This is a genomic window from Streptomyces sp. AP-93, assembly GCF_022808175.1.
In the GTDB taxonomy this organism is placed as follows: Bacteria; Actinomycetota; Actinomycetes; order Streptomycetales; family Streptomycetaceae; genus Streptomyces.
On the sequence record NZ_JALGBX010000025.1, the window covers coordinates 1 to 55734 of the forward strand.

Here is a 55734-nt window from a genome sequence, read left to right on the forward strand (position 1 = left end):
CACCGACCACACCCCAGCCCCGCCGGCGTTTGAGGCGCAGGGGCCCGGGGACTGGTCCCCGGCAACGGCGCCGCACGCTAAGCGAACAACCGCTCCAGGACCACCGCAATGCCATCCGCCTCGTTCGAGAGGGTGACCTCGTCCGCGACGGCCAACAGTTCCCGGTGGGCGCCCGCCATCGCCACCCCGTGCGCCGCCCAGGCGAACATCGGGATGTCGTTCGGCATGTCGCCGAAGGCGATCGTGGACGACCCGGAGACGTCCAGGAGCTCCGCCGCCACCGCCAGACCGCTCGCCTTGTCGATGCCGGGGGGCTGGAGTTCGACCGTGTGCTCCCCCGCCATCGTGACGTTGACCAGGTCCCCGACCACGCCCCGGGCGATCTCCGTCAGCTCGTCGTCCGAGAGGCGGGGGTGCTGGAGGAGCACCTTGTTGATCGGGGAGCTCCACAGGTCGGAGCGCCGGGCCACCGACACCACCGGAAGGTGCGGGTGCCACATCCGGTAGCCCGGCCCCATCAGCATCTCCGCGTCGACGCCCTCCTGGTTGACCGCCGCGTAGACCTCCCCCACCTCCGCTTCGATCTTCCCGAGGGCGACTTCGGCCAGCTCCCGGTCCATGGCCACGGAGTGCAGGAGCAGCCCGGCCGCCGCGTCGTAGACCTGCGCTCCCTGCCCGCACACGGCGAGTCCCGTGTAGCCGAGGCCGTCCAGGACGTGGCGGACCTGCGGAACAGGGCGGCCCGTCACGATGATGTGCCGGGCGCCGGCCGCGCGGGCGGCGGCGAGGGCCGTGTGGGAGCGGGCCGAGACGGTGTCTCCGGCGCGCAGCAGAGTCCCGTCCAGGTCGGTGGCCACGAGTGCATAGGGGAGGGCGGAAGTCACGCGTCCAGGATACGGACCTCCTCGGACAAGTCCTACAAATAGTGCCCGAATCCGGCCTCCCGCACGCCCCACCAGCCCCTTAACCTGTCAAGCAGCTCCCGGGACACCCCCGGGCCGCGTCGAAAGCGAGGCAGCACCCCATGCCCCAGCAGAGCCCCCTCGATGTGCCCGAGGGCGACCCGTTCGGGCCGCACAACCTCCCCTACGGCGTGTTCTCCACCGCCGGTGCCGGGGAGGAGCGCCGCCGCATCGGTGTCCGCATCGGCGGACACGTACTCGACGCCGGGGCGGCCGCGGCCGCGCTCGGGTCCCCGTACGCCGGACTGCTCGGGCAGCCCTCGCTCAACCCGCTGCTCGCCGCGGGCCGTACCGCCTGGAAGGACGTGCGCCGCGCGCTGACCGCCTGGGTCACCGACCCCGGCCACCGGCCCTCCGTCGAGCCGCACCTGCTGCCGCTGGAGGAGGTCGTCCTGCACCTCCCGTACGAGGTCGCCGACTACGTCGACTTCTACGCGAGCGAGCACCACGCCACCAACGTCGGCCGGATGTTCCGCCCGGACGGCGACGCCCTGACCCCCAACTGGAAGCACCTGCCCATCGGTTATCACGGCCGGGCGGGAACGATCGTGGTCTCCGGCACGGACGTCGTGCGCCCCTCCGGCCAGCGCAAGGCCCCCACCGACCCGGCGCCCGTCTTCGGACCCTCCGTGAAGCTCGACATCGAGGCCGAGGTCGGCTTCGTCGTCGGCACCCCCTCGGAGCAGGGCCGCCCCGTGGCCCTCGGCGACTTCGAGGAGCACGTCTTCGGGCTGTTCCTGCTCAACGACTGGTCCGCGCGCGACATCCAGGCCTGGGAGTACGTGCCGCTCGGCCCCTTCCTCGGCAAGTCCTTCGCCACGTCCGTCTCCGCCTGGGTCACCCCGCTGGAGGCCCTGGATGCGGCCCGGGTCGCCCCGCCGGCCCGTGACTTCCCGCTCCTGCCCTACCTCGAGGACTCCGCCGCGGACCGCCCCGGCGGCTTCGACCTGCGCATCACCGTCTCCCTCAACGGGCAGGAGGTGGCCACGCCGCCGTTCGCCTCGATGTACTGGACCGCCGCCCAGCAGCTCGCGCACATGACCGTCAACGGCGCCTCGCTGCGCACCGGCGACGTGTACGGCTCGGGCACGGTCAGCGGCCCGGAGACCGGCCAGCGCGGCTCGCTGCTGGAACTCACCTGGAACGGCCGCGACGCCATCGAGCTCGCCGACGGCAAGCGCACCTTCCTGGAAGACGGCGACACCGTCACGCTCACCGCGTGGGCACCGGGCGCCGACGGCACCCGCGTGGGCCTCGGCGAGGTCACCGGCCGCATCGTGGGCAGCCGCTGAACCCACTCGCCGGGCACGGTCGTACGGACCGTGCCCGACCCGCAAGCCCCGGCGCCCCGTCCTTGGCGCCGGGGCTTGCGTGGTGACGCGGTAGGGGATTTGGGAATCGGCAAGGTTTCCCCCGATGACACCCAACCGCCACCCCACAGCCGCCCCACACCCTCAACCCACGGTTAGGCTCGCCGCGGCAGATGCCCGGCCCCCTCGTCTTCAACGGGCGCGGCAGTGCGCAACAGCGTAAAGACCGCCCGAAGGACGAGACGGACTCATGGCCCATGCCGCAGCAAGACCGACGGAGGGGCGCATTCCGCCCGCCCTCACAGCCTCCGGCCCGGCACTGGCGGAGACGGCCGGGCCGCGGCCCGCACCCCGCCTGTACGCGCTCGACGGGCTGCGTCTGCTGGCCGCCCTCGCCGTCCTGGCGTTCCACTGGACCGCCCACGCGGGCGTACCGGAAATCTGGGGCGGCAAGGTCCCGTCCGAGTTCATGCCGCACATCGCCAGGTACACCTCGTACGGCTGGCTCGGCGTGCAGCTGTTCTTCATCATCAGCGGCTTCGTGATCTGCATGAGCTGCTGGGGGCGCAAGCCCGGCGACTTCTTCGTCTCACGGGTCGTCCGCGTCTTCCCCGCCTACTGGGCGGCCGTCCTGCTGACCGCGGGCGTACTCACGCTGGTGCCCCACCTCGGCCGGCCCGGTGCTCGCACCGGTCTGGACGTCCAGACCGTGCTGGTGAACTTCACCATGTTCGTCAGCCCGCTCGGATCCCAGTACGTCGACGGCGTCTACTGGACGCTCTGGATGGAGCTGCAGTTCTACCTGCTCTTCGCGATCGTCGTGACGATGGGCCTCACCTACCGCCGGGTCGTCGCGTTCTGCGGCATCTGGGCCGCCGCCGCACTCCTCGCCCCGCAGACGAAGATCCCGCTCCTGGAGAGCTTCGCCATGCCCCAGGAGTCCCCGTACTTCATCGCCGGCGTCGCCCTCTTCCTGATGCACCGCTTCGGCCCGAGCCTGCTCCTGTGGGGCATCGTCGGATTCTCCTGGCTCGTCGCGCTCAGCCGGATACGCCGGCTGAAGCTCACTTACGAGGACGCCACCCAGCACCCGCTCTCCTGGACTGTCGTCGCCACCATCGTCACCCTCTCCTACCTGGTGATCATTGCGGTGGCCCTGGGCTACTTCGACCGGGTCCGGTGGAAGGGCCTGACCGTCGCCGGCGCCCTCACCTACCCCCTCTACCTCATCCACCAGGAAGCCGGCTGGACCTTGATCCACTGGCTGCGCACCCTGGGCATCGGACCGGGCGCCGCGCTCGCCGTCTCCCTGGCCGTCGCACTCCTCACGGCCTGGCTCATCCACCGACTCGTGGAACGACCGCTCAGCGGTCTGATGAAGCGCGGGCTGAACAAGTCCCTCGTCACGATGCGTGCGGCGTCCGACGCACGCGACCACCCTCTGTAAAAGCTGCGCCGCGCGCCGCGCGTGGGACCACGCGATCGGGCCACCCGTCTGGCACCGGCCCCACCCGGAGCGCACGCTGCGGACATGATCCCCAGCACCGGAATCCTCGCGCTGGCCGCCGCCACCCTCCTCGCGCCCCAGGCAGCCGCCGACCACCTCGCCCTCGCCACCGCGTACCGCGCGACCGCCCCCTACCTGGACCCCCACGCCGCCACCGCCGCCGGCTACGTCCCCGACGCGTACTGCGTCCCCGGCAAGGCCGGGGCAGGGGGGCTCGGTTACCCCCACTTCAACCACGCCTACGACGATTCCCTCGACCCGGCGAAGCCCACCGCCCTCATCTACGTCGACGACGCCCGCGGCACCCGCCGCCTCGCCGCCCTCGAATGGGTCTTCACGGGAGCGGACCGGCCCCCGAACCTGTTCGGCGCAGCCTTCAACGGACCGATCCCCGGAAAGTTCCCAGGTCAGCCGCCCCACTACAAGCTGCGGGTCTGGCTGTGGAAGGAGAACCCCGGCGGCCGCTTCGCCCTCTACAACCCGGACGTGAGCTGCCGCCCGGGAACCACCCGTCCGGCCCCGACCCCGCTCCCCGGACCCCCCGTTCGGAGCCCTGCCGCGTGCAGCCCCGCAGTCCCGCCTGGATGGTGGACGAAAGCCCCCGAACGGCAGGAGTCGTCCCCATGCCCCTCCGCCCCCGGAAAGCCTTCCTGACCTGCGCGGCCGCGATATCCCTCGGCCTGGCCGCCACCGCCGTCCCGGCCCACGGCGTGGAGGGGCCCGCTCCCGATCCGAGGAACGCCAAGGCGATGCGCGACATGGCCACGGCGATCCGGGTGACGGCCAAGTACGTGGACGAGCGGCAGGCCCTCAAGGACGGGTACGTACCGCACGGCACGGAGTGCATGACCAACCCGTTCGGGGTCGGCACCATGGGCTACCACTACGTGAAGCAGGCCAACTGGGGTTCGACGGACCCGAGCAGGCCGGCCGCCCTCCTCTACAGCACCGAGAAGGACGGGAACGGCCGCCGCAAGCTCCAGGCGGTGGAGTGGATGTCCACCGACCGGGACCAGGACCTGAAGACCACCGACGACCGGCCGAGCATGTTCGGCCTGCCCTTCGACGGGCCGATGCCGGGCCACTGGGCGGGCATGCCCAAACACTACGACCTGCACATGTGGGCGTACGAGGACAACCCGGCGGGCCGCTTCCACAACTGGAACCCCGCCCTGACCTGCCCGAAGACCACCACCCCCGCGCCCCACCCGCACTGACCCCGGAACCGGCCGGTACGGCGAAGGGCCCGGCTCCCCCGAAGGGAAGCCGGGCCCCAGGCCGTACCCGGTAGGGTCAGCGCACGAACGTGCTCGCGCTCCCCGCCAGGTCCAGGAAGTACTGCGGGGCCACGCCCAGCACCACCGTGACGGCGACGCCGACCGCGATCGTCGTCATCGTCAGCGGGGACGGGACGGCGACCGTGGGGCCGTCCGCCTTCGGCTCGCTGAAGAACATCAGGACGATCACCCGGATGTAGAAGAACGCGGCGATCGCGGACGAGATGACACCGACCACGACCAGCGCTCCCGCGCCGCCCTCCGCCGCCGCCTTGAACACGGCGAACTTGCCGGAGAAGCCGGAGGTCAGCGGGATGCCCGCGAAGGCGAGCAGGAAGACCGCGAAGACCGCCGCTGTGAGAGGTGAACGGCGCCCCAGGCCCGCCCACTTGGACAGGTGCGTGGCCTCACCGCCCGCGTCGCGCACCAGCGTGACCACCGCGAAGGCGCCGATCGTCACGAAGGAGTACGCGGCCAGGTAGAAGAGGACGGACTGGATGCCCTCCGCCGAGGTGGCGATCACACCGGCCAGGATGAAGCCGGCGTGCGCGATGGAGGAGTAGGCGAGGAGCCGCTTGACGTCGGTCTGGGTGACCGCGATGACCGCACCGGCCAGCATCGTGACGATCGCGACGCCCCACATGACCGGCCGCCAGTCCCAGCGCAGGCCGGGCAGCACCACGTACAGCAGCCGCAGGAGGGCGCCGAACGCGGCCACCTTCGTCGCCGCCGCCATGAAGCCGGTGACCGGGGTGGGGGCGCCCTGGTAGACGTCCGGGGTCCACATGTGGAAGGGGACCGCGCCGACCTTGAAGAGCAGGCCCATCAGGATCAGTGCGCCGCCGATCAGCAGCAGCGCGTCGTTGCCCATGGTGTCGGCGAGCGCCGGGTCGATGTTCGCCACGGTGCCGTCGACGACCTCCGCGATCGTCGCGTACGAGACGGAGCCCGCGTAGCCGTAGACGAGTGCGATGCCGAAGAGGAGGAAGGCGGAGGAGAAGGCGCCGAGCAGGAAGTACTTGACGGCCGCCTCCTGCGACATCAGCCGCTGGCGGCGGGCGAGGGCGCAGAGCAGGTACAGCGGGAGGGAGAAGACCTCCAGGGCCACGAACAGCGTCAGCAGGTCGTTGGCCGCGGGGAAGATCAGCATGCCGGCGACCGCGAACAGGGCGAGCGGGAAGACCTCGGTGGTGGTGAAGCCCGCCTTGACGGCTTCCTTCTCGCTCTCGCTGCCCGGTACGGACGCCGCCTGTGCGGCGAAGGAGTCCACCCGGTTGCCGTGGGCGGCCGGGTCCAGGCGCCGCTCGGCGAAGGTGAAGACCGCCACGACCGAGGCCAGGATGATCGTGCCCTGCAGGAAGAGCGCCGGGCCGTCGACGGCGATGGCGCCCATGGCCGCGATCTGCGCCTTGGAGCCGCCGTACCCGCCGGCGGCGAGTCCGACGACCGCCGCGAAGGCCGAGGCCAGCGCGGCGACGGCGAGGAACACCTGCGTGTAGTAACGGGCCTTGCGCGGTACGAACGCCTCTACGAGGACTCCGATGATCGCCGCGCCCAGCACGATGAGCGTGGGCGACAGCTGGGCGTACTCGATCTGCGGGGCCGGGATCTTGTCGATCGGCGCCGCGGCCGCCAGGGTCGGCAGCAGGTTCTGGGCAGCAGTCAGGGTGCTCACTTCGACTCCTCCCCCTTGTTGGTGGGCTTCGCCTCGACAGCCACCTCGGGCTTCGGGTCGGTCTGCTTGACGTCCGACATGGTGTGCTTCACCGCCGGGTTGACGATGTCGGTCAGGACCTTCGGGTAGACGCCCAGTCCGATCAGCAGCGCGATCAGCGGGGCGACCACCAGGACCTCCCGCAGGCGCAGGTCCGGCATGGTGCGGACCTCCTCCTTGACCGGGCCGGTCATGGTGCGCTGGTAGAGGACCAGCGTGTAGAGCGCCGCCAGCACGATGCCGAAGGTGGCGATGATGCCGACGACCGGGTACCGGGCGAACGTGCCGACCAGGACCAGGAACTCGCTGACGAACGGGGCGAGGCCCGGGAGCGACAGGGTGGCCAGGCCGCCGATCAGGAAGGTGCCGGCCAGGACCGGGGCCACCTTCTGCACGCCTCCGTAGTCGGCGATGAGCCGGGAGCCGCGCCGCGAGATCAGGAAGCCGGCGACCAGCATGAGCGCCGCCGTCGAGAGACCGTGGTTGACCATGTACAGCGTCGCGCCCGACTGGCCCTGGGAGGTCATCGCGAAGATGCCCAGGATGATGAAGCCGAAGTGCGAGATGGAGGCGTAGGCGATCAGCCGCTTGATGTCCCGCTGCCCGACCGCGACCAGCGCGCCGTAGATGATGCTGATCAGGGCCAGGACCAGGATCACCGGCGTGGCCCACTTGCTGGCCTCGGGGAAGAGCCCGAGGCAGAAGCGCAGCATCGCGAAGGTGCCGACCTTGTCGACGACGGCGGTGATCAGGACGGCGACCGGGGCCGTGGCCTCGCCCATCGCGTTCGGCAACCAGGTGTGCAGCGGCCAGAGCGGGGCCTTCACCGCGAAGGCGAAGAAGAAGCCGAGGAACAGCCAGCGCTCGGTGTTGGTCGCCATGTCGAGCGTGCCCGCGGCGCGGGCGGCGGCGATCTCCTGGAGCGAGAAGTTCCCGGCGACCACGTACAGCCCGATGACGGCGGCCAGCATGATCAGGCCGCCGACCAGGTTGTAGAGGAGGAACTTGACCGCCGCGTACGAGCGCTGCGCGGCCGCGTTCTCGTCCGACCCGGAGTGAGCCCGGTCCCCGAAGCCGCCGATGAGGAAGTACATCGGGATGAGCATGGCTTCGAAGAAGATGTAGAAGAGGAAGACGTCGGTGGCCTCGAAGGAGATGATCACCATCGCCTCGACCAGCAGGATCAGGGCGAAGAAGCCCTGGGTCGGCCGCCAGCGCGAGGAATGCGTCTCCAGGGGGTCGGCGTCGTGCCAGCCGGCCGCGATCACGAAGGGGATCAGCAGCGCGGTGAGTGCGATCAGCACCACCCCGATGCCGTCGACGCCCAGTTCGTAGCGGACGCCGAAGTCCGCGATCCAGGAGCGCGATTCGGTGAGCTGGTAGCGGTCGCCACCCGGCTCGAAGCGGACCGCGACGAGCACGGCCAGGGCCAGGGTCGCCAGCGAGAAGAACAGGGCGAGCCATTTGGCGGCGGTCCGGCGGGCGGCCGGGACGGCCGCCGTCAGGATCGCACCGACCGCGGGGACCGCGGCCGTCACCGTCAGAAGCGGGAAACTCATCTCACACCGCCCTCATCAGCAGGGTCGCGGCGATCAGGATCGCCGTGCCCCCGAACATCGAGACCGCGTAGCTGCGGGCGTAGCCGTTCTGCAGCTTGCGCAGCCGGCCCGACAGCCCGCCGACTCCGGCGGCCGTCCCGTTGACCACGCCGTCGACCAGGCTGTGGTCGACGTAGACGAGGGAGCGGGTCAGGTGCTCCCCGCCGCGGACCAGGACCACGTGGTTGAAGTCGTCCTGGCAGAGGTCCCGCCGGGCCGCCCGGGTGAGGAGCGAGCCGCGCGGGGCGATGACCGGGACGGGCTTCCTGCCGTACATCACCCAGGCGACGGCGACACCGATGACGAGGACCACCATGGTGGCCAGCGTCACCGTCAGCGCGCTGACCGGCGGGTGGCCGTGCTCGTACCCGGTGACGGGCTCCAGCCAGCCCAGGAACCGGTCGCCGATCCCGAAGAACCCGCCCGCGAAGACCGAGCCGAAGGCCAGGATGATCATCGGGATGGTCATGGACTTCGGGGACTCGTGCGGGTGCGGCATCTCGCCGGGGTGCGCCTCGACGCCGGGCTCCACGCCGGGCGTCGTCTCCGGGTCCGGCGCCGGCTGCCAGCGCTTCTCGCCGAAGAAGGTGAGGAGCATGACCCGGGTCATGTAGAAGGCGGTGATCGCCGCGCCCAGCAGGGTCACCCCGCCGAGGATCCAGCCCTGGGTGCCGCCCTTCGCGAAGGCGGCCTCGATGATCATGTCCTTCGAGAAGAAGCCCGACAGGCCCGGGAAGCCGATGATGGCGAGGTACCCCAGCCCGAAGGTCACGAAGGTGACCGGCATGTACTTCCGCAGGCCGCCGTACTTGCGCATGTCGACCTCGTCGTTCATCCCGTGCATCACGGAACCGGCGCCGAGGAAGAGGCCCGCCTTGAAGAACCCGTGCGTGACCAGGTGCATGATCGCGAACACGTACCCGATGGGGCCGAGGCCGGCCGCCAGGATCATGTAGCCGATCTGCGACATCGTCGAGCCGGCGAGGGCCTTCTTGATGTCGTCCTTGGCGCAACCGACGATCGCACCGAAGAGGAGCGTGACGGCGCCGACGACGACCACCGCGGTCTGCGCGTCCGGCGCCCCGTTGAAGATGGCGCCCGAGCGGACGATCAGGTAGACGCCGGCGGTGACCATGGTCGCCGCGTGGATGAGGGCCGAGACCGGGGTCGGGCCCTCCATCGCGTCGCCGAGCCAGGACTGCAGCGGCACCTGGGCCGACTTGCCGCACGCGGCGAGCAGCAGCAGCAGGGCGATCGCCGTCAGCGTGCCCTCGCCGGCCTCGGACACCGAGCCGAGGACCGGGCCGAAGGCGAAGGTGCCGAAGGTGGTGAACATCAGCATGATGGCGATCGAAAGGCCCATGTCGCCGACCCGGTTGACCAGGAAGGCCTTCTTCGCGGCGGTGGCCGCGCTGGGCTTGTGCTGCCAGAAGCCGATGAGGAGGTACGAGGCGAGGCCCACGCCCTCCCAGCCGACGTACAGCAGGAGGTAGTTGTCGGCGATGACCAGGAGCAGCATCGCGGCGACGAAGAGGTTGAGGTAGCCGAAGAAGCGGCGGCGGCGCTCGTCGTGCTCCATGTACCCGATGGAGTACACGTGGATGAGCGTGCCCACCCCGGAGATCAGCAGGACGAAGGTCATCGACAGCTGGTCGAGCTGGAAGCCGATGTCGGCCTGGAAGCCCTCCACCGGGATCCAGCTGAACAGCCGCTGGTGGAAGGTCCGGTCCTCGGCGCCCTTGCCGAGCATGTCGGCGAAGAGGGTGAGGCCGATGCCGAAGGAGACGGCGGCGAGCAGGGTGCCGATCCAGTGGCCGGTCTTGTCGAGACGGCGGCCGCCGCAGAGCAGCACCACCGCTCCGAGCAGGGGCGCTGCTACCAGCAGCGCGATCATGTTCTCCACAGCGACCCCTTACAGCTTCATCAGGCTGGCGTCGTCGACCGAGGCCGAGTGGCGGGTACGGAACAGCGACACGATGATCGCGAGGCCCACCACGACCTCGGCGGCGGCGACGACCATCGTGAAGAACGCGATGATCTGGCCGTCGAGGTTGCCGTGCATCCGGGAGAAGGTGACGAAGGCGAGGTTGCAGGCGTTGAGCATGAGCTCGACGCACATGAACAGCACGATCGCGTTCTTCCGGATCAGGACGCCCGCCGCACCGATGGTGAACAGCAGCGCGGACAGGTACAGGTAGTTGACCGGGTTCACTTCGAGGCCTCCTCACGGCCGAGCCGCTCGGACGACCGCTGCTCCAGGGCCTTCAGGTCGTCCAGGGCCTGGCCGGAGACGTCCCTGATCTGGCCGCGGGCGCGCAGCGTCTGGTTGACGGTGAGCTCGGAGGGGGTGCCGTCCGGCAGCAGGCCCGCGACGTCCACGGCGTTGTGCCGGGCGTAGACGCCGGGTGCGGGCAGCGGCGGGAGCTGTACGCCCTCGCGTACGCGGCGCTCGGCCAGTTCGCGCTGGGTGGCGGCCCGCTCGGTGCGCTCGCGGTGGGTGAGCACCATCGCGCCGACGGCCGCCGTGATCAGCAGGGCGCCGGTGAGCTCGAAGGCGAACACGTACTTGGTGAAGATCAGCGTGGCCAGGCCCTCGACGTGCCCGCCGGAGTTGATCCGGCCGAGTCCGTTGAAGTGGGTGAGCCTGGCGTTGCCGATGCCGGCGATCAGCAGGATGCCGAAGCCGAGTCCGCACAGGACGGCCAGCCAGCGCTGGCCCTTGATGGTCTCGGTCAGCGAGTCCGCGGCGGTGACGCCGACGAGCATGACGATGAAGAGGAAGAGCATCATGATCGCGCCGGTGTAGACGACGACCTGGACGATGCCGAGGAAGTACGCCCCGTTGGCGAGGTAGAAGACCGCCAGGATGATCATCGTCCCGGCCAGGCTCAGGGCGCTGTGCATGGCCTTCTTCATCAGGATCGTGGCCAGTGCGCCGATGACGGCGACCGTACCGAGGACCCAGAACTGCACTGCCTCACCGGAGGAGGTGAGCGTGGCGGCTGCGGCGATGGCGCTCATGCCCCCACCCCCTCGGACGCGCTTTCGGAGGTCGCGGTCTCCGACGCGGTCTCGCCCTTGGAGACGGCCACCTGGCGGACCGTGCCGGGAGCCGCCCCGGTCACCAGCCCGCGGTAGTAGTCCGTGTCCTCGGCGCCGGGGAAGATCGAGTGCGGGGCCTCGACCATGCCCTCGGTCAGCCCGGAGAGCAGCTGCTCCTTGGTGTAGATGAGCGCTTCGCGGCTGGAGTCGGCCAGTTCGAACTCGTTCGTCATGGTCAGCGCCCGGGTCGGGCACGCCTCGACGCACAGCCCGCACAGGATGCAGCGGGCGTAGTTGATCTGGTAGACCGCGCCGTACCGCTCACCCGGGGAGTAGCGCTCCTCCTCGGTGTTGTCCGCGCCCTCGACGTAGATCGCGTCGGCGGGACAGGCCCAGGCGCACAGCTCGCACCCGATGCACTTCTCCAGACCGTCCGGGTGGCGGTTGAGCTGGTGCCGCCCGTGGAAGCGGGGTGCGGTGGTCTTTTCCTGCTCCGGGTACTGCTCGGTGAGGCGCTTCTTGAACATGGCCTTGAAGGTCACGCCGAAGCCGGCCACCGGGTTCTGCCACTTCTCGCCCTGCTCGGCGTCAGACTTGTCAGACATTCTCAGCACCCTCCTCTCGGTCACTGTCAGTATTCGCCGCGCCACTGACAATGAGCTCCCGCTCACTGCGGGGCCGCCTGCGCGGTACGGGGGCCAGGTGCTGGCCGGGCTTGGGCGGTACGGGGAACCCGCCCGCCAGGGGGTCGAAGGGTTCGGCGGCCGAGGCCAGTTCGGCATCCGCGAGGGCCGTCTTCTCCTTCTTGTCGCGGAACAGGTCCGCGACGAAGGACAGCAGCAGGAGCGCGATGACCCCGCCGCCGACGTAGAGCACGATCTCCTGGAAGTCGTAGTTCTCGTTGCGCAGCGCCCGGACGGTGGCGACCAGCATCAGCCACACCAGGGAGACCGGGATCAGCACCTTCCAGCCGAGCTTCATCAGCTGGTCGTAGCGCACGCGGGGGAGCGTGCCGCGCAGCCAGATGAAGAAAAACAGCAGCAGCTGGACCTTGAGGACGAACCAGAGCATCGGCCACCAGCCGTGGTTCGCGCCCTCCCAGTACGTGGAGATCGGCGCCGGGGCCCGCCAGCCGCCCAGGAAGAGGGTGACGGAGACCGCGGAGACGGTGACCATGTTGACGTACTCGGCGAGCATGAACAGCGCGAACTTGATCGAGGAGTACTCGGTGTTGAAGCCGCCGACCAGGTCGCCTTCGGACTCCGGCATGTCGAAGGGGGCGCGGTTCGTCTCGCCGACCATCGTGATGACGTAGATGATGAAGGAGACCGGCAGCAGGATGATGTACCAGCGGTCCGCCTGGGCTTCGACGATCGCCGAGGTCGACATCGACCCGGAGTAGAGGAAGACCGAGGCGAAGGCCGCGCCCATCGCGATCTCGTACGAGATCATCTGCGCGCAAGAGCGCAGGCCGCCGAGCAGCGGGTACGTGGAGCCGGAGGACCAGCCCGCCAGCACGATGCCGTAGATGCCGACCGAGGCCACCGCGAGGATGTAGAGCATCGCGATGGGCAGGTCGGTCAGCTGCATCGTGGTGCGCTGCCCGAAGATGGAGACCTCGTTGCCCGACGGGCCGAAGGGGATCACCGCGATGGCCATGAAGGCCGGGATCGCCGCGATGATCGGGGCCAGGACGTAGACGACCTTGTCGGCCCGCTTGACGATCAGGTCTTCCTTCAGCATGAGCTTCACGCCGTCGGCGAGCGACTGGAGCATGCCCCAGGGGCCGTGCCGGTTGGGGCCGATGCGCAGCTGCATCCAGGCGACGACCTTGCGCTCCCACACGATGGAGAAGAGCACGGTCACCATCAGGAAGGCGAAGCAGAACACCGCCTTGACGACGACGAGCCACCAGACGTCCCTGCCGAACAGGGAGAGGTCTTCGGCGGCGATCTGAACGGTGTTCACGCGCCCACCTCCGCAGGGGAGTCGCTGGTGTCGGCGGGGGTGGCCGGGCCGATGCGGACCAGGGCCCCCGGGCGGGCTCCGGTGTCGGCGAGGACCCCGGAGCCGGTGGAGTTCATCGGGAGCCAGACCACCCGGTCGGGCATCTCGGTGATGCGCAGCGGCAGTTCCACGGAGCCGGCGGGGCCGGTGACCGCGAGGACGTCGCCGTTCTTGACGCCGGTCTCGGCTGCCGTGGCGGCCGACAGGCGGGCGGAGGCCTCGTGCCGGGTGCCGGCCAGGGCCTCGTCGCCGTCCTGCAGGAGCCCCTGGTCGAGGAGGAGCCGATGGCCGGCGAGGACGGCCTCGCCCGCGCCGGGCCGGGGCAGCAGCTCCCTGTCTCCGGACTGTCCGGCGGCGCGCTCCCCGGCCCACGGGCCGAGCCCGTCGAGCTCCCGGCGTACGGCGTGTACGTCGGGCAGCGCGATCGGCCGGTCGGCCGCGTCGGCCAGCATGTGCAGCACGCGGGAGTCGGCGGGGGCGAGGCGCCGGGTCATCTGCTCGGGCTTGAGCGCGGCCTCGAACGGCCGGACCCTGCCCTCCCAGTTGATGAACGCGCCCGCCTTCTCGGCGACGGCCGCGACCGGGAAGACCACGTCCGCGTGGTCGGTGACCTCGCCGGGCCGCAGTTCCAGGGAGACCACGAAGGCCTCCTGGAGCGCGATCCTGGCGCGGGCCGGATCCGGCAGGTCGGCGAGCTCGACGCCCGCGACCAGCAGGGCGGACAGCTCCCGGGTGGCGGCGGCCTCGACGATCTGGCCGGTGTCGCGGCCGTAGCGGTGCGGCAGCTCGTCCAGGCCCCAGGCGGCGGCGACCTCGTCACGGGCCCGCGGGTCGGTGGCGGGACGGGCGCCCGGCAGCAGGGACGGCAGCGCGCCCGCCTCGACTGCGGCCCGCTCCCCGGCCCGGCGCGGGATCCACACCAGGGTGGCGCCGGTGGCGCCCGCGACCCGTACGGCCGCGGTCAGCGCGCCGGGCACGCCCGCGAGGCGCTCCCCCACGACGATGACCGCGCCGGGCAGGCGCAGCGCGTCGGAGGCGGCCTGGCCGCCGTCCTCCAGGCCGGTGTCGGAGGCCAGGGCGTTCAGCCACTCGGGCTCGGTGCCGGGGGCGGCGGCCAGCAGGGTGCCGCCCGCCTTCTCCAGGCCGCGCGTGGCGAACGGGGCGAGGGCGAAGGTCCGCTGCTTGTGCTTGCGGTGGGCCTTGCGCAGGCGCAGGAAGACCCCGGGGGCCTCCTCCTCGGCCTCGATGCCGACGAGGAGCACGGCCGGGGCCGCCTCCAGCGAGGCGTTGGTGACACCGTGTCCGTCGAGGTCCTTGCCGGTGCCCGCGACGGTGGCGGCCAGGAACTCGGTCTCCTCCGCGCTGTGCACCCGGGCCCGGAAGTCGATGTCGTTGGTGTCGAGCACGACCCGGGCGAACTTGGCGTACGCGTAGGCGTCCTCGACGGTGAGGCGTCCGCCGGTCAGCACTCCGGCCCGGCCGCGCGCGGCGGCCAGCCCGTTGGCGGCGGCCTCCAGGGCCTCGGGCCAGCTGGCCGGGGCCAGGATCCCGTCGGCGCCGCGCACCAGCGGGGTGGTGAGCCGGTCGGGGCGCTGCGCGTAGCGGAACCCGAAGCGGCCCTTGTCGCAGATCCACTCCTCGTTGACCTCGGGGTCGTCCGCGGCCATCCGGCGCAGGACCTTGCCGCGGCGGTGGTCGGTGCGCGTGGCGCAGCCGCCCGCGCAGTGCTCGCACACGCTCGGGGAGGAGACCAGGTCGAAGGGGCGGGAGCGGAACCGGTAGGCGGCCGAGGTGAGGGCGCCGACCGGGCAGATCTGGATGGTGTTGCCGGAGAAGTACGACTCGAAGGGGTCGCCCTCGCCGATGCCGACCTGCTGGAGCGCGCCGCGTTCCAGCAGCTCGATCATCGGGTCGCCGGCGATCTCGTTGGAGAAGCGGGTGCAGCGCGCGCACAGCACGCACCGCTCGCGGTCCAGCAGCACCTGCGTGGAGATCGGTACCGGCTTCTCGTACGTCCGCTTCCGGCCCTCGAAACGCGATTCGGCGTTTCCGTGGGACATCGCCTGGTTCTGCAGCGGGCACTCGCCGCCCTTGTCGCAGACCGGGCAGTCCAGCGGGTGGTTGATGAGCAGCAGCTCCATCACCCCGCGCTGGGCCTTGTCGGCGACCGGGGAGGTCAGCTGGGTCTTGACGACCATGCCGTCGGTGCAGGTGATGGTGCAGGAGGCCATCGGCTTGCGCTGGCCCTCGACCTCGACGATGCACTGGCGGCAGGCGCCGACCGGGGAGAGGAGGGGGTGGTCGCAGAACCGGGGGATCTCGATGCCGAGCTGTTCGGCGGCCCGGATGACCAGGGTCCCCTTGGGCACCGACAGTTCGATGCCGTCGATGGTCAGGGAGATCTGGTCCACGGGCGGGACCGCCGCTTCCCCGCCGCCGGAGGCCGCTGTTGTGGTCACGGTCATGCGGTCACCTCCGTGTCGGCCCAGAGGGTCGACTTCTTGGGGTCGAAGGGGCAGCCCTTGCCCGTGATGTGCTGCTCGTACTCCGCGCGGAAGTACTTGAGCGAGGAGAAGATGGGGCTGGCGGCGCCGTCGCCGAGCGCGCAGAACGACTTGCCGTTGATGTTGTCGGCGATGTCGTTCAGCTTGTCGAGGTCGGACATGACCCCCTTGCCCGCTTCGATGTCGCGGAGCAACTGGACCAGCCAGTACGTGCCTTCGCGGCAGGGTGTGCACTTGCCGCAGGACTCGTGGGCGTAGAACTCGGTCCAGCGGGTCACCGCCCGCACCACGCAGGTCGTCTCGTCGAAGCACTGCAGGGCCTTGGTGCCGAGCATGGAGCCGGCCGCGCCGACGCCCTCGTAGTCGAGGGGGACGTCGAGGTGCTCCTCGGTGAACATCGGGGTGGAGGAGCCGCCCGGGGTCCAGAACTTCAGCCGGTGCCCGGGGCGCATGCCGCCGCTCATGTCGAGGAGCTGGCGCAGGGTGATCCCGAGCGGGGCCTCGTACTGGCCGGGGCCGACGACGTGCCCGGAGAGCGAGTACAGCGTGAAGCCGGGGGACTTCTCGGTCCCCATCGACTTGAACCAGTCCTTGCCCTTGTTCAGGATCGCGGGAACCGAGGCGATGGACTCCACGTTGTTCACGACAGTGGGGCAGGCGTAGAGGCCCTCGACGGCGGGGAAGGGGGGACGCAGCCGGGGCTGGCCGCGGCGGCCTTCGAGGGAGTCCAGAAGGGCCGTTTCCTCGCCGCAGATGTAGGCGCCCGCGCCCGCGTGCACGGTGATGTCGAGCTTCAGCCCGCTCCCGAGGATGTTTTCTCCGAGGTACCCGGCCTCGTAGGCCTCGCGGACCGCCTCGTGCAGGCGCCGCAGGACCGGCACGGTCTCACCGCGCAGGTAGATGAAGGCGTGCTCCGAGCGGATCGCGTAGCAGGCGATGATCATTCCCTCGATGAGGGAGTGCGGGTTGGCGAAGAGGAGGGGGATGTCCTTGCAGGTTCCCGGCTCCGACTCGTCCGCGTTCACGACGAGGTAGTGCGGCTTGCCGTCGCCCTGCGGGATGAACTGCCACTTCATTCCGGTGGGGAAGCCTGCGCCGCCGCGTCCGCGCAGACCGGAGTCCTTCACGTAGGCGATCAGATCGTCCGGGGTCATGGCGAGGGCCTTGCGCAGGCCCTCGTAGCCCTCGTGGCGCCGGTAGGTCTCCAGCGTCCACGACTGCGGCTCGTCCCAGAACGCCGACAGGACGGGCGCGAGGAGCTTCTCCGGACTCGTTCCGTTCTTACTCAGTTCGGTGGACACGGTCATCACTCCCCTCCCTCGATGGTGGCCTCGCCGCGCGGGTGCACGATCGGGGTGTGCGGGACCTCGCCGCGCGCGATGCGCAGGCCGATCAGGGACGCGTGACCCGCGCCGCCACTGGCCTCGACCGCGCCCTCGCGCTCGTCCGGGAAGCCCGCCAGGATCCGGGCGGTCTCCTTGTACGTGCACAGCGGCGCGCCCCGGGTCGGCTCCACGGTGCGGCCGGCCAGCAGGTCGTCCACCATGGCCTTGGCGGACTCGGGGGTCTGGTTGTCGAAGAACTCCCAGTTGACCATCACCACGGGGGCGTAGTCGCAGGCCGCGTTGCACTCGATGTGTTCGAGGGTGACCTTGCCGTCGGCGGTGGTCTCGTTGTTGCCGACCCCGAGGTGCTCCTTGAGCTCCTCGAAGATGGCGTCGCCACCCATGACCGCGCACAGGGTGTTCGTGCACACGCCGACCTGGTAGTCCCCGGAGGGCCCCCGCCGGTACATCGTGTAGAAGGTCGCCACGGCCGTGACCTCGGCGGTCGTCAGGCCCAGCACCTCGGCGCAGAACCGGATGCCGGTGCGCGAGACGTAGCCCTCCTCCGACTGGATGAGGTGGAGCAGCGGCAGCAGCGCGGAGCGGCTGTCGGGGTAGCGGGCGATGACCTCCTTCGCGTCCGCTTCGAGCCGGGCGCGCACGTCGGCCGGGAAGTCGGGTGCCGGAAGCTTGGGCATGCCCAGGCTCACCCCTGATACGGGCTGATTGGCCGTCATCGGTCGACGCCTCCCATCACGGGGTCGATGGAGGCGACGGCCACGATGACGTCGGCGATCTGGCCGCCCTCGCACATCGCCGCCATGGCCTGCAGGTTGGTGAAGGACGGGTCGCGGAAGTGGACCCGGTAGGGGCGGGTTCCGCCGTCGGAGACGACGTGCACGCCGAGCTCGCCCTTGGGCGACTCCACGGCCGCGTAGGCCTGGCCGGCCGGTACCCGGAAGCCCTCGGTCACCAGCTTGAAGTGGTGGATGAGGGACTCCATGGAGGTGCCCATGATCTGCTTGATGTGGTCGAGCGAGTTGCCGAGGCCGTCGGGACCCATCGCGAGCTGCGCGGGCCACGCGATCTTCTTGTCGGCGACCATCACCGGGCCCGGCTCCAGCCGCTCCAGGCACTGCTCGACGATCCGCAGGGACTGGCGCATCTCCTCCAGCCGGATCAGGAACCGCCCGTAGGAGTCACAGGACTCGGTGGTCGGCACGTCGAACTCGTAGTTCTCGTAGCCGCAGTACGGGTCCGTCTTGCGCAGGTCGTGCGGGAGGCCGGCGGAGCGCAGGATCGGGCCGGTGGCGCCGAGCGCCATGCAGCCGGTGAGGTCGAGGTAGCCGACGTCCTGCATGCGCGCCTTGAAGATGGGGTTGCCGGTGGCGAGCTTGTCGTACTCCGGCAGGTTCTTCTTCATGGTCTTCACGAAGTCGCGGAGCTGGTCCACGGCGCCCGGGGGCAGGTCCTGCGCGAGGCCGCCGGGGCGGATGAACGCGTGGTTCATGCGCAGTCCGGTGATCAGCTCGAACACGTCGAGGATCAGCTCGCGGTCGCGGAACCCGTAGATCATGATCGTGGTCGCGCCCAGCTCCATGCCGCCGGTGGCGATGCACACCAGGTGGGAGGAGAGCCGGTTGAGCTCCATCAGCAGGACGCGGATGACGGTGGCGCGGTCCGGGATCTGATCGGTGATGCCGAGCAGCTTCTCGACGCCCAGACAGTACGCCGTCTCGTTGAAGAACGGCGTCAGGTAGTCCATGCGCGTGACGAAGGTGGTGCCCTGCGTCCAGTTCCGGTATTCGAGGTTCTTCTCGATGCCGGTGTGGAGGTAGCCGATGCCGCAGCGGGCCTCGGTGACCGTCTCGCCGTCGATCTCCAGGATCAGGCGGAGCACTCCGTGGGTGGAGGGGTGCTGGGGGCCCATGTTGACGACGATCCGCTCGTCGTCGGCACGGGCCGCCGACTGGACGATCTCGTCCCAGTCGCCGCCGGTGACGGTGTAGACGGTGCCCTCGGTCGTTTCGCGGGCAGAGGCGTGGCTTGACGCGTTGTTCGATGTGGGGGACATCAGCTGTACGACCTCCGCTGGTCGGGAGCCGGGATCTGGGCGCCCTTGTACTCGATGGCGATGCCGCCGAGCGGGTAGTCCTTGCGCTGCGGGAAGCCCTGCCAGTCGTCCGGCATCATGATCCGGGTGAGGGCCGGGTGCCCGTCGAAGATCAGGCCGAAGAAGTCGTACGTCTCGCGCTCGTGCCAGTCGTTCGTCGGGTAGACGGAGACGATCGAGGGGACGTGCGGGTCGGCGTCCGGGGCCGTCACCTCCAGGCGCACGATCCGGCCGTGGGTGAGCGAGCGCAGGTGGTAGACGGCGTGCAGCTCGCGGCCCTTGTCATCGAGGAAGTGCACTCCGCTGACCCCGGTGCAGAGCTCGAAGCGCAGGGCCGGGTCGTCGCGCAGGGTCCTGGCGACGAGGAGCAGGTGCTCGCGCGCGATGTGGAGGGTCAGCTCCCCCCGGTCGACGACGACCTTCTCGATCGCGTTCTCGGGGAGCAGGCCCTGCTCCTCCAGCGCCCCTTCGAGCTCGTCGACGACCTCGTCGAAGTACGAACCGTACGGGCGGGCGCTCGCGCCGGGCATCGCCACGGTGCGCACGAGCCCGCCGTAGCCGCTGGTGTCGCCGCCGTCCGAGGCGCCGAACATGCCCTTGCGGACGCCGATCACCTCGGGGCCGGCCGCGCCGCGGGGCGCGGGCACGTTGTCGCCGTCGCCGGCATGGGGGCCGTTCTGCACGGCCGGGTCCTCGCTCACCGCAGGAGCCCCTTCATCTCAATGGTGGGGAGCGCCTTGAGGGCCGCCTCCTCCGCCTCGCGGGCCGCCTCTTCCCGGTTCACGCCGAGCTTGCCGCCCTGGATCTTCTGGTGGAGCTTGAGGATCGCGTCGAGCAGCATCTCGGGGCGGGGCGGGCAGCCGGGCAGGTAGATGTCCACGGGGACGATGTGGTCGACGCCCTGGACGATCGCGTAGTTGTTGAACATTCCGCCCGAAGACGCACAAACACCCATAGAGATGACCCACTTGGGAGCGGGCATCTGGTCGTACACCTGCCGCAGCACCGGCGCCATCTTCTGGCTGACCCGGCCCGCCACGATCATCAGGTCGGCCTGGCGCGGGGATCCGCGGAAGACCTCCATGCCGAAGCGGGCCAGGTCGTACCGGCCCGCTCCGGTGGTCATCATCTCGATGGCGCAGCAGGCCAGGCCGAAGGTGGCCGGGAAGACGGACGCCTTGCGCACCCATCCCGCGGCCTGTTCGACGGTGGTCAGCAGAAAGCCGCTCGGCAGCTTCTCTTCCAGTCCCATGGAAAATTCAGCCCCTCAGTCCCATTCCAGGCCGCCGCGGCGCCATACGTAGGCGTAGGCGACGAAGACGGTGAGCACGAAGAGGAGCATCTCGACGAGCCCGAAGATCCCCAGCGAGTCGAAGGTGACCGCCCAGGGGTAGAGGAAGACAACCTCGATGTCGAAGACGATGAAGAGCATCGCCGTCAGGTAGTACTTGATGGGGAAGCGGCCGCCGCCGGCCGGCATGGGAGTGGGCTCGATGCCGCACTCGTAAGCTTCAAGTTTTGCCCGGTTGTACCGTTTTGGGCCGATCAGCGTGGCCATGACCACGGAGAAGATCGCAAACCCTGCGCCGAGGGCGCCGAGCACGAGGATGGGCGCGTACGCATTCACGCTCCTCGCTCCTTCCAGTCGTCCTTGACCGTTGGACCGCTGTGCCGGCGCCGCGCGCCCCGCCTCCCACGTCTCGCATGTGAGGCAGTTCACAAGCCGGACTGGTGCGCATCTTATGCCCGCCCATCTGTGATCTGCGACACGGGTTACAACAACGAGTTTGTGATCTCCACCACCTGACGAACGATCATGAAGCCCAATGAGTAGTGATCTTCATACGTGAAGCATCCACATGATCACCAAAGGTGACATCCGCACCTGTCGTCGCAGGTGGAGGGCCTGTTGCACTATCAAATCGTGGCCACTGCATGCAAATTGGCAACGTGGTGCGCGTGATGATAAAGGGATCGGCACCCCCCGGCCGGGGGACCCCGCGCGGACGGGAGTGGACGCGTGCATGCATTCACTAAGTCGGGGCAGAGGAGGACTCGGGGGTCACCCGGAGAGGGGGACTCGGGGGTCATCCCGAGAGGGGGACTCCGGGGGCATCCCGAGAGGAGCCGGAGGCGGTCCGAAGGCGACCCGGAGGTGACTCCGGGGCGGAGCGGCGGCCGGGTCGCGCCCGATCGCGGGACGGCTCCGACCCGGCTTTGATCCGGCTCCGGCGCGGCTCCGGGCCGTCGGCGCGTTCACGGTTCGGTCACAGGAGGGCCACAGCGTCCGCATCGCGTGACGCTTCTGTGACCTGCGCCACTCGGAATTCGCGGTACCGAAAGGGGGCTTGGCCATCAGTGCGGGTGGATGGTAGGCCCGGGATCAATTCGGACTTATTGCGGAAACCCCATGATCACAGCCCTGTGACCGGCTGTCCGATTCGCCCGTTACGGCGTCAATAAGAGTTCCGACGCGCCCGGTTAGCCCGGTTCGCGCACAACTGTGGCGCAGACCACGTTTCTTGAAGGGAACCGGCGCGCCCTGATAGCGGTTGTACCCATGTCCCTCACCGCTCACATACCCAGCCACCGGAAGCCCCGCCGCAGCGCCTCGAAGCTCGCGGTCCGCGCCGGAGTTGCCGGTGGCGTCCTCAGCACCCTGGCCATGGCCGGCACGGCGAGCGCCACCCCCTCCGCCGAGCCCGCGCACGAGACCACGCTCGAAATGCCGGTCCTCGACCTGGACCTGAGCGCCGAGGTGTCCTCGCACGTGGCCAAGGCCGCGGAGAACACCCGCGCCGCCGCCGTCGACGGCGAGCTCAACGCCCTGGAGGCGACGGCCCGCACGGGCGCCGCCGCCGAGGCCAAGAAGCTCAAGGCCGACGCCCAGCAGAAGGCCGACGCCGAGGCCAAGGCGAAGGCCGAGAAGGCCGAGGCGGACCGCAAGGCCGAGGCCGAGCGCGCCAACCGCAGCACGGCCCGCACCCCGATCCAGAGCAACTCCGGGTCCTCCTCGTCGAACGGCTCCTCCGCGGGGTCCTCCTCGCAGGGCAAGGGCACCGTCACGGCCCCCGCGACCGGCTCCGCCGCCGCCATCGTCAACTTCGCCCGCGCGCAGGTCGGCAAGGCCTACGTCATGGGCGGCACCGGCCCGTCCTCGTTCGACTGCTCGGGCCTGGTCCAGGCCGCGTACCGGCAGGCCGGCATCACCCTGCCGCGCATGTCGCAGGCGCAGTCCAGCTTCGGCAAGTCGGTCTCCCTGAGCGCCCTCCAGGCGGGCGACATCCTGTACTGGGGCTCCAAGGGCAGCGCGTACCACGTCGCCGTCTACGTCGGCGGCGGCAAGTTCGTCGGCGCGCAGAACTCCAGCACCGGCATCGTCGAGCGCTCCCTGAGCTACGACCGGCCGACGGGCGCCGTCCGCGTCCTCTGACATCTCCCCGCAGTCCCGGGCCGCTCCCGGTGACGCACGAAAGGCCGGTACTCCCCCGCTCGGGGGTGGAGTACCGGCCTTTCGGCGTCCTGGGGGCTCCTGGAAGCGCCCGGAGGCGCCCGGGGCCCCTGAGGGGCGCCTGGGGGCCTTCACGGCCCCGCGCCGCTGCGTCAGTCGAGGAACGTCGCCGAGGTGATCTTGTTCTTGAAGTTGACGCTGGCGTTGCCCGTGTAGCCCGGGGGGAGCGAGCCGATCAGACCGGTGAGGTTCACTTCGGTGGCCACCTTCCACGTGTACGTGTCCCGGTTCCGGTAGGACGCGGTGTCGTCGTTCGTCACCCGGTTCCGGCCGGCGCAGCCCTCCGGTCCGACGAAGAGGTCGTTGAAGAAGTTCCAGTCCGACGACATCAGGTCGAAGACACAACCCCCTTGGTAGGAGTTGTAGTAAAGGCCGAACTCGCTGGTTTCCAGATAGCCGTTCCGCTCCGTGTTGGCGGCGGCCGGACCGGCTGCCGCCAGGAGAACTGCGCCCACGGATACCGCCGCGACGCAGCCGGCGGCGATTTTGTTAAGGGCCTTGTTCATTGGTTATTTCTCCATCTTCAGGGAATTGATTCCGGCCGGGATTAAACCTTCCGGGGCACCACAGGGCAAGGGCCTTCTCGGCTGTTCAGGCCACAACCCGCATGGCGGGTAACGGACTTGTCCGCATTGGGGGCACCTGATTACGCTCTCCCGCGGCCTCCGCCCCCTCCCCCGCACCTGCGCGCCCTTCCACTCCGCCGACCGCAAGGGAAACACCTCGTGCGTGTACGCGAAATATCCTCGTCACTCCTTTTGTGCTGCCTCGCGCTGACCGGATGCGGAGGCGGGGAAGTCCCGGGGAAGAACTCCGGAGCGGGAAAGTCCGGACTTACGGCCGGGCCCACTGCCACACCCTCGATCGCGGCGGCGGACATGCCGTTCTACACGTGCATGCAGCAGCACGGAATGACCATCTCCTACGGGGACAACGGCGCTCCGCACTTCGTGGAGAAGGAGAGCCCGCAGTTCCTCCCGGCCCAGCAGGCCTGCCTGTCGCTGCTCCCTCCCCCCTCCCCCGTCCAGGCGGGCCCGCAGGAACTCGCCGCCGCGCGCAAGTCCTCCGAGTGCATGCGGGGACGGGGCATCTCCTGGTATCCGGACCCGGATCCGGTCACCGGCGAGGTACAGCAGAAGGACGGCGGCACCTCCGAGCAGTGGCAGGCGCTCAAGCGGGACCACCTCGACGCGTACCGGGCCTGCCTGCCGCGGCCCTCCTGACCGGCGCGGGCACGGCGCAGCGGCCCGCGCACGGCGCAACGGGCCCGGACACGGCGCAATGGGCCCGGACACGACTCAATGGCCCGCACACGGCTCAGAGGAGCCCTGCCGCCAGCTTGTAGCGGGCCTCGCGCTGCTTCTTGTACAGCGCGAGGGTCTCGGCCCGCTCCTCCACCAGCCGCTCCTGATAGGCCTTCTCCACCGCCGCCCAGATGCCCACGAGGTTCACCTCGCGCTTGCAGGCGACGTCGGCCTTGGCCGCGGTGACGGCCTTGGGGCCGCCCGGATCGGCCTCCAAGCCGAGCTTCTGGACGACCTCGTAGGGATCCTTCAGCCCGGTGTACCCCGACTTCCCCATGCACGCGGACCAGTTCTTCAGCACCTCGGCCACCCGCGAATCGCCCTTGGAGCGTTCGTGCGCCTCCGATGCCAGCCCGAACGGGAACAGCAGGTCCACGCTGTCCTTCGTCGGCGCGTACAGCTTGCGGTACGCCTCCCGCAGGCATCCGCCGACCGGCACCTTCTGCCCGCCGACGTCGATGCCGCTGTCCACCCGCGCGGCCTCCTCCTCGGACGGGGCGTCCGGGGGCTGCGCGGCGCCGCCCTGCTCCCCGCCCGGCCGTTCGCCGTGCATGACCAGGGCGGCGCTCTCGCTCAGCGGGGTGGCCGGGGGCTTGACCGGCCGCCCCTTGCCCGCGGTCGCGTCGTAGCCGTGGGCCGCCGCGAACACCGGATCGGCCGGCCCGAAGAGCGTGCGGTGCCGGCCCTCGGGCCCCTGGGCGCCGGCGGGATCGGACGGCCTGACCTCCTCGTACGGGAACCCGTACCGGGCCATGCACCGGGAGAGCAGCCGCTGCTGCACCTGCCCCATGCGGACCGTCTCGGCCTCGGTGTCCGTGTACGCGTCCAGGGGCAGCGAGAGCGAGGCGGTCGCCGGGGCGACGGCGATCTCACCGAGTTCCGGCTCGCCGCGCGCGCCGCCGCCGTCCGGATCCGAACAGCCGGCCAGGACGAGCGCCAGCAGGACGGCGGCCGGGAGGGCGGGTCGCGGGAGCGGACGGGAGCGTATGCCGGAAGACCTGTTCACTCTCGGAAATTGAACAGCCCGGCCGGTGCCGGGGACAAGGCCTTCTCACCTGCTGGTCAGCCAAACTTCTTGCCTGGAAACCGACTTGCCGCCCCGTCCCGCCCGGCGGGCACCTCGCGCCGAACGGGCGGGGTGCTGCCAAGATGGCCGGGGCGAGCACGCCCGAGTCGCCCCCGGAAGTGGTGATCCGTGACGCCCAGCCCGTCCGACGAAGCCGACGCAGCTGACGAAGTCGATGAAGCCGACGAAGCCCCCGGTACCGCCCCGGCCGCCGCCGGGCTCGGACTCCTGTCCCTCGGCGGCTGGCTGCTGACCACCACCCGCCCCTGGCAGAAGCCAGGCTCCCCGCTCACGCTCACCCTGGAGTGGACGGCCTCGGGGACCCTGCTGCTCTGCGGCCTGGTCCTGCTGACCCGCTGCGTCCGCCGTGTCCACGGCACGGCCGAGCCCGCACAATGGCTCGCCGCGCAGAAGCTCCGCGAGGTCGTGACCGCCGACCGCAAGGCGTTCGGCCCCGTCTCCGCCGAAGCACGGCGGCAGGCGGAACAGGAGTGGTGAGCAAGCGCCTCAAGATCAAGGCGAAGAGCGAGGGCACGCTCGCCCTGGACGCCCAAGGGCTTTCACTGCACGTCGACGGTGACGAGGGGATGCGCGCGCGCATCGAGGTCGCTCAGCAGAGCGGCCGGCGCGTGGCACTGTCCGCGCTGACGCCCTTGGAGGTGCGCCGAACAGGAGAAGCCGCCAAGCGACTCCAGTTCCTGCCGTCCCGGTTCGACGTGAAACCGGTCAACGACGCGGTCACAGACGCCGCAGCGACGCTACTGGACGCCTCGGGCCTTGACGGGCACGAATGCCTCGTGGACGCACTCGTGGTGGCCACGGCCGCACTCTGCACTCCCCCGGTACTGCTCGTCACTTCCGACAAGTCGCACATCCCCGCACTGTCCAAGGCCGCCGAGGAACTTCCGGGCTCACCGAAGGTGAAGACCGTCAACGTCTGAAGGCCGAACACGGAGAGCCTGGCCGCTCAGCTCTCCACCGAGCGGCCAGGTCTTGAATGATCAGGCCTTGGGGGCGACCTTCGAAAGGCCGTTGATGACGCGGTCCATCGCGTCGCCGCCCGTCGGGTCGGTCAGGTTGGCCAGCATCTTCAGCGTGAACTTCATCAGGACCGGGTGGCTCAGGCCCCGCTGGGCGGCGATCTTCATGATCTTCGGGTTGCCGATGAGCTTCACGAAGGCGCGGCCCAGCGTGTAGTAGCCGCCGTAGGTCTCCTTCAGGACCTTCGGGTAGCTGTGCAGGGTCAGTTCGCGCAGGGCCGGGGTGGCGCGGGAGTGGGCCTGGACGATGACGTCGGCGGCGATCTGGCCCGACTCCATCGCATAGGCGATGCCCTCGCCGTTGAACGGGTTGACGAGGCCGCCCGCGTCACCGACGAGCAGCAGCCCCTTGGTGTAGTGCGGCTGGCGGTTGAAGGCCATGGGCAGGGCCGCGCCGCGGATGGGCTGCGTCATGTTCTCGGGGGTGTAGCCCCAGTCCTCCGGCATCGAGGCGCACCAGGCCTTGAGGACCTCGCGCCAGTCCAGCTCCTTGAAGGCGGAGGAGGAGTTGAGGATGCCCAGGCCGACGTTGGAGGTGCCGTCGCCCATGCCGAAGATCCAGCCGTAGCCGGGCAGCAGCCGGTCCTCGGCCCCGCGCCGGTCCCAGAGCTCCAGCCAGGACTCCAGGTAGTCGTCGTCGTGGCGGGGCGAAGTGAAGTACGTGCGCACGGCCACGCCCATCGGGCGGTCCTCGCGGCGGTGCAGGCCCATGGCGAGGGAGAGCCGCGAGGAGTTGCCGTCGGCCGCCACCACCAGCGGGGCGCTGAAGGTGACCGGGGTCTTCTCCTCGCCGAGCTTCGCCGTCACTCCGGTGATGTGGCCGGTACGGGGGTCACGTACGGGCTCGCCCACGTTGCAGCGCTCGTACAGCCGGGCGCCGGCCTTCTGCGCCTGGCGGGCCAGGGTCTCGTCGAAGTCGTCGCGCTTGCGGACGAGTCCGTAGTCGGGGAACGAGGCAAGCTCGGGCCAGTCCAGCTGGAGCCGCTGGCCGCCGCCGATGATCCGCAGGCCCTTGTTGCGCAGCCAGCCGGCCTCCTCGGAGATGTCGATGCCCATCGACACCAGCTGCTTCGTGGCGCGCGGCGTCAGGCCGTCGCCGCAGACCTTCTCGCGCGGGAACGCCGTCTTCTCCAGGAGCAGGACGTCAAGTCCGGCCTTGGCCAGGTAATAAGCAGTGGTCGAGCCGGCGGGCCCGGCCCCGACGACGATCACGTCCGCGGAGTGCTCGGAGAGGGGCTCGGTCACGGCGGGTCTCCCGAAGGCTCGATAACTCGATAAAGGTGCCCAACGGCACGAGAACACGTGCAGTCTATGCAGCGAGAGAGATCGCGATCCGAAGGGCTGCCCTGTGACCACCTCGCCGACCCGGCCGCTCCCCGTCGTCCAGCTCCGTGTGCCCACGGACGAGGACGCGCACGCCTGGCACCGGGTCTTCCGCGACCCCGACGTCATGGAGTTCCTCGGCGGGCCGGCCGAGCTCTCCTTCTACGAGGAAATCACCGCGCGGCAGCGGATGCACGACGCGCGGCTCGGCTTCTGCCTGTGGACGCTGCTGGACGAGGACGGCGAGGTCATCGGCTTCACCGGGGCGCAGCCGTGGCCGGCGGAGAAGGCGTGGGGGCCGGTGGGTGAGATCGAGATCGGGTGGAGGCTCGGTCGCTCCGCGTGGGGTCAGGGCTATGCGTATGCCGCTGCGCTGGCGACGCTGGAGCGGGTGCGGGGGGCTGGGGTTGCGGATGTGGTGGCGGTGATCGACGATGCGAACGTTCGCTCGATCGCGGTGGCGGAGCGGCTCGGCATGACCCTGGCGGATCACTTCCCGCTGCCCGGTGGCCGCCGCCACGCCCGCCGCTACGCCCTGACCCTCGCCCCGGCCTGACCCCCGCTGCGCGGGGCAGCAACCCTTGCCGCTGCGCGGGGCGAAGTCCCCTACCCGCCCTTCCACCGTTCCCCGGGGCTGCGCCCCGGACCCCCTGGGGCTCTGCCCAGACCCCGCGCCTCAAACGCCGGCGAGGCTGAATTTTGCCGCGCAGCGGCGAATCCAGCCCGTCCGGCGTTTGAGGACCGGGTCCGGGCAGAGCCCGGGGAACGGGCGAAGGGCGGGTAGGGGACTTCGCCCCGCAGGGCCGAACCAGCCGCACCCGCCTACCTGCCCCGCGCCGGGACGGCGGTGGCGAGCACCCCGACCGGCCACCGCTGGACGGAGTCCGGCGCAGCGGTGCGAGCGGCGCGTCAAGAGTCAGAAAACGCTCAGGCCCGTCAGGGTCGTGAAGCGGTCCAGGGCGGCCACCGCGGCGACCGAGTTGCCCTGGGAGTCGAGCCCGGGACTCCACGCGGCCAGCGTGCACGCGCCGGGGACGACCGCCACGATGCCGCCGCCCACACCGCTCTTGCCGGGCAGGCCCACCCGGTAGGCGAACTCCCCGGCCGCGTCGTACGTCCCACACGTCAGCATCACCGCGTTGACCTGCTTCGCCTCACTGCGCGTGAGGAGGCGGGAGCCGTCCGCGCGCAGGCCGTGCCGGGCCAGGAAGCGGCCGGCGCGGGCCAGGTCGGCGCAGCTCATCTCGATGGAGCACTGCCAGAAGTAGTGCTCCAGCAGCATCGGCACCGGGTTGTCGATGTTCCCGTAGGCGGCCATGAAGTGGGCCAGGGCCGCGTTGCGGTCACCGTGCTCCTGTTCGGAGGCGGCGACCTCCGCGTCGAAGGCGACCTCCGGGTTCTGGCTCTCCTCCCGGAGGAAGCGCAGGAGTTCGCTGCTGGCGTCGCCCGTCAGGGTCTGGAGCCGGTCGGTGACGACGAGCGCGCCCGCGTTGATGAAGGGGTTGCGCGGGATGCCGTTCTCGTACTCCAGCTGCACGAGGGAGTTGAACGGGTTGCCGGAGGGTTCCCGGCCCACCCGCTCCCACAGGCTGTCGCCGCCCTCGGCGAGCGCGAGGGCCAGCGCGAAGACCTTGGTGATGGACTGCGTGGAGAACGGCGTCCGCCAGTCCCCCACCCCGAACACGTTGCCGTCGAGGTCGGCGATGGCCATCCCGAACTGCCGGGGGTCCACGGACGCCAGCGCCGGAATGTACTCGGCGGTGGTGCCGCTGCCGATCAGCGGGGCGATGTCGGTGGCGACCTGCTCCAGCAGTGCCTGGTAGTCCATCGGCGGGCTCCCGGGTCCTAGTGCTTGACGCCGCGGTGCAGGGCCACGATGCCGCCGCTGAGGTTGCGCCAGGCCACCTTGGACCAGCCGGCCTTCTGCAGCAGCGCGGCCAGCGCCGGCTGGTCGGGCCAGGCGCGGATGGAGTCGGCGAGGTAGACGTACGCGTCGGGGTTGGAGGAGACCGCGCGGGCGACCGGCGGCATCGCGCGCATCAGGTACTCGGTGTACACGGTCCGGAAGGGTGCCCAGGTGGGCTGCGAGAACTCGCAGATCACGACCTGGCCGCCGGGCTTCGTCACCCGGTACAGCTCGCGCAGGGCCGCGTCGGTGTCCTGGACGTTGCGCAGGCCGAAGGAGATGGTGACGGAGTCGAAGGAGCCGTCCTTGAACGGCAGCTTCGTCGCGTCGCCCGCCGTCAGCGGGAGCCAGGGGTTGCGCTTCTTGCCCTCGCGGAGCATGCCGAGGGAGAAGTCGCAGGGCACGACGTACGCGCCGGCCGCGGCGAAGGGCAGCGAGGACGTGGCCGTGCCGGCGGCCAGGTCGAGGACGAGCTGCCCGGGGCGCGCGCCGACCGCCTTGGCGACCTCCTTGCGCCACAGGCGGGCCTGCCCGAGGGAGAGGACGTCGTTGGTGAGGTCGTAGTTCGCCGCCACGCCGTCGAACATGGAGGCGACTTCGTGCGGCTGCTTGTCCAGGGAAGCGGTGGTCACTGGCGTGGGCCCCTCGGGTGCGGTGCGAATGGTTCGGCGAACGGTTCGGCAGGGTCCTGCGGACCGCCCCGCCATTCTCGCAGGCCCCCCGGGCACCGCACCCGGCCGCCCGTACGGTGCCTGCGGCGCGGCGCGGCGGGGACGGCTACGTTGCTCGGCCCCGGTGGCTCAGCGTCGGCGGTGGAGGAGCCTGCCGCCGATGACCGTGGCCACACAGCTCGTCGGGCCCTCCACCAGCAGCTCCACCGGACCGGCCACCGCGAACACGGCGAACCGCGCCGGGGCGCCCGGCTCCAGGACCCCGTGGAAGGCCTCCTCGGCCGCGGTCCGGCCGGCGAGCGGATCCAGGGAGGCCGGGCCCTCGTAGGGGGCGGGCGGGACGACGGTGAGGCCGGAGCGGACCACGGCCGTCCGCACGGCCGGGCTGGTGAAGCGGCCGGCCACCGCGACCACCCCGCGGGCGAGCAGCTTCTGCGTACCGCGCCGCGCGCTGTTGCCCCAGCGCGGCTCCGTCATCTTCAGGTCGGCCAACGCCTCGGCGCCGCTGATCGGTTCGGCCCCGAGCTCGGTGATCTCGTACGGGTCGTCCGGGTAGTACGTGCGCTCCAGCAGCTCGTCACCGCCGCGCACCAGCAGCCCCGGGGTCAGCACCCCGGGCCAGCTGCGGGCGCGCGCGTGCGGATAGGCCGCGGCGAGCTCCTCGTACGGGCCCACCCGGGCGATGCGGTCGCCCTCGACCAGGACCGCGCCGCCGGGCAGCGGCGCGGGTCCCGGTCCGGGTGCGGTGGTGGCTCCCGTAACGAGGAGTCCGGCGGTGTGGATCGTCAGCACGGGCGCTCAGTTCGAGGAGATGAGCTTCAGCTCGGGGTGGGCCGTACCGCCCTCGATGGCGGTGGAGGAGATGTGCGAGACCACGCGGTCGTCGACCGGGTCGTTCGCCGGGTCCTCGTGCACGAGGAGGTGCTCGTACGTCGTGGCGCGCTGCGCCGGGACGCGGCCCGCCTTGCGGATGAGGTCGATGATCTCCATGCGGTTGGAGCGGTGCTTGGCACCGGCCGAGGAGACGACGTTCTCCTCCAGCATGATCGAACCGAGGTCGTCGGCGCCGTAATGCAGGGAGAGCTGGCCCGCCTCCTTGCCGACGGTGAGCCAGGAGCCCTGGATGTGGGCGATGTTGTCGAGGAAGAGCCGCGCGATGGCGATCATGCGCAGGTACTCGAAGACGGTCGCCTGGGTCCGGCCCTTGAGGTGGTTGTTCTCGGGCTGGTAGGTGTACGGGATGAAGGCGCGGAAGCCGCCCGTGCGGTCCTGCGTGTCCCGGATCATCGAGATGTGCTCGATGCGCTCGGCGTTGGTCTCGCCGGTGCCCATCAGCATGGTGGAGGTGGACTCCACGCCCAGCTTGTGGGCGATCTCCATGATCTCCAGCCAGCGTTCGCCGGACTCCTTGAGCGGCGCGATCGCCTTGCGCGGCCGCTCCGGGAGCAGTTCGGCGCCGGCGCCCGCGAAGGAGTCGAGGCCGGCGGCGTGGATGCGCCGGATCGCTTCCTCGGCCGACACCTTGGAGATCCGGGCCATGTGCTCGACCTCGGACGCACCGAGGGAGTGGATGACCAGCTGCGGGTAGGCCTGCTTGATGGCGGCGAAGTGGTGCTCGTAGTACTCGACGCCGTAGTCCGGGTGGTGGCCGCCCTGGAACATGATCTGCGTGCCGCCCAGCTCGACGGTCTCCGCGCAGCGGCGCAGGATGTCCTCGAGGTCGCGGGACCAGCCCTTCTTCGCGTCCTTGGGGGCCGCGTAGAAGGCACAGAACTTGCACGCCGTGACGCACACGTTGGTGTAGTTGATGTTGCGCTCGATGATGTACGTCGCGATGTGCTCGGTACCGGCGTAGCGCAGCCGGCGGGCCGCGTCGGCGGCCTGGCCGAGGGCGTGCAGGGGCGCGTGCCGGTAGAGGTCGAGCGCCTCTTCCTTGGTGATCCGGCCCCCAGCGGCGGCTCGGTCGAGGACTGACTGGAGAGCGGCCTGGTCGGTCACCGGTGCGTCACCTTTCGGCTGTGTCGTTCGGCTGTGTCGTTCGGCTGGCGCCCGGCTGCGGTCAAGATTCCGGACCGATCCAGCCTACGCCAGCCGCCCCATCCACCGTCCTGCCCCCTGCCGGGCGGACGGGGTCCCTGCTCGGAGGGGCACTCAGAGGCCCGCCGCGGCGCCGAGGCCGAGGCCCGCCCAGACCACGCCCACGAGGGCGCCGCCCGCCATGAACGGGCCGAAGGGGATCGGGCTGCTGCGGTCCGCCCGGCGCAGGGCGATCAGGGTGAGGCCGTGCGCGGCGCCCCCGAGGAACGCGGCGAAGGTGCCGGCGAACAGCACGGGCCACCCGTACCAGCCGAGCACCTGCCCCACGACGAGCGCGAGTTTGACGTCGCCGAAGCCCATGCCGCGCGGGTTGATGACGTAGAGGAGGAGGTAGACGCCGCCGAGGACGAGCCCGCCGAGCAGTGCGCGCGTCCAGGAGCCGTCGGCTCCCCCGGCCAGGGCGGCCACCCCGAGGGCCACGGCGGTCCCGGCGGCCAGCGGGAGGGTCAGTACGTCGGGCAGCCGGTGGACGGCCCGGTCCACGAGGCAGAGCAGCACGGTGAAGGGCGCCAGCAGCAGCCAGACGGCCAGCTCGGGCCGCGCGCCCACCCCGGCTCCGAGCGCGAGGCACACCAACGTGCTGGCCAGCACCGCTCCCCCGACGGGCGCGTACCCGCCACCACTCCCCCCGCGGCGGCGGCCGACGGCGGGTCCCGGTCCCCGTCCGGGTCCGGACTGGCACCGGGGGCAGACCGCGCGGCCCAGCCAGCCGCGGGCCGGGCCCGTCAGCGGATGCCCCGCCGGGCAGGCCGAGCGCCAGGGCAGGCCCGCCTCGACCGCGAGGCGGTAGACGGCACGGGGCAGCAGGAGGCCTGCCAGCGCGCCCCAGAGCATGACCCCGGCCACGAACCCCGCAATACCCATGCCAGCTCTCGCCCCCGCCCCGCCGCATCTTGGCGATGGACGGTAGCAGGGGGTGGTTGTCCCCTACCCGCCCTTCCACCGTTCCCCGGGGCTCCGCCCCAGACCCCGCGCCTCAAACGCCGGCGGGGCTGGATTTATCCAGCCCCGCCGGCGTTTGAGGCGATCTTTCAGCCTGTCCGGCGTTTGAGGACCGGGTCCGGGCCGAGCCCGGGGAACGGGCGAAGGGCGGGTAGGGGACGGCCCCGCAGGGCATGCCCACGCCCAGGCTCAGGCCGCCGCAGCCGCCGTCGGGGCGGGCGGTTCGAAGCCGGCGAGCATCTGTTCCAGGGCCTGCTGGTCCGGGCCCACGAAGGGGGCGAGGCCCGGGGCGAGGCCCACCGTGTCGAGCATCCGGGTGATGAGCCCGACCCCGGCGGCCGGCGGCAGGTGCGTGGAGAGCACGAGCTCGGGGTCCATCTCCCTGAGCGGCTGGACCGTGGCGAGGAACTTCTCCCGGTCGGCGACGGACGCCCAGGGGCTGTCCACCGAAGCCCAGAAGAGCTGGCCGGCCCGCAGGTCCTCGGGCCCGACCGACCCGGCGTCGCCGCCGGCCGCGAGGTCGCCGTCCGGGAGGGGAGCGCCGAAGCAGTCGGAGCTGAAGCAGGCCCGGGACCGGTCGTCGTAGAAGCCCACGGTCGCGGGGTTGTCGTAGAGGGGCGGCCGGAAGGCGGTGAGGGAGCGGTCGCCCACGTCGAGCCGCTGGCCGGGGTTGAGGAAGTAGACCCGGTCCATCGGCAGCGGGCGCTCCGTGGTCATCTCGCCCGCGCCGAGGAACGTGGTCACCACGCGGGCCTCGGGGGCGGCCTCCAGCAGGGCGAAGATCCCGCCGGTGTGGTCCCGGTCCGGGTGCGTCAGCCAGATCCACCGCACGTCGGCGGGGTCGATGGCCTCGGAGAGGGTCGTCAGGAAGTCCCGGTCGGGCAGGCCGAGGCCGGTGTCGACGACCACGGGCTCCCGGGCCTGCAGGAGGAAGGCATTGACCGGGACGAAACCGAGGCCGGGAACTTCGAGGGCGTCCCCGAGGACCGTGATGTCCCGGCCGACTGAGCGTGTGGTCATGGCGCAGCTCCGATGGCCCCCTTCAGTGAGCGCGCTCGCGACCGCCCGGGCTCCCCCTGCCCCCTCCATCGTGTCCCCGGGCGTCCCCGCACGCACGCCGCACGCACGGCCTCGCCCCCGCCCTCACGCCCGCCCGCGCGGGGACGGTGAAAGGAGAACGCATTCCCGGTGAACGGCGGGTATTCACCTTTCCGCACCATTCCGCTCTGCGGAAAGGCGAATACCCGCATAAGCCGCACTAATGACCCGGCACGCCCACCGGCAGGAGCTCCACGTTCACATCGGGCGCATAGCCCGTCGTGAGTCCGGTCCGCCGCGCGAATTCACGTACGCCGGCCAGTTGGTCGGGGCCGAAGCGGAAGTCGAGCGTCGTGAAGTAGCGCTCCAGGAGTTCCGCGTCGAAGGCCTCCCAGCGGGCCGCCTGCTCGGCCACCTTGCCTACCTCCTCCAGGGAGACGTCCCGGGAGGCGAGGAAGGCCTCGTGGACCTTTCGCACGACCTCCGGCTCACGCTCCAGGTACTCCTTGCGGGCGGCCCAGACGGCGAAGACGAACGGAAGTCCGGTCCACTCCTTCCACATCGCCCCCAGGTCGTGGACGGTGAGCCCGAGCCGGGGCGCGTCGTGCAGCGAGGCCCGCAGCGCGGCGTCGCCGATCAGCACCGCCGCGTCCGCCTCCTGCATCATCAGGCCCAGGTCGGGCGGGCAGGTGTAGTAGTCGGGCCGTACGTCGTACTTCTCCGCGAGCAGCAGCTGTGCCAGGCGTACGGACGTTCTCGAGGTGGATCCCAGAGCGACGCGGGCGCCGTCCAGCTGGTCCAGGGGGACCTGCGAGACGATCACGCAGGACATGACGGGGCCGTCGCAGCCGACCGCGAGGTCGGGGAAGGCGACGAGCTCGTCCGCGTTGCGCAGGAACTCCACGAGGGTGATGGGACCGATGTCCAAGCCGCCCTGGACGAGGCTCGCACTGAGCTTCTCCGGGGTGTCCTTGGTCAGCTCCAGGTCCAGCAGCGTGCCGGTTCTGGCCAGCCCCCAGTAGAGGGGCAGGCAGTTCAGGAACTGAATGTGGCCGACACGGGGCCGGCTGCGATAGGCGTCCACATCGCGAGACTAGCCCCCGCGTCTCCGTCAGCCGTCTGGCGGGTCTCAAACGTCCGAGTGACGTGATCTTTCCCTCTGGTCTCGGCCGGGAGGTGCGTGCTAGGCTCGACGCAAGTTGCAGTTTGGTTTCCCTTGCAGTACGAGGCCTGCGGAGAATGTGACCCGCAGGCTTTTGTAGTTTTCAGACTTCTTAGCAGGTTCTGGAGCAGGGCGACCCTTTGGCCCATAGGAGGGCTCATGGCTACCGGAACCGTCAAGTGGTTCAACGCTGAAAAGGGCTTCGGCTTCATCGCCCAGGACGGCGGCGGCCCGGATGTCTTCGTCCACTACTCCGCGATCAACGCCGCCGGCTTCCGCTCCCTTGAGGAGAACCAGCTGGTGAACTTCGACGTCACCCAGGGTCCGAAGGGCCCGCAGGCGGAGAACGTCACCCCGGCCTAGTCGCCTGGGCCAACCAATCGCGGTTGGATATGCAGTACCCAAGGAGCCCTGTCTTCTCTGCGCAAGCAGAGTCGACGGGGCTCCTGCCTTTTGCTCACGCCTGCTGCCCGGCGGTGAAGAAGGCGGTCAGGACGGGGGCGAGGGCCTCCGGGGCGATGCCGTGCTCCTGGCCGGGGAAGACGTGCAGGGAGAAGTTGTCGGCCAGCGCGGCGAGCTCCCGCGCGCCGCTCAGCATCTGCGGGGCGCCCGCGTCGCCGGAGCCGACGAGGACGGGCACGGTCACGGACTGCCAGCGGTCGGCGGGCAGCGGCCGGCCGGACATCGTGTCGCCCATGACCTGTCCGTCGTAGGGCAGGGTGCGGGCGGTGGCCTCCATGCCGGCCCAGAAGGGGGCCTGGCGCATTCCGGCGACGGCCTCGGCGGGCATGCCGATGGCCGCGGTCATGAAGTAGGCCACGGCATCGCCGTACGCCTGCTGTTCCACGAGCTCCGTCAGGTGGGCGACGTAGTCGGCGGGCAGCGGCGGGCGGCTGTCGTCGGTGATGAAGGGCGGCTCGTAGACGGCCAGCCGGGAGACGGCGCTGCCCCGGGCCACGGCCTCCAGGGCCAGCACGGCGCCGGAGGACATCCCGAACACCATGGCCTCGCCGCCCGCCAACTCGATCAGCGCGTCCAGGTCCTCGACCTCGCGCTGCACCTCGTACGCCGCGCCGTCCCCGCTGTCGCCGCGGCCACGGCGGTCGTAGGTGATCACGGTGCAGTGCCCGGCCAGCAGGCCGGCGAGTTCGGCGGAAGCACCGCGGGTCATGAAGGCGCCGCCGACGAGCACCACCGCGGGGCCCGATCCCTGCTGTTCGTAGGCGATGGCCGTGCCGTCTGCGGAGAGCACCTTGTCCATGGGAAGCCACTCCAGATGTTGGTTCGGAACTAGACCGTACAGTACCCACACGGGTACTGGTCAGTCCAGTACTGTTCTGGAAGAGGGACGAGACGGATGGAGAGGTGTCGGTGATGGACAGCCGTTCAGCACGCAAGCACGAGGCGATCCTGGAGGCCGCGACCAGCGTTTTCCTGGACAAGGGGTACTCGGGGACGAGCATGGACGACATCGCGAAGCTGGCCGCGGTGTCCAAGCAGACCGTCTACAAGCACTTCGCGGACAAGGAGAAGCTGTTCGCCGAGATCGTGCTGGCCACCACCGACCGGCTCGACACCACGATCGACCTGCTGGCCGACATCCCGACCGACGCCGCCAACCTGGAAGAGAACCTGACGCAGCTCGCCCGTCGGCTCCTGAGCACCCTCACGCATCCCCGGGTCATCCAGCTTCGGCGCCTGATCATCGCCAACGCCGACGTCTTCCCCGACCTGGGCACCGAGTGGTACGAGCGGGGCTTCGAACGGGGGCTCGCCACGCTGGCGGCGACCTTCCGGCGCCTCGCCGACCAGGGGCTGCTCCGCATCGACGACGCCGCCCTGGCCGCGAACCACTTCTCCGGCCTGCTGCTGTGGATCCCGGTGAACAAGGCCATGTTCACCGGCCGGTCCCAGTACACCGAAGCCGACGTCGACCGCCACGCCGCCGCCGGCACCCGCGTCTTCCTCGCCGCCTACTCCCGCTGACGGGACGCACTCGTCGCCGCCGGCAGGCCTTCCGGGACCGGCCCCTGCGGTACTAGCTCTTCCGGGCCGGACTAGCTCTTCCGGGCCGGCTGCTCCGTCGCCGGCTCCTCGGTCGTCGGCTGCTCCGTCGCGGGGGGCTCGGTGACCGGGGGCTCGGTGACCGGCGGCTCCGTGACGGTGATCTCCAGGAAGAGGACCGCCTGGTCCGAGATCCGCACGCGGAGCGTGTACGTGCCCGCGGCGACACCGGTGGTGGACAGCTCCGGCAGGGCGGTCTTGCCGTCCGCCCCGGTCGCCGGGAGCGCCAGCTCCGTCAGCTTGTTGCCGTCCTTGTCCAGGAAGTACGGGGTCTCCCCCGCCTTGGCCGGGTCCGCGGGGACCCACTTCCCGTCCGCGTCCTTGGTGCCGAGCCCGGCCGTGGCCTTGGCCCCGGCGACCGGCTTGTCCTTCGCCGTCGCCAGGAACTGCACGCCCTTGATCCCGGTCCCGGCTTCCGCGGTGAGCGGCTTGCCGGCGTTCGCGTCGCTGCGGACCAGCTGGTCCGCCTCCGGGACGGGTACCGGCTTGGCCGGGGTGACCTTGCCGCCGATCTTCACGGAGACCTCGGACGCGACGTAGCCCGAGGCCCGCAGGGTGAACTCGCCCGCCTTGCGGCCCGCCTTCAGCTTCGGAACCCTGACCAGGCCCTTGGCGTCGGTGCGCAGGACCGCGAATTCCTTGCCGTCGGCCGCGAAGACGGTGTGGCCGGTGGTGTCGTCGTCGATCGCGAACACGATCACCTGGTCGACGGCGGGCATGCCGTCGGTCAGCACCGCCTTGATGAGCGGGGTGCGCGCGAACTCGGTCCCGGCCTCGGCCGTGAGCGCCTTCGTGCCGATCCGGACCAGCTTGTCCAGGGTCGGCTTCGGGGCCGGCGGCGTGGGCGGCGGAGTCGGCGGAGTCGGGGTGGGAGTCGGCGTCGGGGGCGGGGTCGGCACGGGTGCCGGCGGGGCCGGCGGCGTGGGCAGCTGCGGCGGGTTCGGCGTCGGGTAGTTGCCGGGCGGCGGGTTCGGCACCGGGGTCGCGCCCTGGCCTGCCTGGTACTGGCGCATGTAGCCGAGCACCGTGTTCACGTACGCGCGCGACCTGTTGTAGCTGAGGACCGCCTCGTCGAGATGGCCCGCGTTGGTGAGGTTGCGCTGGCCCGCGCAGAGGTAGAGGCCGGCACCCAGCGCGGCGTCGTAGATGTTGTTCGGGTCGCGCTTGCTGTCGGCGTTGCCGTCGGCGCCCCAGGTCTTCCAGGTGCTGGGGATGAACTGCATCGGGCCGACCGCGCGGTCGTACTCGGGGTCCGCGTCCCACTCGCCCTTGTCGGTGTCCCTGATCTCGGCGAAGCCGTTGCCGTCCAGGCGCGGCCCGCGGATCGGCTTCTCGGTGTACCCGTCCGCCTTGAGCCCGTAGCCGGAGGCGTGTACGGACTCCACCCGGCCTATGCCCGCGAGCAGTTCCCAGGGTAGGTGACAGCCGGGGAGCGCGGCGGCCACCGAGATCCCGGCACGCTTGTAGGCGTCGAGGGCGGTCGCGGGTATGCCGGCGGTGGCCCCGCCCGGGCTGGCGGCGCCGGGGGGCGCGGGCGGCGGGTCGGCGACCAGGTCCGGGAGTTCCAGCCGGGCGTCACCGCGATCGGTGGCCTGGGGGCTGTCGGGGGTCGGCTCGGCTTCCCCCGCGCCCGCGATCGGCGTGTTGGTCACGACCGCGGCCGTGGTCAGGCTGGCCGCGAGGGCGGCCGTGCACATGACCTTGCGCGAGGTGTTGACGAGGTGACGGTGAAGTGGCTTCACAGTGCGGCGATCCCCCCAGAGCGGCGGCCGGTCCTGGCCACCGTAAAACGTAAAAAAGTCACATAACGCTCCGCACGCCCCGAACGTCTTCGCGCGGACGGCCGATCGGGCCGTTGAGGTTAACTGTCTATCAGTTCTTCGCACGCGACTCACCGCCGCCCCAGGAGATGTGTCCCACCATTCGCCCGCCCTTCACAGGACCTTTCACAGACCTGGCCCGGAAACGGACAAAGGACTTAGGTCCCTGCCCGATTCGCACCAATGGCACCTACTTGAGCGCTCTACGATCTCTAGCCTTGGGGAATGGCAACCAGCAAGAAGGACCAGCGGCGCGAGGCCCGGATGCGGATGCACGAGGAGCGCGAGGCCCGGGCCCGGCGCGAGAAGCTGCGCGGGCGCGTGCTGATCGGCGGCGCGCTGGTCGCCGTACTGGCCCTCGCGGTCGGCGTCGGGATGTACGCGGCGAACTCCTCGGGCTCGGGCGGCTCCGCCGACGAGGGGGCCGGCAAGCCCTTCGTCCAGCCGGCCAACACCACCGGCAAGGACGGGATCGTGATCCCGTACGGCAAGGCCGACGCCAAGAACGTCCTCTCCGTCTGGCTCGACCCGCGCTGCCCCTACTGCGCGGGCGTCGAGATCGGCCTCGGCAAGACCATCAAGGAGCAGGCGGACGCGGGCACGTACCGCGTCGAGTACCACTTCGCCACCTTCCTGGACAAGGCGCTGGGCGGCGGCAAGGGCTCCAAGCGGGCGGTCAACGCGCTGGGCGCGGCGGTCAACGAGAGCCCGGAGAAGTTCATGGAGTACCTGCAGGTGCTCTACAGGAACCACCCGGAGAAGGAATCGGACGACAAGTTCGGCTCCACTGCCACCCTGCTGGAGCTCGCCGACCAGGTCCCGGGACTGCGGACGCCCGCCTTCAACCAGGCCGTCAAGGAACTCACCTACATGCCGTGGGTCGAGAAGGTCGGCCAGGCCTTCTACGACCAGAACCTGCAGGGCACCCCGGACGTCTCCATCAACGGCAAGAAGCTCACGGTGAACTCGGGCCAGGGCATCGACTCGATCACCCCGGACGCCTTCAAGAAGCTGATCAGCGACAACCTGAAGTAGCCGGGCGGTCAGGCGGGTCAGGCAGGTCAGGCAGGTCAGGCCGACTCCGCCGCCTCGGCCGCCGCCTTGGCCGCCGCCTTGGTCTTCTCGTCGAGCTGGTCCCCGTACCCGCCGGCCGTCCAGACGTGGTGGCGGAACCGCTCCGGCGTCGCCACGCCCTGCCACGGACCGCCCGAGGGGAAGAACACCCCTTCGCACGGGGAGCAGTACCGGGCGCCCCCGGCGGCCTCGACCGCCCGTGCGGCGCCGGCCTCCACCCGCCGCTTGTCCCTGCCCTCGCTGCGGATGACGGCGATCGTCCCCACCATGACGAGCAGCGCGGCGACGATCCCCACCGGCACCAGCCACGGCCGGCCCCGGTCGTCGGCGTAGTACGCACCCGCGCCGGCGGCCAGCCCGGCGATCACGGCGCCCTCGATGAAGTTCATGCATCCGTCGCCGGTCTTGTTCGGCGCCAGAGCGAGCCGGATCAGGTCCTTGCCCCGTTGCACGTCGGCGACCGGGACGTTCTCCCCGGTGCCGCAGCCGGGGCACACCACCGGACCGTTCGCTTCCCCGTTTGTCATGGGCTCCATGATGACCGTCCCCCGTCCGCCCCCGCCATCGGCTACGACTTGGGCGAAAGGGGCCGTGCGCGGGTACAGCTGGAGCGCTTGGACCGGAGCGCGGCCGAACTCGTGGCCGGGGGTGGGTCGGAGCAGGGGCAGGCTCTCCAGGCGACGGTGTGGCGGACCCGTATCGAAGACCTCCTCGAAGGCCTGGACGACGACGCGGAGCGGGAGCAGGCGGCCACCGAGCTGCGCGCCCTCCTGGAGTACACCGCGGCGGCCGGCGGGGGGTCTCGGCCGGAACCGGCGGCGTGGCCGCCGGGCGGGACGTCCGCGTGACGGCCGAGGGCGGATCGATCGCCGCGGCCGTTCTGCACGGAGGCGCACGCATCGGCCCCCCTCCGGTGCCGGATCCGTCCCAGGGCTGACCGGACCGGCGTTCCCAAGCCTTCCCGCCACCGCACCACCGGCCGGTGGCGTGCTCGTCCACGCCGGGCAGGGCAGCCTGGCGGCGCACCACATCGGCCAGGTCACCTACCAGGCCGCTGCGCGGCGTGCCGTCTCCTGGCCGCACCAGGTCGGGGTGATCCCCCGCCGGGCCGGTTCGTTCCAGCACCGGGCCGAGGTGCAGCGGCTGCGGTCCGCCGTGGAGGGCGGGGGCACTGCGGTGCTCTGCCAAGTCCTGGCAGGGATGGGCGGGGTCGGCAAGACCCAGCTCGCGGCCGACCGCGCCCGCCAACTGGCCGACCTTCTTCCCGAGCCCAACTACCTTCCCGACGACCAGCCGACCACCGCGGCCGCCGCCTGGCTCCTGTCCCTGGATCGCGCGAACGAGCTCCGCCCGGCCGGACCGGCCCTCCCCATGCTCCGGCTCGCGGCGATGCTCGACCCGAACGGCATCCCGGACCGGGTCCTGACCAGCGACCCGGTCCGGACGTACCTCGCAGCCCACCGAGCTTTCCAGCAAGGCGGCAGCCCTCCGCCGAGGCCCCTGCGGTCACCGAGGAGGAGGCGACCGGCGCTCTGCGGGCCCTGCACCGCCTGAGCCTGATCGACCACGCCCCCGCCGAAGCCCACCAGGCCGTACGTGTCCACCAGATCGTCCAGCGGACCGTTCTCGACCCCCTCCACCCCGACCACCGCGACCTGCTCGCGCGCTTTGCAGCCCACGCCCTGACCGCCGTCTGGCCCGACCCCGAGCGCGACACCGGCCTGGCCAGTGCATTGCGCGCCAACACCACCGCCCTGATCGCCCGCGCCGAAGGCGCCCTGTACCGAGCGGCGAACCAGGTGGCAAGTGACCCGCCGGTAGCCTTCGGATCGAAGGTCGGCAATCGGGATGGAAGCCAGAAACACCGTGTCCGTCTTGGCTGCGCCGATCGTGTTACCTTCGATGGCGGAAGCGCGCCGCCAGGCGCCGCTCCGCATGACCCGTGATCTTGAGGTGATATTCATCCGTCAGGCCCTGTGACCCGATCGCTCGCCCTCCGCCGACCTTGATGGTCCGGCGCCGCTGGGGAGCGTTCGCCATGCCGACGGATGTTCCGCCCCGCGTTCACGCGTTCTTTTTCCGCCCCGGGTGCAGCATCGTCTGCCCGGGGCTCTGTCGTCTCCCGGCCCACGCAGGCCGGTCGCACACACGCAAACTTTCCGGGCCGACCTCGCCGCGCACCCGCACGACCCGCGAAAGGTCCCCCAGTGAAGTCCATCAAGATCCGCCCCGAGACCCGCGCCGATCACCCGGCTGTCCACGCCACGGTCGCCGCCGCCTTCGGTTCCGCCGAGGAAGCCGGCCTCGTCGATGCCCTGCGCACCGACCCCACCTGGATCGACGAGCTCTCCCTCGTCGCCGAGGCCGGTGATGGTGCCATCGCCGGACACGCCACCTTCACCCGTGCCTGGATCGGCACCACCCCGGTGCTGACCCTCGCCGTCATGTCCGTGCACCCCGCCTGCCAGAAGGACGGCGTCGGCACCGCCCTGATTCGCGCCGGCCTGGACGCCGCCCGCGAGCGCCGCGAGCGGACGGTCACCGTCCTGGGACACCCGGACTACTACCCGCGCTTCGGCTGGGAGCGGGCCGACGCCCACGGCGTCACCTGCACCATCGCCAACGGCCCCGACGAAGCCAAGATGGTCCTCTCCCTCGACGGCACCCCCATCCCCACCGGCGACATGGCCTTCGGCCCCACCCTGTCCGCAGCCGTCGCCGCCTACCAGCCCGAATAGACCCACACGGCCGGATTAAGGACCGGGCCCTCCCGCGCTCGTAGCGGTGGGCCGGGCTCTGCGGACCGGCAACGGCCGGGGGTGGGTGGTCACCGGGCGGGCTCGGTGGTGCCCGCCGTGCGCGGGGCGGGCAGTTCGCCGGCCGTAAGGGCGGCGTAGTCGGTGTGGGCGGCCTCGACGGCTTCGGGGTACGCCTGGGCCTTCTCGTATTCGGCGAGCGCCCGGTAGATGCTGGCGACGCTGTGGTTCTGTCCTTTGCGCTTGCCGGTGGGGATGATCAGGTCGGGCTGAATCTGCTCGACGGAATCGCCAGCCGCGCGGCGCCGGAGGACGGTGTGCAGCATGTCGCCGGGAAAGCCCCATTCGGTGTCGTGGTAGGCGACGAACTCCGGGGCGGCTGCGCTCCAGGTGCAGCGCGGCTCGCCGTCGGGGCCGACGAACGGCGCCGTCACAGCAGGAAGCTCAGCCGCTCGTCCGCCATCCCGGGCGCGATCTCGATGATCTCCGCCGTGACGACGTCCTGGGCGACGAACGGGTCCTCGTCGACGCGCTTCTGCAGCAGTTCGGGCGAGGTGTTGTGGGCGAAGACCGCGCCGCCGAGGCCCGGCTGGATGCTGCCGACCAGCAGGAAGACCCCGTCGTCCAGGCCGCGCTTGATCCACTCCTGGTGGCCGGCCATGTGCTGGCCGGCGGCGGCCTTGTTGTCGGAGAACCGAAGCAGGACCACGAACATGCGATCTCTCATTTCTCGTAGGTGTGCAGCCAGTCGCGCATCCGCTCGACTTCACGCTGGATGAACGCCTCGTCGCGGAAAGCGTTGGCCATGACGGCGACGCCCTGGCTGAAGGCAAGCACGTGCATCGCCAACTCGTCGGCCTGCTCGGCCTGCCCGAGCAGCGCGAACTGCTCGCGCAGCCAGGTGCGGAACAGGGCGAACAGGCGGCTGGCCCGGCCGAGCATGGCGTGCTCCAGCTTGGCCAGCTCGGTGGTCAAGGTGCCCACGGGGCAGCCGTAGTCCTGGATGTCGGCGCGGTTGGTCAGCACGATCTCGACGTACCGCATGATCCGGCCGGCCGGGGTGGACGCCTCGGCCTCCCACTGCTCCAGCATCCGCCGGGTGTCGGCCAGGCGGGCATCGATCACCGCGTCCAAGATCGCGTCCTTGGACTTGAAGTGGTAGTAGAAGTTGCCCCGCGACAGTCCGACGGCTCCGGCGATGTCCGCGAACGAGGTGTGCTCGTAGCCGTGGTGGTAGAAGAGCCGATCGGCCGCCGCCACGATCTGTTCACGGGTCGCCACAGCGGTCACAGAGATCCCCTCACGTCGTAGGACAGTCGACCTAGAGCCACAACGTAGGTCAGCCGTCCTAGATCGTCAAGCCGTTGACACCGCTGGCACAGCCGCCCTAGCGTGACGGCGCTCTAGGACAGCTGTCCTACCATTCGCCGCAACGCTGGAGCTCCACATGCCCCTCGACTTGTTCGCGCCGTTCGACCTGGGCGGCCTCAAGCTCGCCAACCGCATGGTGATGGCGCCGATGACCCGCAACCGCGCCAACGCGGATGGGGGCGCTCCCCCGTTGATGATCGCCCACTACCGGCAGCGCGCCACCGCTGGCCTGATCATCGCGGAATCCACCACGGTCGCAGCCCAGGCGGTGGGCTACCCCTTCACCCCCGGACTGCACACCGACGCCCACGCGGCCAGCTGGAGGCGCCTGACCGAGGCGGTCCACGAGGAGGGCGGCCGCATCTTCGTCCAGCTGCAGCACTGCGGCCGCGTCTCCCACCCGAGCCTGCTGGACGGGCAGGCGCCCGTCGCCCCCTCCGCTCTCGCACCCGTCGGCCAGGCCGTCACCTACGCCGGGCCGCAGGACTTCGTGACGCCCCGCGCGCTCGAACGCGACGAACTGCCGGGAATCGTCGCCCAGTTCCGCCGCGCCGCCGAGCTGGCCAGGCAGGCGGGCTTCGACGGCATCGAGGTCCACGCCGGCAACGGCTACCTGCTCGACCAGTTCCTGCGCGACGGGTCCAACCACCGACCCGACCTGTACGGCGGCAGCGCGGCCAACCGCATGCGCCTGCTGAACGAGGTCCTCGACGCCGTGTGCACCCAGTGGCCCGCCGAGCGGGTGGGCGTGCGCCTGACGCCGGAGAACAGCTTCAACTCGATGTCGGACTCCGACCCGCAGGGCCACTTCGAGTACTTCCTGGGGCAGCTGAGTCCGCGCGGCCTGGCGTACGCGCACGTCCTGGAGGGCGACATGATGACGAAGACCGCCTCCGTCGACTACCGCGCGCTGCGGACAAGGTTCGCCGGCGCGTTCATCGCCAACAACGGCTACGACCTCGCGCGCGCCCAGGCAGCCGTGCACGCCGGGCACGCCGACCTGGTCGCCTTCGGCACACCGTTCCTGTCCAACCCGGACCTGGTCCGCCGCTACCGGGAGAGCCTGCCCCTGGCCGAGGCCGACCCGGCCACGTTCTACGGCGGCGGGGAGGCCGGCTACACGGACTACCCGTTCCACCGGGGCGACGGAGCCCAGGCCCGCACCCTCAGCACGCGGAACAACTTGGTGCTGGGCCCGGACCACCCGGTCACCCTCATCAACCGGTCCAACCTCGCCCACTGGCGCCGGGAGGCCGGGGATCAGTAGACGACCCGCCGCTGCCCGGGCCGCAACCCCCGCTCCCCCCCGGTCACAAGCACGCCCACACCGTCTTCCCCGGCCCGCCCTGCGCCCTCGGGGCGACGCCCCACTCCCGCGCCAGGGCCCGTACGAGCACCAGCCCGCGCCCGCCCTCGGCCGACCAGGGGTCCACGGCCGCCGCCGCCTCGGGCGGCACCCGGTCACCCCGGGCATCGCTCACCTCGATCCGGACCCGCAGGCCGTCGTAGCGGAGCCATACCTCGAAGTCCCGTCCGGGCACCCGCCCGTGCAGCACGGCGTTCGCGGCCAGCTCCCCGACCACCGACTCCACGTCGTCCGCGAGGGCGCAGCCGTGCGGGATCCCCCAGGCGGCCAGCTGCACCCCGGCCAGCCGCCGGGCGAGCCGGGCCCCGCGCGGGGTGGCGGAAAGGAGCTGCCGGAACTCCGCCGGTGCCATGTCACTCAATTCGGTCGTCACCTCACCGAGCGTGGCCGGTCCGCCGTACGCTTTCCAGGCACGGCGGCGCTACGGGGAAACCCCGTAGGGCTGGCGGCGGTTGCTTGTACGGCCTGTACGGACGAGGGCGGTTCATCGGATGAACGACCTGTCGGAGCGCGAGGAAGAGCCGGAGCGACCGGTGGAGGTCGACGGCACCGCGTACCTCTTCAAGGCGCTCGGCAAAATCATCAAGGTGCTGCGGGAACACGCGGGCTTGCAGCAGAAGGAGCTCGCGGCGCTCGTGCACGTGGGAGAGGACCTGGTGTCCTCCATCGAGCGCGGTGTACGAACACCCCAGCCGGACTTCCTGGAGAACGTCGACCGCGCGCTCGGCGCCGGGGGCGTCCTGATCGCAGCCATCCCGGACGTGAGGGACGCACTGAAGCGGGCGCGGACCAGGCACCCGGATTGGTTCCGGGACTACGCCCAGGCGGAAGCCAGTGCCAACGCGATCCACGATTACAGCTACCAGGGCGTGATGGGCCTTCTCCAGACGGAGGGCCACGCGCGGGCCATCTTCGCAAAGCGCCGTCCGCTACTGGACGAGGCGGCGATCGAGAAGCGGGTGGCTGACCGGATGGCCCGCCAGCAGATCTTCGAGAGGTGGCCGTCGCCCACCTTCAGCTTCGTGCTCGACGAGAGCCTTCTGATGCGTCCGGTGGGCGGTGCTGACGTCCATAAAGGCCAATTGCGCCGCTTCCTGGAGATCGGGCGGCTCCGCACAGTGGAGCTTCAGGTAATGCCGTTCAGCAGGGGCGAACACACTGCGATGGAAGGGTCGTTCAGCCTCATCCACCCCAAGGGCAGGCAGCAGATCGCCTACAGCGAGACCTACAACCGCCCCAACCTGGTGACCGATCCAGAACAGGTCCGAATCTACGCCGAGCGCTATGGGATCATCCGGGCACAGGCGCTCACGCCAGACGAGTCCCTGACCTTGATCGAGAAGACGCTGGGAGAACGATGAACACCACGGACCTGGCCTGGTTCAAGAGTAGCTACAGCGGCGGCGAAGGCGGCCAGTGCCTCGAAGTCGCCTTCGACTGGCGGAAGTCGAGCTACAGCAGCGGCGAAGGCGGGCAGTGCGTCGAGGTCGCCGGCTGCGACGACTCCGTGCACATCCGGGACTCAAAGGTCCCGTCCGGCCCCCAGCTCACCGTCGCCCCAGGAGTCTGGTCCGCGTTCCTCGGCGGGGTCACGGAGGCGTAGGACCAGAGGTCCGCCCTCTGGCCATCTCCCCCCCTCCCGGCTCATCCTGTCCCCACGCGGACGAAGGAGGAGGCGGCGGGGGTGGTCAGACGGTGGTGGTCCCGGTGGTGTGTCCTGGTGGCCGGAATCGCCTTGATCGGGATGTCGGTGGCCTTGCTCGAGGCGAGCGAGCCTCCCGAGCTTCGCCAGATCGACCTGACCGTCCTCAGCGAGGAGCCGGACGGCCGCTGCGAGGTGCGCTGGCGCGACCCGTACGCCGAGCGGGACCGCGAGGGCGCCTACCGGTGCGACACCGACCGGCACGCCCTCCTCAAAGCCCCGGACTACGACCCGCAGACCGGCTTCGGCTGGGACTCCGGCTGGGTGCTCGCCGAGGGCGACCGCAAGGGCGAGCTGTACTCGCTGGACGAGTACGACGACACCGGTGCCAACATCGGCGCCTACGCGCTCGGGCTGGGGCTGGTCGTGACGTACCTGGGGCTGCGCTCCGCAGGCGTGCGGCTGAGGCTGCGGCGACGACCCGGCGGCGGGGCGCCGGCCGAAGGGTGAAGTCGCCCCCCGGCCCGCGCGTCCCCTCGCCCTACCCGTCAGCCCGCAGCCAGTGCCCGCGCACGTGCTCCTCCAGTGCCTCCATCCACACCTGCTGGTCGAGCTCGTCGTAGACGAACGTGACCGGCGGGAAGCCGCCCGGGTGGGCGTCGAGGGAGTCCTCACGGGCGACGAAGAGCGTCTCCAGCTCGCCCCGCCCCTGGTCCCAGGACTCCGGGAAGAAGAAGTCGATCTCCTGCCAGAAGTCCTCCGTCTGCCGGGACTCCATGTCCGGCGCCTGCTCCGGAAGGAACCCGATCTTGACCTCGGCCTCGCGCATCCGGAATCCCAGGTCCGTGTAGGCCCGGAGGACCGCGTCCTGCGCCGGCAGCGCGTGCACCTCGAACTCGTCGAAGTCCCCCTGGTCCGCCGCCTTGTCGACGACCAGCTCGGTACGGACGGCGGCCCGGCCCCCCGCGATGGGTGCGCCCAGCGCGTGCGTGAGCGGCATCTCCCACGGGAGCACGAGCTCACCGCGGACCGTCACCGTCTCCCCGGCAGGCAGCCGGAAGCCGTCGAGATCGGCCGTCACCACCGCGTACGGGTCCTTCCAGGCGGTCCCGTTGCCCTGTTCGAGGTCCTCGGCCCGTACGACCACCTCCAGCCGCACCCGCTCGATGTCCACGTCGGCGCCGCCGCCCACGGCGGTGACCACGCAGCGCAGGGTCCCTCCCGGGCTGACCTTCGGGTTCTCGATCACCGTCTCCACGCTCGGCGCGTCGACGCCGAGGGCGCTCAGGAACTTGCGGAATGCCATGGCTCTCCCCTCCTGGACCGGCTCCCCCGCCGGTCGATGGGGCCACTCTAAGCAGCGCGCCCAGCAAGGGAGTTCGTGACCGCTCAGCCAGCCCCAGACGGCGGCCAGTCGCCAAGCCGAGAAGGGCCGCGTAGCGCTCTGTCGCACCCCCCGACTCCGAGAGACTTCCCATCCCCCTCTCACTCGGGGTGGGTTCTGGCTCAGGTTTTGGGCTCTGTCGCTAATTTGGGGGTAGTTGGGCAACTATTCGATGTGATGGGTGGGGTTCAGGTCACGGGTCTTCTTCTGCCGGGTGTCGCGGTGGAGGTCGACCAGCTGGTGCTGACGGATGCGGAGGTCCGGGTCGCCGTGCGGTCAGGGGCCGCGTCGGCGGCCTGTCCTGGATGCGGGCGGAGATCCAGAGACAGTTCCGGCGCGGTCAGTGGTGGACGTCTGCGCAGTCGGCCGAGGCCCAGCAGAAGCACGACGCCATGCGTCAGCGCCAGGAGCTGACGGCGGAGGCCGAGCGGCAGCGCCAGCTGGTGGAAGAGCAAGAGCGGGCCCGGCGCGCTGAGGAGTCCCGCATCCACTGGGAGAAGGTGCGCCAGCGGCGGGCGGTAGAAGACGCTGCCGGGCCCAGGAGAAGGCCGAGGAAGTCCTGCAGGTCAACCCCAAATCACGGAACGGGCTAATGCCCGAGGTCACTCGCCAGATGGCCTCCAGGCAGCTGCCGCCGAAGCCGCCGCCCGTGCTCCCCACCACGCCATTACCACCGTACAGACCAGTCCTGCGCCTCCCACCGTTGTCAGCGCTGCTAATCTGTTCGAGCCGCTGGCCGGAAGCGGGGATGTGATGAACCAGGACACGAGGACCGCGGCCACCACCGCGATGACGGCTGGTCCCAGCAATGACCATGCGGAGATCGAGTAGTACACCCGCTGGTTCCCGGCCAGCACCGAGACGGGGCCCAGCTCTCGTCCGGACCGCACGAATTGTGCCATTGCCCCCAGGCAGGCCACGACCGCGACCACCGACACACCGATCAACGACAACAGTGCCAGCCACCGTTCGGCCACGAGTGCTTCTCCGGCGACGCCCATTCCCCGCATGCCAAAGACCTCCACCTGCGTGGACATCGCCAATTCGGCGTTGGCAGCCCGGTGTATCCGCGCTGTTGAGAGCTGCCCGCCGTCGCTTGCCAGTACGAGATAGCTCGGCCGGCTGGCTCCTTGCATGGCTTTCTCCGCCTGCCCTGCGCGGGCGAAGAATCGCGTTCCCGACGTGCGCTGCAGAGCCATCGTCCGCGCGAGGCCGCTGTGCCCCACGGTCTGGATCTCGGTAGGAGAAGAGGTGCATGCGACGTTGAGCCGCTGCCACTCCGGGCACTCGGCGACTACATCGATCCTGCCTTGGTCCGGCAGGGACCACATCGTCAGCACGCTGATGTCGGTGTCCAGCTGTCGCTGGAACGCTGCCATCCGGGAGGCGGACGGGGGCGTCGGTATGGTCGGCGAAACCTGAAGGACGCTGGTGCCCAGATGATTCGCCAGCGTTTGAGCCCTCTGGCTCATCTCGGTGAAGACGCTGATGGCCACCTGCCCTTGAGCGGCCAGACCGATCGCGATGACCAGAGCGGCAACCAAACGTGTCACCGAGCGGCTCCCGCCGGCCAAGCGACGTCCGGCAACCAGCAGCCCAGCGCTTCCGCGACCGGCTCCCACCTTGGCCATGGCCGGTCCGGCCGCAGCCACGATGACACCGACGACGCCGGGCAGCAGCGCGAGAGTGACCACCGACCCAGCCGCCAGAACCGTCAGCCGCAGGTCGAGCGGCGCCAGATCGTTACCGCGGACAGTGACGAAGAGCGCCACGGGGAACAGCCACAGCATCCACTCCCGACGCCGCCTCCCGGAGACCGGGCGGGTCGAGCCGCCCGCCTTGTAGGGGGCTGCAAGAACAGCAGGACCGCCAGCACCGCCAGCGGCACACCCACAACGACTGCTGCCAGTTGTACTGCGGCCGCGCGTGCGTCAGGGGCGAAGAGCACAAAATCCACAAGCGGCATCGGGACATCGACCACCACCACCGGTGCGATCGCCACCGCCGCCACAAGAGTGCCGAACGCCACCGGCAGGGCCGCTTCGCCCACTGTGAACCAGCGACGTGCGCCCGGCGAGGCGCCCAGGGCAGCCAGCACAGCAGTACGCCTGTCCCGGGCGGCGGCTCCCACCCTGGCGGCGATCACCACGAACAGCCCGGCGGGCAGCCCCACCAGCGCCGCATAAGTCCAAAAGAACTGCTCCGGACTGAGGTTGTACGAATGCTCACCCAGCGGTGGCAGCTCCTGCTGCTCGCCTCCGAAGCCGGATACTTTGATCATGGCTTTAGCATCCAGCAGGTCCGCAGAGGACCGCACATAGGCGAAGTATTCGCCCGGCGCTTCAAGCCCTTCGGCCGAGATCGTGCCCGCAACATCTCCGAACTTGTCCGCCTCGCCGTGACCGGCGTTCTTCAGTGCTGGGGAGACGATCGCCTCACCCGGCTCAGGCCACTGCGCAAGGCCAGGTGGAAGCGGCGCATCTTCGACCAGCGGCTCCAGGTACACCACGTCGTACTGGCGGTCTTCTGCCGACGCGAGCGTGGGGAACCACAGGAGCTTCGCTTCCTTGGCCGAAGCGGGCTCGACGATGTGCGCCCAGCGAGCCATGCTGCGCTCGGCGCGCCCGTCGAACGAGGCGGAAGCGAGTACGAAACCGGCCACGGCCAGGGTGGCGACAGCCGTGGCCGCCACCAGTGCGAAGAAGCGGATGCGGCCCGCTTCGGCAGCCTTGGCCGAGGCCCGCCCCATACGGAGCAGCTGACGTCGCAGCATGACGTTGCTCATCGGGTTCCCTGGTTCTGCACCAGCTGCCCCCCGGTGAGGCGGAGCTGGACATCGGCACGGGCGGCAACCCCCGCGTCGTGAGTAACGACGATCAGGGCGCAGCCGTGGGCGCGTGGGGTGGCATACAGGAGGTCGGCCACCGCCTCGCGTTGTTCTTCGTCCAGTGCACCGGTGGGTTCGTCGGCCAACACCAGGCTGGGCTTGTTGATCAGAGCGCGGGCCACAGCCACGCGCTGTCGCTCCCCGCCGGACAGGGCGTGGGTGGCTGTGGCGGTGGGGACACCGAGATCGGCCAGGAGGCTCTGGGCTCGGGAGTTGGCGCTGTCAGCTGCTTCGCCGGCCAGCAGCGCAGCTAGCGTGACGTTCTCGACAGGCGTGAGCTCGGGCAGGAGTTCACCGAACTGGAAGACCATGCCCATGTGCTGGCGGCGGTGTGCGGTCAAGGCTCTGGGCGAGAGCGTGGTGATGTCCTGTCCGGCAACGGTGATATGGCCAGAGGTGGGACGTATCAGTCCCAGGATGCAGGTCAGCAGGGTGGACTTCCCGCTACCCGAAGCCCCCATCACGGCGACGGACTGGCCGGAATGCACGGTCAGGTTGGCGCCGGACAGCAAGGTCCGGTCGGCGACGGAGTAGGTGACATCGTCGAGGTGAAGGACGGGCGAAGCGGGAGGATGGGGCACGCGTGACTCCAGGGCAGCATGGTACGAAACGGGGCCGCCCGGACGGCAGGCATCCTGCCGTCCGGGCGGCCCGGCTAGAAGCGACCAGACGGGTCAGAAGGTCACCCAGTCACCCAGGAGGTGTACCTGTCCGGCGCGTTGTTCCGCACGACAACGCCTCGCAGCTTGTAGATCGTGGAGTACTGGCCGCTCTCGACGGTGCCAGGGTTTCCGTCGTTGTCGGCCGGTCCGCTAGGCCCGTTCTTGTTCCAGAGGGTCAGCAGGGTGCTGGGGTTGGCGTTGCGGTAGTACTCCGACTTCACCTGGTAGCTGGTGCCAAGGTCCCGGAGGTTCAGGATGCTGTCCGAGGCTTCAGTCCACGTGACGAGCTCACCCTCGTACTTGACCTCGAGAGCGAAGGCGGGTGAAGCAGCGGTGAGAGCCAAGGCCGCGACGAACCCGGCCGCTACGCGCGCAGCGGTTTTGCTTTTCACAGTTTTCCTCCTGCTTGTGGAGCAGGGGGATTTCATGGGAATTGGTGTTCCTACCCCCCGCAAGAACGACTTCACGGTTCCACGGAGGCGGTTTCAACGTCAACGAAAAACCCTTACCGGATAATCGCATTCTGTTCGCCATGGCTTAAATTCTCCAACCAGTTGCTAGGAAATACCCAAGGACGCCCCCCAGGCGACCCTCCGATAACCATCCACCCCACCCCCAACCGGGACTTCCCAGGCAAGCGCTCTCTGTAACCACTCCCTGGCTCTTTGGCCGAGAGTGCATACCCGACCCACGTTGAGCACTGCTTGCCGTGGCATGGCCAGTCCCGGAAGTTTCAAGTCCAGTGAGGCCGGCCACGGATGGGATGTGCGCCAGAGCGGCCCGCTCAAGCTGTGGGACTGCCATTGAACCGTTCGGACTTTTCTGCCGGTGGTTTGCTGGCCGGTGATCAGTCGGCTCGTGGTTCTGTGTCAGCGTAGTGGGCTGCCTCGAATTCGGTGGGGCTGATCACGCCCAGACTTCCGTGCAGCCGACGGTTGTTGTACCACTCGACCCACGAGGCGGTGGCGTACTCGACGTCCGAGACCGTTCTCCAGGGACCGTCGTGGAAGACCTTGGTCCGTATGCACTCGGCCTTGTAGAGCCCGTTGATTGTCTCCATCAGCGCGTTGTCATACGCATCTCCGACACTGCCGATCGAGGGGCGGATCCCCTCGATGCTCAGGTGTTCGGTGAAGCGCACACTCGTATATTGCGACCCGGCATCCGAGTGATGAATGAGCTGGTCGCGTCCCACCGGGTTGCCCTCGTGGGTGCGGCGCCACAACGCCATCCGCAGAGGTACGTCGACCAGCTCCACGTCTCTCTTGACCGAGGCGTGCCAGCTCACGATCTTCTGTGAGAAGCAGTCGACGATGAACGCGACGTAGGTGAACGACTGATACGTGCGGACGTAGGTGAAGTCGGTGATCCATTTCCGGTTCGGTGCCGGGGCCGTGAAGTCGCGGTCCAGCAGGTCCGGGGCCCGCGCGTCGGCCGGGTTGGGGATGGTGGTTCTGGGTTTGCGACCGCGGACCACGCCGTTGAGCCCGAGTGAGCGCATGGCGCGGTCGACGGCGCCGAAGCCGGCCTCGGGCAGGAGGGTGCGGCGGATGAAAGCCAGCATTTTGCGTCGGCCATAGAGTCCCTCGGGAGCCAGCACACGTTCACCGGCCGTGTTGGTGGTGAAGGCCAGTCGGCGGACCGCGTCCTCGACCAGGGCGTCGGTCACGGTTCGGGCCGCCGCCCGGTTGGACGAGCCGGCTGGGGCACACCAGGCCCGCAAGGTTCGTGCCGCGATCTTCAGTCCTGCTTGTTCCAGGGCGGTGAGGATCGACTCGACGGCATAGCCGGTGGCCCGCATCTGATCGGTGAACGCCACGATCAGCGGTTTCGGGGGTCGAGCTCCCCCGCGAAGAAAATCGTCGCCGACTTCAGCACTTCATTGACCTCGCGCAGGCGCTTGTTCTCCGCTCGCAGCCTGCGAAGTTCTTCCCGCTCGTCCGTGCTTACGCCCGCCGCCTGTCCGGCGTCGACCTCGTACTGCATCACCCACCGTCGCACCGACTCCCGGGACACACCAAGGGAATCAGCGACCTGGATGTGCAGAGCGCGTTCGGAGGAGTACTCCGCACGGTGCTCTGTCACCAGGCGCACAGCCTGGCTACGAAGGGCTGCGTCAATCTTCTTGGGCACGAGACCCATCCTCCCTGATAGCTCACAACGGAGCGGCAGAGAAGTCGGAACGGTTCAGCCTGCGCAGTTCCGGTACATCGACCGGCCTCACGGTTCCGCGCGGCACCCCGGGCGAGCTGTGCACCCGAGGCTACTCCGTGATGCTGGGCTGCTGGGCCGAACCGGAGAAGACCGCCGAGGCCGTGGATCCGGAGGGCTGGATGCACACCGGCGACCTGGCGGTCATGGACGAGGACGGCTACCTCGCCATCACCGGCCGGATCAAGGACATGGTGATCCGGGGCGGCGAGAACCTCTACCCGCGCGAGATCGAGGAGTTCCTCCACACCCACCCGAACGTCCTGGACGTCCAGGTCATCGGCGTGACCGACCCGAAGTACGGGGAGGAGCTGATGGTGTGGGTGCGGATGCGCGCGAGGGAGCCGAGCCGCTGACGGCGGACGCCGTCCGCACGTACTACTCGGGCCGGCTCACCCACTTCAAGATCTCGCCCTACGTCCACGTCGTGGAGGAGTTCCCCATGACCGTCACCGGGAAGATCCGCAAGATCGAGATGCGGGCGATGGCGGCCGGCCTGCTGGAGCGGCGGCCGTCCGCGGGGGGCGGGTCAGTCGGTGGGGGTGAGCAGGCCCTCCCAGAGCTTGCGCTCGCCGCCGTGCGGGTCGGGGACGATCTTGTCCTCCTCGCCGTTGCCGTGGCGGAAGACCATAACCTGGCGGCGGCCCGCTTCGTACGCCGACCAGGGGGCCTCGCCGGTCCTGGCGAACTGGATCCAGATGCCGTGCATCTCCCGCGCGAGGTCCCGGGGGGCGTCCGGTCCGGTGACCGGCAGGCTGTCCGGGACGTCGAGGGCGTCCCAGACGAAGGGGATCTCCAGGCTGTGACACGCACCCAGCTGCACCGGGGCCCACTTGGACTTCACCGGTGAGCGCCAGCCGAACTCGAAGAGGAAGGTGTCGGCCCCGGACTCGGCGCGGGCTTCGGCGACCCGGCAGGTCGGGATCCGGAACATCCGGTCGGTCAGGATCGCCGAGGCGATGCCGGAGGGGGCGTTGCGCGGGTAGGTCCCTTCGCTGTTCGCCTGGTACGTGGCCCAGAAGTCGGCGGGGACCCCGTAGGCCTTGACGCGGTCCTTGAACTGCTGGGGCAGCGGCCA

General features: G+C 70.2%; 58 protein-coding genes and 1 pseudogene (1 of these 59 only partly in view). 20 read left to right on the forward strand and 39 right to left on the reverse strand.

Annotation, left to right across the window (positions count from 1 at the left end; translation table 11 throughout):
• Window positions 1–77 precede the first annotated feature (77 nt).
• The gene (locus MTF69_RS32825; RefSeq protein WP_243339915.1) at window positions 78–884 is read right to left on the reverse strand and encodes a Cof-type HAD-IIB family hydrolase; all 807 of its coding nucleotides are present in this window, start codon (window positions 882–884) and stop codon (window positions 78–80) included.
• A 140-nt stretch (window positions 885–1024) separates the two neighbouring features.
• Between MTF69_RS32825 and fahA the strand changes: the two genes are divergently transcribed.
• From fahA to MTF69_RS32845, 4 genes are all read left to right on the forward strand, one after another.
• Window positions 1025–2254: a fumarylacetoacetase gene (gene fahA, locus MTF69_RS32830; RefSeq protein ID WP_243339919.1), complete on the forward strand. Its 1230-nt coding sequence runs from the start codon at window positions 1025–1027 to the stop codon at window positions 2252–2254.
• Window positions 2255–2522: 268 nt separating this feature from the next.
• Window positions 2523–3719 (forward strand): acyltransferase, encoded by a 1197-nt coding sequence (locus MTF69_RS32835; RefSeq protein ID WP_243339921.1) that lies wholly within the window; start codon window positions 2523–2525, stop codon window positions 3717–3719.
• A gap of 84 nt (window positions 3720–3803) precedes the next feature.
• Complete coding sequence (locus MTF69_RS32840; protein ID WP_243339925.1) at window positions 3804–4433, forward strand: hypothetical protein; 630 nt, start codon at window positions 3804–3806, stop codon at window positions 4431–4433.
• Window positions 4403–4996, forward strand: coding sequence for a hypothetical protein (locus MTF69_RS32845; RefSeq protein ID WP_243339927.1), 594 nt, complete (start codon window positions 4403–4405; stop codon window positions 4994–4996). Before MTF69_RS32840 ends, MTF69_RS32845 begins: the two co-directional genes overlap by 31 nt.
• A gap of 76 nt (window positions 4997–5072) precedes the next feature.
• Here MTF69_RS32845 and nuoN read toward each other — a convergent pair whose 3' ends face one another.
• Genes nuoN through MTF69_RS32915 form a run of 14 tightly spaced genes read right to left on the reverse strand, consistent with a single transcriptional unit; the run spans window position 5073 to window position 20986 of the window.
• Window positions 5073–6692, reverse strand: a complete 1620-nt coding sequence (gene nuoN / locus MTF69_RS32850) for an NADH-quinone oxidoreductase subunit NuoN (protein ID WP_243340133.1) — start codon at window positions 6690–6692, stop codon at window positions 5073–5075.
• 35 nt (window positions 6693–6727) lie between these two features.
• The gene (locus tag MTF69_RS32855; protein WP_243339929.1) at window positions 6728–8329 is read right to left on the reverse strand and encodes an NADH-quinone oxidoreductase subunit M; all 1602 of its coding nucleotides are present in this window, start codon (window positions 8327–8329) and stop codon (window positions 6728–6730) included.
• 1 nt (window position 8330) lies between these two features.
• Window positions 8331–10271, reverse strand: a complete 1941-nt coding sequence (gene nuoL / locus MTF69_RS32860; RefSeq protein WP_243339931.1) for an NADH-quinone oxidoreductase subunit L — start codon at window positions 10269–10271, stop codon at window positions 8331–8333.
• Window positions 10272–10280: 9 nt separating this feature from the next.
• On the reverse strand, window positions 10281–10580 hold the full coding sequence (gene nuoK, locus MTF69_RS32865; RefSeq protein WP_112449176.1) for an NADH-quinone oxidoreductase subunit NuoK: 300 nt from the start codon (window positions 10578–10580) through the stop codon (window positions 10281–10283).
• Window positions 10577–11389, reverse strand: coding sequence for an NADH-quinone oxidoreductase subunit J (locus MTF69_RS32870; protein WP_243339932.1), 813 nt, complete (start codon window positions 11387–11389; stop codon window positions 10577–10579). The genes nuoK and MTF69_RS32870 overlap by 4 nt, the downstream gene beginning before the upstream one ends.
• Window positions 11386–12015: an NADH-quinone oxidoreductase subunit NuoI gene (gene nuoI / locus MTF69_RS32875; RefSeq protein ID WP_243339933.1), complete on the reverse strand. Its 630-nt coding sequence runs from the start codon at window positions 12013–12015 to the stop codon at window positions 11386–11388. Before nuoI ends, MTF69_RS32870 begins: the two co-directional genes overlap by 4 nt.
• A complete protein-coding gene (nuoH, locus tag MTF69_RS32880) occupies window positions 12008–13378 on the reverse strand; it encodes an NADH-quinone oxidoreductase subunit NuoH (RefSeq protein WP_243339934.1) in 1371 nt (456 codons plus the stop codon). The genes nuoI and nuoH overlap by 8 nt, the downstream gene beginning before the upstream one ends.
• Window positions 13375–15882, reverse strand: a complete 2508-nt coding sequence (locus MTF69_RS32885) for an NADH-quinone oxidoreductase subunit G (RefSeq protein ID WP_243339935.1) — start codon at window positions 15880–15882, stop codon at window positions 13375–13377. The genes nuoH and MTF69_RS32885 overlap by 4 nt, the downstream gene beginning before the upstream one ends.
• Window positions 15879–17228 carry an NADH-quinone oxidoreductase subunit NuoF gene (gene nuoF, locus MTF69_RS32890; protein ID WP_243339936.1) on the reverse strand — a complete coding sequence of 450 codons (1350 nt, stop codon included), beginning with the start codon at window positions 17226–17228 and terminating at the stop codon, window positions 15879–15881. Before nuoF ends, MTF69_RS32885 begins: the two co-directional genes overlap by 4 nt.
• Complete coding sequence (nuoE, locus tag MTF69_RS32895; protein WP_374324670.1) at window positions 17228–17983, reverse strand: NADH-quinone oxidoreductase subunit NuoE; 756 nt, start codon at window positions 17981–17983, stop codon at window positions 17228–17230. The genes nuoF and nuoE overlap by 1 nt, the downstream gene beginning before the upstream one ends.
• Window positions 17980–19320, reverse strand: a complete 1341-nt coding sequence (locus MTF69_RS32900) for an NADH-quinone oxidoreductase subunit D (protein ID WP_243339939.1) — start codon at window positions 19318–19320, stop codon at window positions 17980–17982. The genes nuoE and MTF69_RS32900 overlap by 4 nt, the downstream gene beginning before the upstream one ends.
• Window positions 19320–20060 (reverse strand): NADH-quinone oxidoreductase subunit C, encoded by a 741-nt coding sequence (locus tag MTF69_RS32905; protein WP_374324673.1) that lies wholly within the window; start codon window positions 20058–20060, stop codon window positions 19320–19322. Before MTF69_RS32905 ends, MTF69_RS32900 begins: the two co-directional genes overlap by 1 nt.
• A complete protein-coding gene (locus MTF69_RS32910) occupies window positions 20057–20611 on the reverse strand; it encodes an NADH-quinone oxidoreductase subunit B family protein (RefSeq protein WP_243339941.1) in 555 nt (184 codons plus the stop codon). Before MTF69_RS32910 ends, MTF69_RS32905 begins: the two co-directional genes overlap by 4 nt.
• 15 nt (window positions 20612–20626) lie before the next feature.
• Window positions 20627–20986, reverse strand: a complete 360-nt coding sequence (locus MTF69_RS32915) for an NADH-quinone oxidoreductase subunit A (RefSeq protein WP_030010013.1) — start codon at window positions 20984–20986, stop codon at window positions 20627–20629.
• Between the two features lie 933 nt (window positions 20987–21919).
• Here MTF69_RS32915 and MTF69_RS32920 point away from each other — a divergent pair.
• Window positions 21920–22792: a C40 family peptidase gene (locus tag MTF69_RS32920; RefSeq protein ID WP_243339942.1), complete on the forward strand. Its 873-nt coding sequence runs from the start codon at window positions 21920–21922 to the stop codon at window positions 22790–22792.
• Between the two features lie 170 nt (window positions 22793–22962).
• On the opposite strand, the gene MTF69_RS32925 is transcribed toward MTF69_RS32920, so the two are convergent.
• On the reverse strand, window positions 22963–23376 hold the full coding sequence (locus MTF69_RS32925) for a hypothetical protein (protein ID WP_243339944.1): 414 nt from the start codon (window positions 23374–23376) through the stop codon (window positions 22963–22965).
• Between the two features lie 372 nt (window positions 23377–23748).
• Here MTF69_RS32925 and MTF69_RS32930 point away from each other — a divergent pair, with 372 nt between their 5' ends.
• Window positions 23749–24093, forward strand: coding sequence for a hypothetical protein (locus MTF69_RS32930; RefSeq protein ID WP_243339946.1), 345 nt, complete (start codon window positions 23749–23751; stop codon window positions 24091–24093).
• Window positions 24094–24187: 94 nt separating this feature from the next.
• Here the strand turns inward: MTF69_RS32930 and MTF69_RS32935 are convergent, their stop codons facing one another.
• On the reverse strand, window positions 24188–25180 hold the full coding sequence (locus tag MTF69_RS32935; RefSeq protein ID WP_243339947.1) for a hypothetical protein: 993 nt from the start codon (window positions 25178–25180) through the stop codon (window positions 24188–24190).
• A 189-nt stretch (window positions 25181–25369) separates the two neighbouring features.
• On the opposite strand from MTF69_RS32935, the gene MTF69_RS32940 reads away from it, so the two are divergent.
• Together MTF69_RS32940 and MTF69_RS32945 are read left to right on the forward strand one after the other, a co-directional pair.
• Entirely contained in the window at window positions 25370–25738 is a 369-nt protein-coding gene (locus tag MTF69_RS32940; RefSeq protein WP_243339949.1) for a hypothetical protein, read from the forward strand.
• On the forward strand, window positions 25735–26181 hold the full coding sequence (locus MTF69_RS32945) for a DNA-binding protein (RefSeq protein WP_243339951.1): 447 nt from the start codon (window positions 25735–25737) through the stop codon (window positions 26179–26181). The genes MTF69_RS32940 and MTF69_RS32945 overlap by 4 nt, the downstream gene beginning before the upstream one ends.
• A 60-nt stretch (window positions 26182–26241) precedes the next feature.
• On the opposite strand, the gene MTF69_RS32950 is transcribed toward MTF69_RS32945, so the two are convergent.
• Window positions 26242–27525, reverse strand: a complete 1284-nt coding sequence (locus MTF69_RS32950; RefSeq protein ID WP_243339952.1) for a geranylgeranyl reductase family protein — start codon at window positions 27523–27525, stop codon at window positions 26242–26244.
• A 103-nt stretch (window positions 27526–27628) separates the two neighbouring features.
• Between MTF69_RS32950 and MTF69_RS32955 the strand changes: the two genes are divergently transcribed.
• The gene (locus MTF69_RS32955) at window positions 27629–28159 is read left to right on the forward strand and encodes a GNAT family N-acetyltransferase (protein ID WP_243339953.1); all 531 of its coding nucleotides are present in this window, start codon (window positions 27629–27631) and stop codon (window positions 28157–28159) included.
• Window positions 28160–28519: 360 nt separating this feature from the next.
• On the opposite strand, the gene MTF69_RS32960 is transcribed toward MTF69_RS32955, so the two are convergent.
• From MTF69_RS32960 to MTF69_RS32990, 7 genes are all read right to left on the reverse strand, one after another.
• A complete protein-coding gene (locus tag MTF69_RS32960) occupies window positions 28520–29431 on the reverse strand; it encodes a glutaminase (RefSeq protein WP_243339955.1) in 912 nt (303 codons plus the stop codon).
• A gap of 17 nt (window positions 29432–29448) precedes the next feature.
• Entirely contained in the window at window positions 29449–30141 is a 693-nt protein-coding gene (locus MTF69_RS32965) for a demethylmenaquinone methyltransferase (protein WP_243339958.1), read from the reverse strand.
• 168 nt (window positions 30142–30309) lie between these two features.
• Window positions 30310–30972 carry a hypothetical protein gene (locus MTF69_RS32970; RefSeq protein WP_243339960.1) on the reverse strand — a complete coding sequence of 221 codons (663 nt, stop codon included), beginning with the start codon at window positions 30970–30972 and terminating at the stop codon, window positions 30310–30312.
• 6 nt (window positions 30973–30978) lie between these two features.
• Window positions 30979–32178, reverse strand: a complete 1200-nt coding sequence (mqnC, locus tag MTF69_RS32975; RefSeq protein WP_243339963.1) for a cyclic dehypoxanthinyl futalosine synthase — start codon at window positions 32176–32178, stop codon at window positions 30979–30981.
• Window positions 32179–32331: 153 nt separating this feature from the next.
• Window positions 32332–33141 (reverse strand): A24 family peptidase, encoded by an 810-nt coding sequence (locus MTF69_RS32980; RefSeq protein ID WP_243339965.1) that lies wholly within the window; start codon window positions 33139–33141, stop codon window positions 32332–32334.
• Between the two features lie 267 nt (window positions 33142–33408).
• Entirely contained in the window at window positions 33409–34239 is an 831-nt protein-coding gene (locus MTF69_RS32985; RefSeq protein ID WP_243339967.1) for an MBL fold metallo-hydrolase, read from the reverse strand.
• Window positions 34240–34477: 238 nt separating this feature from the next.
• The gene (locus MTF69_RS32990) at window positions 34478–35341 is read right to left on the reverse strand and encodes a menaquinone biosynthetic enzyme MqnA/MqnD family protein (protein WP_243339969.1); all 864 of its coding nucleotides are present in this window, start codon (window positions 35339–35341) and stop codon (window positions 34478–34480) included.
• Between the two features lie 237 nt (window positions 35342–35578).
• On the opposite strand from MTF69_RS32990, the gene MTF69_RS32995 reads away from it, so the two are divergent.
• Window positions 35579–35782, forward strand: a complete 204-nt coding sequence (locus tag MTF69_RS32995; RefSeq protein ID WP_112451444.1) for a cold-shock protein — start codon at window positions 35579–35581, stop codon at window positions 35780–35782.
• A gap of 94 nt (window positions 35783–35876) precedes the next feature.
• Here the strand turns inward: MTF69_RS32995 and MTF69_RS33000 are convergent, their stop codons facing one another.
• Window positions 35877–36680 carry an alpha/beta fold hydrolase gene (locus tag MTF69_RS33000; RefSeq protein WP_243339971.1) on the reverse strand — a complete coding sequence of 268 codons (804 nt, stop codon included), beginning with the start codon at window positions 36678–36680 and terminating at the stop codon, window positions 35877–35879.
• A 113-nt stretch (window positions 36681–36793) separates the two neighbouring features.
• Between MTF69_RS33000 and MTF69_RS33005 the strand changes: the two genes are divergently transcribed.
• On the forward strand, window positions 36794–37405 hold the full coding sequence (locus MTF69_RS33005; RefSeq protein WP_243339972.1) for a TetR/AcrR family transcriptional regulator: 612 nt from the start codon (window positions 36794–36796) through the stop codon (window positions 37403–37405).
• 71 nt (window positions 37406–37476) lie between these two features.
• Here MTF69_RS33005 and MTF69_RS33010 read toward each other — a convergent pair whose 3' ends face one another.
• The gene (locus MTF69_RS33010) at window positions 37477–39225 is read right to left on the reverse strand and encodes a hypothetical protein (protein ID WP_243339974.1); all 1749 of its coding nucleotides are present in this window, start codon (window positions 39223–39225) and stop codon (window positions 37477–37479) included.
• Between the two features lie 303 nt (window positions 39226–39528).
• Between MTF69_RS33010 and MTF69_RS33015 the strand changes: the two genes are divergently transcribed.
• On the forward strand, window positions 39529–40338 hold the full coding sequence (locus tag MTF69_RS33015; protein ID WP_243339975.1) for a thioredoxin domain-containing protein: 810 nt from the start codon (window positions 39529–39531) through the stop codon (window positions 40336–40338).
• 35 nt (window positions 40339–40373) lie between these two features.
• Here the strand turns inward: MTF69_RS33015 and MTF69_RS33020 are convergent, their stop codons facing one another.
• On the reverse strand, window positions 40374–40904 hold the full coding sequence (locus MTF69_RS33020) for a hypothetical protein (protein WP_243339977.1): 531 nt from the start codon (window positions 40902–40904) through the stop codon (window positions 40374–40376).
• A gap of 87 nt (window positions 40905–40991) precedes the next feature.
• Here MTF69_RS33020 and MTF69_RS33025 point away from each other — a divergent pair, with 87 nt between their 5' ends.
• From MTF69_RS33025 to MTF69_RS33035, 3 genes are all read left to right on the forward strand, one after another.
• Complete coding sequence (locus MTF69_RS33025) at window positions 40992–41225, forward strand: hypothetical protein (protein WP_243339980.1); 234 nt, start codon at window positions 40992–40994, stop codon at window positions 41223–41225.
• Window positions 41226–41364: 139 nt separating this feature from the next.
• Complete coding sequence (locus MTF69_RS33030; RefSeq protein WP_243339982.1) at window positions 41365–41931, forward strand: hypothetical protein; 567 nt, start codon at window positions 41365–41367, stop codon at window positions 41929–41931.
• A gap of 653 nt (window positions 41932–42584) precedes the next feature.
• A complete protein-coding gene (locus MTF69_RS33035) occupies window positions 42585–43115 on the forward strand; it encodes a GNAT family N-acetyltransferase (protein WP_243339984.1) in 531 nt (176 codons plus the stop codon).
• A gap of 89 nt (window positions 43116–43204) precedes the next feature.
• Here MTF69_RS33035 and MTF69_RS33040 read toward each other — a convergent pair whose 3' ends face one another.
• From MTF69_RS33040 to MTF69_RS33050, 3 genes are read right to left on the reverse strand one after another with little or no spacing between them, the layout of a single operon-like run.
• On the reverse strand, window positions 43205–43567 hold the full coding sequence (locus tag MTF69_RS33040; RefSeq protein WP_243339985.1) for a DNA-3-methyladenine glycosylase I: 363 nt from the start codon (window positions 43565–43567) through the stop codon (window positions 43205–43207).
• Window positions 43564–43860 carry a YciI family protein gene (locus MTF69_RS33045; protein WP_243339987.1) on the reverse strand — a complete coding sequence of 99 codons (297 nt, stop codon included), beginning with the start codon at window positions 43858–43860 and terminating at the stop codon, window positions 43564–43566. Before MTF69_RS33045 ends, MTF69_RS33040 begins: the two co-directional genes overlap by 4 nt.
• Window positions 43857–44423: a TetR/AcrR family transcriptional regulator gene (locus tag MTF69_RS33050; RefSeq protein ID WP_243339989.1), complete on the reverse strand. Its 567-nt coding sequence runs from the start codon at window positions 44421–44423 to the stop codon at window positions 43857–43859. The genes MTF69_RS33045 and MTF69_RS33050 overlap by 4 nt, the downstream gene beginning before the upstream one ends.
• A gap of 157 nt (window positions 44424–44580) precedes the next feature.
• Here MTF69_RS33050 and MTF69_RS33055 point away from each other — a divergent pair, with 157 nt between their 5' ends.
• Complete coding sequence (locus MTF69_RS33055) at window positions 44581–45771, forward strand: alkene reductase (RefSeq protein WP_243339991.1); 1191 nt, start codon at window positions 44581–44583, stop codon at window positions 45769–45771.
• A 43-nt stretch (window positions 45772–45814) separates the two neighbouring features.
• On the opposite strand, the gene MTF69_RS33060 is transcribed toward MTF69_RS33055, so the two are convergent.
• Window positions 45815–46222 (reverse strand): ATP-binding protein, encoded by a 408-nt coding sequence (locus MTF69_RS33060; protein WP_243340135.1) that lies wholly within the window; start codon window positions 46220–46222, stop codon window positions 45815–45817.
• A 139-nt stretch (window positions 46223–46361) separates the two neighbouring features.
• Between MTF69_RS33060 and MTF69_RS33065 the strand changes: the two genes are divergently transcribed.
• From MTF69_RS33065 to MTF69_RS33075, 3 genes are all read left to right on the forward strand, one after another.
• On the forward strand, window positions 46362–47231 hold the full coding sequence (locus tag MTF69_RS33065) for a helix-turn-helix transcriptional regulator (RefSeq protein ID WP_243339993.1): 870 nt from the start codon (window positions 46362–46364) through the stop codon (window positions 47229–47231).
• Window positions 47228–47473 (forward strand): DUF397 domain-containing protein, encoded by a 246-nt coding sequence (locus tag MTF69_RS33070; protein ID WP_243339995.1) that lies wholly within the window; start codon window positions 47228–47230, stop codon window positions 47471–47473. The genes MTF69_RS33065 and MTF69_RS33070 overlap by 4 nt, the downstream gene beginning before the upstream one ends.
• Window positions 47474–47590: 117 nt before the next feature.
• Window positions 47591–48022: a hypothetical protein gene (locus MTF69_RS33075; protein ID WP_243339996.1), complete on the forward strand. Its 432-nt coding sequence runs from the start codon at window positions 47591–47593 to the stop codon at window positions 48020–48022.
• A gap of 31 nt (window positions 48023–48053) precedes the next feature.
• On the opposite strand, the gene MTF69_RS33080 is transcribed toward MTF69_RS33075, so the two are convergent.
• The 6 genes from MTF69_RS33080 to MTF69_RS33105 all read right to left on the reverse strand — a co-directional run bounded on the left by MTF69_RS33080 (window position 48054) and on the right by MTF69_RS33105 (window position 54578).
• On the reverse strand, window positions 48054–48818 hold the full coding sequence (locus tag MTF69_RS33080; protein ID WP_243339999.1) for a sporulation protein: 765 nt from the start codon (window positions 48816–48818) through the stop codon (window positions 48054–48056).
• A 680-nt stretch (window positions 48819–49498) separates the two neighbouring features.
• A complete protein-coding gene (locus MTF69_RS33085; RefSeq protein ID WP_243340006.1) occupies window positions 49499–50686 on the reverse strand; it encodes a hypothetical protein in 1188 nt (395 codons plus the stop codon).
• Window positions 50611–51681 (reverse strand): hypothetical protein, encoded by a 1071-nt coding sequence (locus MTF69_RS33090; protein ID WP_243340008.1) that lies wholly within the window; start codon window positions 51679–51681, stop codon window positions 50611–50613. The genes MTF69_RS33085 and MTF69_RS33090 overlap by 76 nt, the downstream gene beginning before the upstream one ends.
• Entirely contained in the window at window positions 51678–52364 is a 687-nt protein-coding gene (locus tag MTF69_RS33095) for an ABC transporter ATP-binding protein (protein ID WP_243340009.1), read from the reverse strand. The genes MTF69_RS33090 and MTF69_RS33095 overlap by 4 nt, the downstream gene beginning before the upstream one ends.
• Before the next feature lie 101 nt (window positions 52365–52465).
• Window positions 52466–52837, reverse strand: coding sequence for a hypothetical protein (locus tag MTF69_RS33100; RefSeq protein ID WP_243340012.1), 372 nt, complete (start codon window positions 52835–52837; stop codon window positions 52466–52468).
• Window positions 52838–53292: 455 nt separating this feature from the next.
• Window positions 53293–54578 (reverse strand): IS3 family transposase gene (locus MTF69_RS33105; protein WP_243340014.1). Its coding sequence is split into 2 segments (ribosomal slippage): window positions 53293–54305 and window positions 54305–54578, totalling 1287 coding nucleotides; the frame shifts between segments, so codons are not numbered across the junction.
• Window positions 54579–54658: 80 nt separating this feature from the next.
• Here MTF69_RS33105 and MTF69_RS33110 point away from each other — a divergent pair.
• Window positions 54659–55161: pseudogene (locus MTF69_RS33110) on the forward strand (AMP-binding protein); the annotation flags it as partial.
• 24 nt (window positions 55162–55185) lie between these two features.
• On the opposite strand, the gene MTF69_RS33115 reads toward MTF69_RS33110, so the two are convergent.
• Window positions 55186–55734 carry the 3' portion of a carboxylesterase/lipase family protein gene (locus tag MTF69_RS33115; RefSeq protein WP_243340016.1) on the reverse strand. 1026 nt of this gene lie beyond the right edge of the window, so only the last 549 of its 1575 coding nucleotides appear in the window; its start codon lies beyond the right edge, outside the window; its stop codon occupies window positions 55186–55188.

Excerpts from the sequence above, each read along its gene's own strand:
- fahA (WP_243339919.1), top strand. The coding sequence starts at position 1,025 with ATGCCCCAGCAGAGCCCCCTCGATGTGCCCGAGGGCGACCCGTTCGGG.
- MTF69_RS32835 (WP_243339921.1), top strand. The coding sequence starts at position 2,523 with ATGGCCCATGCCGCAGCAAGACCGACGGAGGGGCGCATTCCGCCCGCC.
- MTF69_RS32840 (WP_243339925.1), top strand. The coding sequence starts at position 3,804 with ATGATCCCCAGCACCGGAATCCTCGCGCTGGCCGCCGCCACCCTCCTC.
- MTF69_RS32845 (WP_243339927.1), top strand. The coding sequence starts at position 4,403 with ATGCCCCTCCGCCCCCGGAAAGCCTTCCTGACCTGCGCGGCCGCGATA.
- MTF69_RS32855 (WP_243339929.1), bottom strand. The coding sequence starts at position 8,329 with ATGAGTTTCCCGCTTCTGACGGTGACGGCCGCGGTCCCCGCGGTCGGT.
- MTF69_RS32870 (WP_243339932.1), bottom strand. The coding sequence starts at position 11,389 with ATGAGCGCCATCGCCGCAGCCGCCACGCTCACCTCCTCCGGTGAGGCA.
- nuoI (WP_243339933.1), bottom strand. The coding sequence starts at position 12,015 with ATGTCTGACAAGTCTGACGCCGAGCAGGGCGAGAAGTGGCAGAACCCG.
- MTF69_RS32885 (WP_243339935.1), bottom strand. The coding sequence starts at position 15,882 with ATGACCGTGACCACAACAGCGGCCTCCGGCGGCGGGGAAGCGGCGGTC.
- nuoF (WP_243339936.1), bottom strand. The coding sequence starts at position 17,228 with ATGACCGTGTCCACCGAACTGAGTAAGAACGGAACGAGTCCGGAGAAG.
- nuoE (WP_374324670.1), bottom strand. The coding sequence starts at position 17,983 with ATGACGGCCAATCAGCCCGTATCAGGGGTGAGCCTGGGCATGCCCAAG.
- MTF69_RS32900 (WP_243339939.1), bottom strand. The coding sequence starts at position 19,320 with ATGTCCCCCACATCGAACAACGCGTCAAGCCACGCCTCTGCCCGCGAA.
- MTF69_RS32910 (WP_243339941.1), bottom strand. The coding sequence starts at position 20,611 with ATGGGACTGGAAGAGAAGCTGCCGAGCGGCTTTCTGCTGACCACCGTC.
- MTF69_RS32920 (WP_243339942.1), top strand. The coding sequence starts at position 21,920 with ATGTCCCTCACCGCTCACATACCCAGCCACCGGAAGCCCCGCCGCAGC.
- MTF69_RS32925 (WP_243339944.1), bottom strand. The coding sequence starts at position 23,376 with ATGAACAAGGCCCTTAACAAAATCGCCGCCGGCTGCGTCGCGGCGGTA.
- MTF69_RS32930 (WP_243339946.1), top strand. The coding sequence starts at position 23,749 with ATGCCGTTCTACACGTGCATGCAGCAGCACGGAATGACCATCTCCTAC.
- MTF69_RS32960 (WP_243339955.1), bottom strand. The coding sequence starts at position 29,431 with ATGGACTACCAGGCACTGCTGGAGCAGGTCGCCACCGACATCGCCCCG.
- MTF69_RS32980 (WP_243339965.1), bottom strand. The coding sequence starts at position 33,141 with ATGGGTATTGCGGGGTTCGTGGCCGGGGTCATGCTCTGGGGCGCGCTG.
- MTF69_RS32985 (WP_243339967.1), bottom strand. The coding sequence starts at position 34,239 with ATGACCACACGCTCAGTCGGCCGGGACATCACGGTCCTCGGGGACGCC.
- MTF69_RS32995 (WP_112451444.1), top strand. The coding sequence starts at position 35,579 with ATGGCTACCGGAACCGTCAAGTGGTTCAACGCTGAAAAGGGCTTCGGC.
- MTF69_RS33000 (WP_243339971.1), bottom strand. The coding sequence starts at position 36,680 with ATGGACAAGGTGCTCTCCGCAGACGGCACGGCCATCGCCTACGAACAG.
- MTF69_RS33005 (WP_243339972.1), top strand. The coding sequence starts at position 36,794 with ATGGACAGCCGTTCAGCACGCAAGCACGAGGCGATCCTGGAGGCCGCG.
- MTF69_RS33015 (WP_243339975.1), top strand. The coding sequence starts at position 39,529 with ATGGCAACCAGCAAGAAGGACCAGCGGCGCGAGGCCCGGATGCGGATG.
- MTF69_RS33020 (WP_243339977.1), bottom strand. The coding sequence starts at position 40,904 with ATGACAAACGGGGAAGCGAACGGTCCGGTGGTGTGCCCCGGCTGCGGC.
- MTF69_RS33045 (WP_243339987.1), bottom strand. The coding sequence starts at position 43,860 with ATGAGAGATCGCATGTTCGTGGTCCTGCTTCGGTTCTCCGACAACAAG.
- MTF69_RS33055 (WP_243339991.1), top strand. The coding sequence starts at position 44,581 with ATGCCCCTCGACTTGTTCGCGCCGTTCGACCTGGGCGGCCTCAAGCTC.
- MTF69_RS33060 (WP_243340135.1), bottom strand. The coding sequence starts at position 46,222 with ATGGCACCGGCGGAGTTCCGGCAGCTCCTTTCCGCCACCCCGCGCGGG.
- MTF69_RS33065 (WP_243339993.1), top strand. The coding sequence starts at position 46,362 with ATGAACGACCTGTCGGAGCGCGAGGAAGAGCCGGAGCGACCGGTGGAG.
- MTF69_RS33070 (WP_243339995.1), top strand. The coding sequence starts at position 47,228 with ATGAACACCACGGACCTGGCCTGGTTCAAGAGTAGCTACAGCGGCGGC.
- MTF69_RS33080 (WP_243339999.1), bottom strand. The coding sequence starts at position 48,818 with ATGGCATTCCGCAAGTTCCTGAGCGCCCTCGGCGTCGACGCGCCGAGC.
- MTF69_RS33085 (WP_243340006.1), bottom strand. The coding sequence starts at position 50,686 with ATGCTGTGGCTGTTCCCCGTGGCGCTCTTCGTCACTGTCCGCGGTAAC.
- MTF69_RS33090 (WP_243340008.1), bottom strand. The coding sequence starts at position 51,681 with ATGAGCAACGTCATGCTGCGACGTCAGCTGCTCCGTATGGGGCGGGCC.